Origin of the sequence: Streptomyces sp. NPDC057010 (assembly GCF_042673805.1) — a bacterium.
Lineage (GTDB): Bacteria > Actinomycetota > Actinomycetes > Streptomycetales > Streptomycetaceae > Streptomyces.
The window spans coordinates 299,207-356,877 of record NZ_JBHUSC010000003.1 but is presented as its reverse complement, the minus strand read 5'-3'; the positions used below and the strand labels follow the sequence as shown (position 1 = coordinate 356,877).

Sequence of the window (57,671 nt, the reverse complement as noted above, 5' to 3'; positions counted from 1 at the left end):
CGGATCCGTCTGGCCTGCGGCGCCCTGGACGTGCCCGTACTGGAGGCCCTGTGCCTCTCCGCCGGCCGCTTCTGGTCCTACGTGTGCCCCGACGAACGGTGCTGCCCGGCCGAGGGCAGCCCGCTGGCCGCGGTCGGGACCTCCGTGATGGCCGCCGCGGCCACCTTCGCCGGCCTCCAGGTCCGGGGCTCCCTCAAGGAGATCGAGGGCCGGCTGGCGCCGCTGCGGGGTCCGGTGGCCGTGGAGATGGAACGGGCCCTGGACCGGGCGGCCGCCGCACTCGTGCCGAAGATCCTCGACGGCGCCACCCGCGAGGAGGTCGGTGCCGAGACCCTCACCCTGGCCCGGTCGCTGATGACGCGGATGACCCTGGCCCGGCCCGCAGAGGGCGGCCCGCACGCCGACGACCGGGACGACGCGCTGCTCGGCCACGACGAGGCCGCCTCGCTCATCCTCGGCCTGCAGGACCGGGAGATCCGGGACATCGCGGCCGAGTGGATGGAGGACGAGGAGGCGGCCCCCGCCCTGCGGTTGTGGCGGGCCCTCGCCCGGCGCTGCGTCGGGGCCTACGGCGAGCACGCCGCGGCCCCGCTGACCCTGGCGGGCTGGGTCTCGTGGTCCACCGGCGACGAGCCGACGGCCCGGATCGCGCTGAGCCTGGCGCTGCGGGCGGACGCCGAGTACCGCTTCGCCCAGCTGCTGCACCACGCCTGCAACGAAGGACTCGACCCCGAGGGGCTGCGGCAGTGCCTGCGCGAGGAGCGGCGGCGCCGCGAGCCCCGGCGGGGGCGCCCGAAGGCGGGCACCCGTCCTCCGGGCCGCCCCGGCCGGACGGCCAGCGCCCGCCCCGGGTCCCGCCGCACCACGGGGAGCGAACAGTGAGCGCGCGCCGCGGCCGGCAGACCTCGTGTCCGCCGCGGGGTGGTGTTCCGGTGCGACGGCTGTGGTGTGCCGCGGGGGCGGCGCTCAGGCTCCGGCTTCACCCCGGGCGGGCGCGGCCGGGGCCCGGGCCCGTGACCCGGGCGGGGGCGGGGGCGTTCAGCTGGGGGGTGGTGGGGGCCCGGCCGCGCCGCCGCCCAGCCGAACCGACCGGAGCGCAGACAAGGCGACAGATGTCCCACCCCGCACCCGCCCGACCACCCGTGCCCGCCCCCCGCAGGCCCGAGCTGCCGCCCGTGCACGGCGCCGTCATCTGTGTGGCCGCGCCCTGCCTGGCCATCTCGCCGGAGCACGGCCAGCTCACCGGGCGCGGCATCGACGGGATCTACCGCTCCGGGCGCCGGCTGCTCTCCCGCTGCGTCCTGCGCGTCGGCGGCCGGGATCCGGTGGCCGTCCAGGGACGCAGCCTCGGCGCCGACCGGGCCGCCTTCACCGCGACGGTGCGCACCGGCGCCGACCCCGGCCCCGATCCGGACATCGGTGTGGAACGGGTCCGGCACGCCGACGGCACCGAGCGGATCACCCTGCGCAGCTTCACGGCCCGGCCCGTACGCCTCTCCGTGGAGGTCCTGCTCGGCACCGACCTGGCGGAGCTGGCCGAGGTGGTCGCCGGCCGGGCCGGTCCCGAGCTGCCGGCCGCGGTGCACGCCGCCGGACTGCGCTGGAGCACCGGCGAGGCCCAGGCCGTCACCGTCGCCGAGCCCCCGCCCGACGACGCCCTGGCCTCGTCCGGGCTGCTGCGCTGGCAGCTCGAACTGGGCCCCGGCGAGTCCCGCACCATCGAGCTGCGGACCACACGGGACCGCGGCGCGCGGGCTCCCGCCGGGCAGGTGGCGAACCCGATGGCGGAAGCCCGGGCCGAAGGGGACGACCCGCGGGTCGAGGCCTGGTTCCGGACCAGCGTCGCCGACCTGGGCGCGCTGCTGCTGCGGGATCCCGCCGAGCCGGGCGACGCCTTCGCGGCCGCGGGGGTGCCGTGGCGGCTGGGGCTGGCCCCGGCCGAGTCGCTCTGGGCCGCCCGGATGGCGCTGCCGCTCGGGACCGGGCTCGCCGCGGCCACCCTGCGCATCCTGGCCCGGAGCCAGACCGGCGGCCGGGATCCGGGCGCGGGGAAGATCCCCGGACCGCTGCGCGGGGCGGGGCCGCAGCTCCCGCCGGGCTGCACCGGCACGGAGGCGACCCTGGCCTTCCCGGCGGTGCTCGCCGAAGCCCGGCTGTGGGGCATGCCGGAGGAGGAGGTGGCCCGGCTGCTCCCCGCCGCCGAGCGGTGCCTGGACTGGCTGCGCGGCACGTTCGGGGAGGACGGCTTCGTCGCCGATCCCGACCCGGGGCCGCGGCGCTGCGAGACCCAGGCCCACGCCCACCGGGCCGCGCTGCTCGGCGCCGACCTCCTCGCCGGATGCGGGCGGCCCGGCGCCGAGGAGTGGCGGGAGCGGGCGGCCGCCCTGCGCGAGCGGTTCCGGAGCGGATTCTGGATCGACGGCCCCGACGGCGGCCGGCCCGCGGCCGCCCTGCACCCCGACGGCCGGCCGCTGCCCCGCCTGACCGGGGCCGCCGCCCACCTGCTCGACACCGGACTGCTCGGTGGCGGCCGGCTCGCTCCGGGGCTCCTGGACCCGGTCCGCACCGAGCAGTTGGCCCGGCTCCTCGGCGCCCCCGCCATGGACTGCGGCTGGGGGCTGCGGAGCATGGCCGCGAGGGAACCGGGACACAACCCGTTCGGCCACCGCTCGGGCGCGGTGCGGGCGTACGAGACGGCCGTCGCGGTGGCCGGCCTGGCACAGGCGGGCTTCGAGAAGGAGGCCGCCGGACTGCTGCGGGGCCTGCTGGACGCGGCCGAGGGCTTCGGCTACCGGCTGCCGGAGATGTACGCGGCCGAGCAGCGGACCTCCGGCAGCGCCCCGCTCCCGCACCCGGCGGCCTGCCGCCCCGCCGCGGTGGCCGCGGCAGCCGGGGTCCACGTACTGACCGCCCTCGCCGGGATCCGCCCCGACGCCCCCGCCGGCACGGTCGCCCTCAGCCCCCTCCCCGGTGCCCCCCTCGGCGCAGTGCGCCTCTCGGGCCTGCGGGTCGCGGGGGAGCCCTTCGCCGTCCGGATCAGCCGGCTCGGCCTCGGCATGGTGGAGGAGGCCGCCGATGCGCTCCAACTGGGGGGTTAGGCGGCCGGCGGCCCCCGGCCTCCGGATCAGTGCCCTCAAGGTCACCAAAGCGCTGATTATCGTCAGGGAGACGACTATGATCGCGTCATGTCGCCCTACGACCCGTCGGCCTATCCGCCCTTCGCCGTCACCGTCGACCTGGTCGTGCTCACCGTACGGCGCCACGCGCTCTGTGCGCTGGTCGTCCGGCGGGGTGAGCAGCCGTTCCAGGGACGCTGGGCGCTGCCCGGCGGATTCGTGCGCGGCGACGAGGATCTCGCGGGGGCAGCGGCCCGCGAGCTCTCCGAGGAGACCGGGCTGTGTGCGCACGACCCCGCCGTACCCGGCGCGGGCAACGGGGCGCATCTCGAACAGCTCGCGACCTACGGCGACCCCAAGCGGGATCCGCGGATGCGCGTGGTCAGTGTGGCGCACCTGGTGCTGGCTCCGGACCTGCCTGCGCCGCGGGCGGGCGGGGACGCCAACAGCGCGCGCTGGGCCCCGGTCGACGAACTGCTGGCGGCCACCGACCAGCCGTCCGCGGGGCTGGCCTTCGACCACGCCCGCATCCTCGCCGACGGGGTCGAGCGGGCCCGCTCGAAGATCGAGTACTCCTCGCTGGCCACCGCCTTCTGCCCGCCCGAGTTCACCGTCGGGGAGCTCCGCAGGGTCTACGAGGCCGTCTGGGGCGTCGCCCTCGACCCGCGGAACTTCCACCGCAAGGTCACCGGAACCCCCGGATTCCTGGTGCCGGCCGGGGGGACGACGACCCGTCAGGGCGGCCGCCCGGCCCAGCTGTTCCGGGCCGGTGGAGCCACCCTGCTCAACCCGCCCATGCTGCGCCCGGAAGTCTGACGCCCCGGGTCCGGCCCCGCCGCCATCCGTGGCGAGGTCGGCGGCAATATCGGTGTCCTGTCGGACCGGTTGCACAGTAAATCGGACATATCGCGTTATCTTGCTTGCGGTACTCACCCTGCCGCAGAGCGGTCTCACACCCCGCGAGAGAAGCGATGCTCCAGGCCATCGGACTCACCAGCACCCACCGCCCCGACACCCCGCCCCTCGTGGACGACCTCACCTTCGAGGCCCACCCCGGGAGCGTGACCGCCCTGCTCGGCGCGCCGGGATCGGGCAAGACCACCGCGCTGCGGCTCATGCTCGAACTCGAACCGGGCCGCGGCGTCGCCTACTTCCGCGGGCGCCCCCTGCACCTGATCCCGCATCCCGCCCGTGAGGTGGGCGTGGTGCTCGGCGATGTCCCCGGCAACCCGTCGCGGACCGTCCGCAACCAGCTGCGGATGCTCTGCGCCGCCGCCGGGGTGCCCACCTCGCGGGCCGACACCATGATGGACGTCGTCGGTATCGCGGGCCTGCGGGACCATCGGCTCGGCTCGCTCTCGCTGGGCATGGAGCGCAGGGTCGCGCTCGCGGCGGCCCTGCTCGCCGATCCCTGCACCCTGCTTCTGGACGAGCCCGGCGCCGGACTCTCCTCCCGGGAGCGCGGCTGGCTGCACGGGCTGCTGCGCGGGCACGCCTCCCTCGGCGGGGTGGTGCTCTTCACCACCGACGACGCGAAGGAGGCCGCCCGCAGCGCCGACCGCGTCGTCAGCATCGAGGCGGGCCGGCTCGTCGCCGACCAGGACGCCGCCGAGTTCGCCCGGACCCGGCTGCGCCCGCGGGTCACCGTGCGCACCCCGCACGCGGCCCGGCTGGCCGACGTACTGGGCCGGGAGGCGCGGGCCGCCCAGCGCGCGGTGGAGATCGTCGCGGAGAGCGGCAGCCGCCTGTCGGTGTACGGCAGCAACTGCGCCGAGGTCGGCGAGGCGGCGTTCCGGCACGGCGTGCTGGTCCACCAGCTCGCCGACGAGACGGGTGACGCCGGGGCCCCGGCGTCGCCGGTCCCGCACGCCCGCGCCTCGGCCGCGACCCCGGCGGGCTCCGGCCCCGCCTCGGCCGCCGCCGCTTCCGGCGGAGCCGACGGGCCCGGCGGCGGGCGGGCCCGGCGCGCCCGTTCCCGGCGGCCCGCCTCGGCGGTGCGCCGCGTCGGCGGCCCGCTGCGGCCGCTGCGCTACGAACTGCTGCGGGTCTTCGGCACCGCCACGCCCCTTCTCGCCACCGCACTCGTCGTGGCCGTCTCGGTGCTCACCGCCCTGGGGCTGGCCAAGGCGGGGCACACCCCGCAGAACCGGATGCTCGCCGCCTGGCCCGAGCTGCTGCCGCTGCCGCCCGCCGCCCTCGGCGCCGGTCTGCTCGGGGCCCTGGCCTTCGGCGAGGAGTACCGCTACCCCGCGCTCGCCGCCGACCGCGGCACCGTTCCCCGCCGGATGGGGCTGCTCACCGCCAAGCTCGGGGTCTGCGCCGCCCTCGCCCTCCTGATCGGAGCCCTGGTCGTGGCGGCCGACGCCGCGGCCCTGGCCGTCGTCTTCGACAGCGGCCCGCTGCGCACCCCGGCGGAGTGGCTCTCCCCGGGCGCGAGTTGGGCCGGGCTGCTCATCGGCTCCGCCTGGGCCGGTGTCCTGGCGTCCGGTGTCTTCCGCTCCGCCACCGCGGGCCTGGCCGCCGTGCTGGCCGTGCCGGTGATGGTGGTTCCGCTGGTGCGCAAGGTGCTGGAGGGTCCGTCCGCGTACCCGGTGACCGGGCTCGCCCCCCGACTGCGCGGCCTGAGCTGGGTCCAGTGGCCCCCGGAGGCGGACCGGCTGGTCCTGGGGGCCTTGCGGGTGATGGCCCAACCCGTCGGAACGGCACTCGTGTTGTCGTTGATGGTCCTGTTGTGCGCCTATGGGTTCACCGGACTGCGCAGCCGGGTCCGTTGGTGATCGTTCCGATGCCGGAGTAGTGCAGGAGACGACCGTTGCGGTCCACCTCGCGTGAAGCGGACCGCAACTCCCCGTAAAAGGCCCGGTTCTTTACGATAAGTCGTCAATTGCGTAGGTGGCACTGATCACCCTTTCGTGTGCTTTTCACCAAAGACCTCAAGGGTCGCCGAAGCACGGCCGACAAAGGATTCGTGAGTACCCTTGCGCACACCATGATGACCGCCGCCCGCCATGCCGACTCCGGCCTCGCCGGCCCGGGCGAACTCGACCGCTACCCCTACGCGGAGGCCCCCGGGTCCGACCGCGTCGGAGCGCCCCACTGGGACGGAGCCGACGTCGAGTTGAGCCGGGTCGGCCGTCGCGCCGCCGGCAGCCGCGGCCGCGGACTGCACGGCCAACTCGTCCAGCAGCTCGGCCAGATGATCGTTTCGGGTGACCTCGGAGCGGACCGTCCGCTGGTCCCCGAGGAGATCGGCCAGCGCTTCGAGGTCTCCCGCACCGTCGTCCGCGAGTCCCTGCGGGTGCTGGAGGCCAAGGGCCTCGTCAGCGCCCGCCCGAACGTCGGCACCCGGGTCCGGCCCGTCGCCGACTGGAACCTGCTCGACCCCGACATCATCGAGTGGCGGGCCTTTGGCCCCCAGCGCGACGACCAGCGCCGCGAGCTGGGCGAGCTCCGCTGGACCATCGAACCGCTCGCCGCCCGCCTCGCCGCCGGCCACGGCCGCCCGGACATCCAGCAGCGTCTCGCCGACATGGTCGAGATCATGGGCCACGCCCTCGGCCAGGGTGACTCGATCACCTTCGCGCGTGCCGACAACGAGTTCCACGCCCTCCTCATCCAGGTCGCCGGCAACCGCATGCTGGAGCACCTCTCCGGCATCGTCTCCGCCGCCCTCCAGGTCTCCGGCAGCCCGGTCACAGCCTGCGACCGCCCGAGCGAGGCCTGCGTCGCCCACCACGCGCGCATGGTCGAGGCCCTCGCCGCCGGTGACGCGGCCGGAGCCGAGAGCGCCATGCGCCAGCTCCTGACGGTGCATCCGGAGGTCGAGCGCGTGGTGCCCGCCCCGCGCGAGCACTGACGGGCGGACGCGCGGGGAAGCAGAGGTGTCACGACATGTCGCCGGGCCCGGGTCGGGCCCGGCGACACCGGCGTGCGGGGGCCGGTTCCCGGCGTGTCGGTGCCGCCGTACCGGCGCGTATAGGCCTATGACCGGCATTCCCGCATACGGGGTGTGACTCGGGCCACGAAGATTGGGCGTAACGCTCTGCGAGGTCGCGCGATGACTTAAGAGGTGATGGCCGACGGAGGGAATACAGCAGCCCTTGCGGGTGCTGTGCAGCTCCCCGGCCCCTGCCCGCGCCCCCGGCCCATCCCCAGTCGGTGGTCGTCGGCTCCGGTCCAGCACCACGAGGCCCGGGGTCGGAAGCCGTTCCCATCGTTCCGAGAGGTTGTTCGTGTCGGCCAGCACATCCCGTACGCTCCCGCCGGAGATCGCCGATTCCGAGTCTGTGATGGCGCTCATCGAGCGGGGCAAGGCCGAGGGGCAGATCGCCGGCGATGACGTGCGTCGGGCCTTCGAGGCTGACCAGATTCCTGCGACCCAGTGGAAGAATGTTCTGCGCAGCCTCAACCAGATCCTCGAGGAAGAGGGTGTGACGCTGATGGTCAGTGCCGCGGAGTCGCCCAAGCGCACCACCCGCAAGAGCGTCGCAGCGAAGAGCCCGGCCAAGCGGACGGCCACCGAGCCCGTCAAGAAGACAGCGGCGAAGGCGACGGCGGCGCAGCCCGTCGCCGCCGCGGCACCGGCGGCCGAGACGGCGGACCCGGAGACCTCGGACGCTCTCGTGGAGGAGCTCGGAGCCGAGCCCCCGGCGAAGAAGACGGCGGCGAAGAAGACGGCGGCCAAGAAGGCCGCACCCGCGAAGAAGGCCGCCGCCAAGAAGACGGCGGCGAAGAAGACCGCCGCCAAGAAGGACGCCGACGAGGCCGGTGACGAGGAGACCCCGGACGAGGGTCCCGACGCGGCCAAGGCCGAGGCCGACGAGGAAGAGGAAGGCGGGGAGAACAAGGGCTTCGTCATCTCGGACGACGAGGACGACGCCCCCGCCCAGCAGGTCGTCGTGGCCGGCGCCACCGCCGACCCCGTCAAGGACTACCTCAAGCAGATCGGCAAGGTCCCGCTCCTCAACGCCGAGCAGGAGGTCGAGCTCGCCAAGCGGATCGAGGCGGGCCTCTTCGCCGAGGACAAGCTGGCGAACTCCGACAAGCTGGCGCCCAAGCTCAAGCGCGAGCTGGAGATCATCGCCGAGGACGGCCGCCGCGCGAAGAACCACCTGCTGGAGGCCAACCTCCGCCTCGTGGTCTCCCTCGCCAAGCGCTACACCGGCCGCGGCATGCTCTTCCTGGACCTGATCCAGGAGGGGAACCTGGGCCTGATCCGCGCGGTCGAGAAGTTCGACTACACCAAGGGCTACAAGTTCTCCACGTACGCGACGTGGTGGATCCGGCAGGCGATCACCCGCGCCATGGCCGACCAGGCCCGCACCATCCGCATCCCGGTGCACATGGTCGAGGTCATCAACAAGCTCGCCCGCGTGCAGCGCCAGATGCTCCAGGACCTGGGCCGCGAGCCCACCCCGGAGGAGCTGGCCAAGGAACTCGACATGACCCCGGAGAAGGTCATCGAGGTCCAGAAGTACGGCCGCGAGCCGATCTCCCTGCACACGCCGCTCGGCGAGGACGGCGACAGCGAGTTCGGCGACCTCATCGAGGACTCCGAGGCCGTCGTCCCGGCCGACGCCGTGAGCTTCACGCTCCTCCAGGAGCAGCTGCACTCGGTGCTCGACACCCTGAGCGAGCGCGAGGCCGGCGTGGTCTCCATGCGCTTCGGCCTCACCGACGGCCAGCCCAAGACCCTCGACGAGATCGGCAAGGTCTACGGCGTCACCCGCGAGCGGATCCGCCAGATCGAGTCGAAGACGATGTCGAAGCTGCGTCACCCCTCCCGCTCCCAGGTGCTGCGCGACTACCTGGACTGACGGGTACGGGGGCGACGGCGGGTGGCCGCGCGGGTGCGCACGGCCCCCGGGCATCCCACTCTGGGTGGAGTCATGCACACTCGGAGTCAGGAGGCCTCATGCGTCGTCCCATTGCCCGCGCTCTGGCGGGAGCGCTGACCCTGGCGGCGGGAGCGGCCGCGGCGCCCCTGGCTCAGACGCCGCAGGCGGCCGCGGACAGCGTGGTGATCGGCGGGAAGCCGGTCAAGGCGGCCGACAGCCCGTGGGTCGTGGCCCTCGCCAGCCGTGACCGGTTCGGGGGTACGCGGGGCGGCCAGTTCTGCGGGGGCGTCATCGTGTCCCCGACCCGGGTGCTGACCGCGGCCCACTGCCTGGGGCGCGAGGTGCTGGGCGGCCCGGTCGAGTCGGTGTCCGACTTCCGCGTGATCACGGGCCGTACGGAGCTGCGGGGGAGCGACGGCCGCGAGATCGCGGTGCGCGGCGCCCGGGTGAACCCGGACTACGACCCGCGGAGCAACTCCGGGGACCTCGCCGTCCTGGACCTCGCCGAATCCGTGCCCGCCCACTACGTCCTCCCCATGGCCGGGGCTGGGCACCCGGCCTACGCCCCCGGGACCGAGGCGGCCGTATACGGCTGGGGCGACACCAGCGGCTTTGGTGACTACGCGTACGCGCTGCGGGCCGCGCGGGTGACCGTACTGGCCGACGAGGTGTGCGGGCGTGCCTACCCGGGGGACGCGGACGGGCAGTACCGGGCCGAGTCGATGGTGTGCGCGGGGGACGACGGGGGCGGCAGGGACGCCTGCCAGGGCGACAGCGGGGGGCCGCTCGTGGCGCAGGGGAGGCTCATCGGGCTCGTGTCGTGGGGCCGGGGCTGCGGGCGGGCCGACAGCCCGGGGGTGTACACGCGTGTCGCGCCGCTCGCCGGCTTCGTGACGGCCCCGGAGACGGGCGCGCAGCCCGCCGGGGACCAGGGCACCCCGCCGGGCGCCCGCAGGGGCTCCGGACCGGGCGCAGGGCCCGTATGGGGGCATCGTACGGACTGGTGACCGAGCCGGTCGCGGACATGAGGACGGGCGGCACCCCTGGGTCTCAGGGGTGCCGCCCGTCGACCGGCCTGGCCGGTCCTGGCTCGTCGGATGCGAGGTGCAGGCCTGTGTCAGCGGTCCTCGGGTTCGGCGGCATTGGCAGCCGGAGCGGACGTAAGCCGCTCGGTCTCATCCTGTATTTCCGCGGCGATCTTCTTGAGTTCCGGCTCGAACTTGCGACCGTGGTGGGCGCAGAAGAGCAGTTCACCGCCGCTCAGCAGGACGACGCGCAGATATGCCTGGGCGCCGCAACGGTCGCATCGGTCAGCGGCCGTCAGCGGGGTCGCGGGTGTCAGAACAGTAGTCACGTCGCCTCTTCTCTAGCTCGACGAGCTGTCGTACCAGGGTCAACATCCAACCAGGCCGAAAACGTTCCCGCTCGCGGCTTTTCCTCGAAACTTCCTTCCGAAGCTGGCCGGCTGCTGCCGGTTGGCGGCGAAGGAGCCGTATTGCGTTGCTTTACGGTTTCGCGTTGTCAGTCGTTCGCTTGTTGCAGTTCCATCCTCCCCGGCGTGAGTGCCAGGTTGTTCATGAGGACGTGCCCGAACCCTAAATGGTTCATGCCTGGAAGGGAACGTGATGTTTCCGTCACCCGCACGGGGGATCGAACATCCGTACGGATCTGGACTAGGCTGAGGAACGCGCGAGGGTGGCGTTGCATCGGCTCTACCTGGCCTCGGTACCCTTCGACCGGCAACCGAGCCACCCCTGCGCCCGACCGGGCCAGAAAAGAAATTCAGCGAGGAGCGAACTGCGTGACCGCCGACACGTCCGTGCCTTCCAGCGCGCTGCTGTCCGGAGCAGACCGGGACGGTTCCAACTACACCGCGCGGCACCTGCTCGTCCTCGAAGGGCTGGAGGCCGTCCGCAAGCGCCCCGGCATGTATATCGGCTCCACCGACAGCCGGGGCCTCATGCACTGCCTCTGGGAGATCATCGACAATTCCGTCGACGAGGCCCTGGGCGGCTACTGCGACCACATCGAGGTGATCCTCCACGAGGACGCCTCCGTCGAGGTCCGGGACAACGGCCGCGGCATTCCCGTGGACGTCGAGCCCAAGACCGGCCTGTCCGGCGTCGAGGTCGTCATGACCAAGCTGCACGCCGGCGGAAAGTTCGGCGGCGGCTCGTACGCGGCCTCCGGCGGCCTGCACGGCGTCGGCGCCTCCGTGGTCAACGCGCTCTCCGCCCGCCTGGACGTCGAGGTCGACCGGGGCAGCTCCACCCACGCCATCAGCTTCCGCCGCGGCGTCCCCGGGATGTTCACCGAGCAGGGCCCCGACAGCCCCTTCGACCCCGCCAACGGCCTGCGCAAGGTCAAGCGCGTCCCCAAGGGCAGGACGGGCACCCGCGTCCGCTACTGGGCCGACCGCCAGATCTTCCTCAAGGACGCGCGGCTCAGCCTGGAGACGCTCTACCAGCGCGCCCGCCAGACCGCCTTCCTCGTCCCCGGCCTGACCCTCGTCGTCCGCGACGAACGCGGCATCGACGGGGCCGGCAAGACCGAGGAGACCTTCCGCTTCGACGGGGGCATCAGCGAGTTCTGCGACTACCTCGCCCAGGACAAGGCCGTCTGCGACGTGCTGCGCCTGACCGGCGCGGGCACCTTCAAGGAGACCGTCCCGGTCCTCGACGACCGCGGCCACATGACCCCCACCGAGGTCACCCGCGAGCTCGGCGTGGACATCGCCCTGCGCTGGGGCACGGGCTACGAGACCAACGTCAAGTCCTTCGTGAACATCATCGCCACCCCCAAGGGCGGCACCCACGTCTCCGGCTTCGAGCGGTCGGTCGCCAAGACCGTCAACGAGGTCCTGCGCTCCGCGAAGCTGCTGCGCGTCGCCGAGGACGACGTGGTCAAGGACGACGCGATGGAGGGCCTGACGGCCGTCGTCACCGTCCGCCTCGCCGAGCCGCAGTTCGAGGGCCAGACCAAGGAGGTGCTCGGCACCTCGGCCGCCACCCGGATCGTCGCCGCCGTGGTGGCCAAGGAGCTCAAGGCCTTCCTCACCTCCACCAAGCGCGACGACAAGCAGCAGGCCCGCGCCGTGATGGAGAAGATCGTCGCGGCCGCCCGGACGCGCATCGCGGCCCGCCAGCACAAGGAGGCGCAGCGCCGCAAGACCGCGCTGGAGACCTCCTCGCTGCCCGCGAAGCTGGCCGACTGCCGCAGTGACGACGTGGAGCGCAGCGAGCTCTTCATCGTCGAGGGCGACTCGGCCCTCGGTACGGCGAAGCTCGCCCGGAACTCCGAATTCCAGGCACTGCTGCCCATCCGCGGCAAGATCCTCAACGTCCAGAAGTCGTCCGTCTCGGACATGCTCAAGAACGCCGAGTGCGGGGCGATCATCCAGGTCATAGGAGCCGGCTCGGGCCGCACCTTCGACCTCGACGCCGCCCGGTACGGCAAGATCGTCCTGCTCGTCGACGCCGACGTCGACGGCGCGCACATCCGCTGCCTGCTGCTCACGCTCTTCCAGCGGTACATGCGGCCGATGGTCGAGGCGGGCCGGGTCTTCGCGGCCGTTCCGCCGCTGCACCGGATCGAGCTGGTCCAGCCGAAGAAGGGCCAGGACAAGTACGTCTACACGTACTCGGACAACGAACTGCGCCAGACCCTCCTGGAGTACCAGCGCAAGAACATCCGGTACAAGGATTCGATCCAGCGCTACAAGGGCCTCGGCGAGATGGACGCCGACCAGCTGGCGGAGACCACCATGGACCCACGCCACCGCACCCTGCGCCGGATCAACATCGGCGACCTGGACTCCGCCGAGCAGGTCTTCGACCTCCTCATGGGCAACGAGGTCGCCCCGCGCAAGGAGTTCATCACGAGCTCCGCGGCCACCCTGGACCGCTCGCGCATCGACGCCTGACCCCGCGACCGGCACACCCGGGCTGCTCACTCCATCACCTGAAGGGGTGAACAGTTCCGGGACACCAGTCCGGAAAGGGTCCAATCCGCACATCCTTGTGGGCACGCGGCCAATGCGGCAGCGGACAAGGAGAGTTCGGTGGACAAGCACGAAGGTCGTGATGCCGGAACGATCCGGCTGGACGACCCCTGGTACGACGCGCTGGCCGTCGGCTGGGGCGAGGGCGGCGAAGCGTCCCCGCCCCCGGCGCCCGACGGCCGCCCCGCGCCCGGCGCGTCCGAGATCTACCTCGAGGTGCAGCGCAGCGCCGCCTTCCAGGAGGTCCGCAGCCGCTACCGCGGGTTCGTCGTTCCCGCGACCGCCGGTTTCTTCCTCTGGTACGTCGCCTACGTGGTCGCCGCCACCGCCGCACCCGGCTTCATGGCCCGGCCCGTGGCCGGCGCCGTCAACGTGGCCATGCTGGCGGGGCTCGGCCAGTTCCTCAGCACCTTCCTGCTGACGTGGGCGTACGCCCGGCACGCGCGACTGCGCCGGGACCGTGCCGCGCTCGACCTGCGCTGGACCGTCTTCGAGCAGGAGCGCGGCCAGGAGCGCAACCGGGCGAGGGGGAGCGGCCGGTGACCACCGAGCACCAGACCCTCGCGCTGATCCTGTTCAGCCTCTTCATCGCCGTGACCCTCGGCATCACCACCTGGGTCAGCCGCAACCGGCACGGCTCGGCGGAGGAGTTCTACGCCGGCGGGCGGCTGTTCTCCCCTCTGGAGAACGGTTTCGCCATCGCGGGCGACTACATGTCCGCCGCCTCCTTCCTCGGCATCTCCGGGCTGATCGCCCTCTTCGGCTACGACGGCATGCTGTACTCGGTGGGGTTCCTCGTCGCCTGGCTCGTGGTGCTGTTCCTCGTCGCCGAACTGGTCCGCAACTGCGGGCGCTTCACCCTGGCCGACGTGGTGGCCGCCCGGATGAGCGAGCGGCCGGTGCGGATCGCCGCCGGCACGTCCTCGGTCGTCGTCTCCGTGCTCTACCTCGTCGCGCAGATGGTCGGGGCGGGCAGTCTGGTCGGCCTGCTGCTCGGGAGCTCCGGCACCGTGGCGCGGACGCTCACCGTGATCGGCGTGGGCGCGCTGATGGTGGTCTACGTGTCCTTCGGCGGGATGCGGGCCACCACCTGGATCCAGATCGTCAAGGCGGTGCTGCTGATGGGCGGGGCGATCACCCTGACCGTGCTGGTGCTGCTGCGCTTCCACGGGAACGTCGGCCAGCTGCTCACCAGCGCCGCGGACCGCAGCGGCCACGGGCTCCGGTTCCTCAGCCCCGGCCTCAGGTACGGCGGCGACTGGACCGCCCGCGTCGACTTCATGAGCCTCGGCCTCGCGCTGGTCCTCGGGACTGCCGGGCTGCCGCACATCCTGTCGCGCTTCTACACGGTGCCCACCGCACGGGCCGCGCGCCGGTCGGTGGTCTGGGCGATCGCACTGATCGGCGGCTTCTACCTGATGACCATCGTGCTCGGCTTCGGGGCGGCGGCCCTGCTCGGCCCGGACGAGGTGCGGGCCTCCAACGCCTCCGGGAACACGGCGGTGCCGCTGCTCGCCGCGTTCCTCGGCGGGGGCGCCGAGACCACCGGGGGCGCGGTGCTGTTCGCCTTCGTGGCCGCCATCGCCTTCGCGACGATCCTCGCCGTGGTCGCCGGGATCACCCTGGCCTCCTCGGCCTCGGTCGCGCACGACCTGTACGCCTCCCTCAAGCGCAGGCACGCCCGGCAGCGCAGCGAGGTCTCCGTGGCGCGGACCGCGGCCGTGGGGATCGGGGCGGTCGCGATCGGCCTCGGGCTGCTCGCGCAGAACCTGAACGTGGCGTTCCTGGTGGGACTGGCCTTCGCGGTGGCGGCCTCGGCGAACCTGCCGGTGCTGCTGTACTCGCTCTTCTGGCGCGGGTTCACCACGCGGGGCGCCGTCTGGGCGGTGTACGGAGGCCTGATCCCGTCGGTCCTGCTGGTCGTGCTCTCGCCCGTGGTCTCGGGGAGCCCGGAATCGCTCTTCCCCGGGGTGGACTTCCAGTACTTCCCGCTGCAGAACCCGGGGATCGTCTCCGTCCCGCTGGGCTTCCTGGCGGGCTGGCTGGGCACCGTCACCTCGGCCGAGGAGGCGGACGAGCGCAAGCACGCCGAGACGGAGGTCCGCTCGCTGACGGGCGCCGGGGCGGTGTGAGCCGTCACGGGCCTTCGGAGGGCACCCAGGTGTAGCGGTGCTCGGGGCGGCCCGTCTCGCCGTAGCGGAGGGCCAGGCTGACGCGGCCCGAGCGTTCGAGGAGCTTCAGGTAGCGCTGGGCGGTCTGGCGGCTGATGCCGGCGCGGTCGGCGATCTGCTGGGTCGACAGCGGGCCTCCGGCGGAGCGCAGGACACTTCGGACCAGTTCCGCGGTGGTGGGGGAGTGGCCCTTGGGGAGGTCGTTCGGGGATCCGGCGGCGGCGAGGGCGCCGAAGATCCGGTCCACCTCGGCCTGTTCGGCCTCGCCCCCGGTGTCGAGCGTGCGGCGCAGCGTGCCGTACGCCCCCAGCTTCGAGCGCAGGCCCGCGAAGGTGAAGGGCTTGACCAGGTACTGGAGGGCGCCGAGGCGCATGGCGGCCTGGACGGTCGCCAGGTCGCGGGCGGCGGTGACCATGATCACGTCGGTGTGGTGGCCGAGTTGGCGCAGGCGGCGCACCAGGTCGAGGCCGTTCTCGTCCGGGAGGTAGTGGTCGAGGAGGATCAGGTCCACCGGGTGCGCGGTGAGGAAGGCGAGGGCCTCGGCCGCGGAATGGGCCTGCGCGACCACGCGGAAACCGGGAACCTTCGCCACGTACGCCGCGTTGATCCGGGCAACGCGCACGTCGTCGTCGACGACCAATACGCGCATCGGGGTCTCGTTCATCGCAGGGCCTCCGGGAGTACGACGGAGAACTCCGCCCCTCCGTCCGCTGCCTTGCCGGCCCGGGCGCTGCCGCCGTGCCGCTCCGCGAGGCGGCGTACGAGGGCGAGCCCCAGCCCGCGCTCGCGGTGGGCCCTGGCCTGCTTGGTCGACCAGCCCTCCGTGAAGATCTCCTCGCGGTGCGCGAGGGGCACGCCGGGGCCGCTGTCGCGCACGCGGAGCACGGCGGTCCGGCCTTCGGCGCGCAGCTCCACCTCCACCAGGGGCGCCGCCGAGCCGACGGCGGCATCCAGGGCGTTGTCGACCAGGTTGCCGACGATCGTGACCAGGTCGCCCGGGTCGACGAGGCGGTCCGGGAGGAGGGTGGTCTCCGCCAGCCGCAGGGGGACGCCGCGCTCCGCGGCGACGGTCGCCTTGCCCACGAGCAGGGCTGCCAGCAGCGGGTCGTGGACCTTCTCCGTGACCTGCTCGGCGGTGGTGCGGTGCACCCCGACCACCTCCGTCACGAACTCCACCGCCTCCTCGTGCAGGCCCAGCTCCAGCAGGCCGAGGAGGGTGTGGAGGCGGTTGGCGTGCTCGTGGTCCTGGGCGCGCAGGGCGTCGATCAGGCCGCGCGTGGAGTCGAGCTCCCGGCCGAGCTGCTCCAGCTCGGTACGGTCGCGCAGGGTGGCCACGGCGCCGCCGTCCTCGGTGGGCATCCGGTTGGCGACCAGGACCCGCGGGCCCTGGACGGTGACGAGGTCGCGGCCGGTGACCCGGCCCGCGAGGACGTCCGCGGTGCGCCCGGCGCCGACCACGTCCTCCAGGGGGCGTCCGGCCAGGCCGCCGGAGGGGCCTGCCGCATCCGGTGTGAGACCCAGCAGCCGGGCGGCCTCGTCGTTGACGAGCCGCACCCGGCCCGCCCGGTCGAGCGCGATCACGCCCTCGCGGATGGAGTGCAGCATCGCCTCACGCTCGGTCAGCAGGCCGGCGATGTCCGAGAAGGCCAGGTCCCGGGTCTGCCGCTGGATCCTGCGGGACACCAGGTAGGCGGCGAGGGCGCCGACGGCCAGGGCGCCGCCGGCGTAGGCGAGCAGGCCGGGGATGGCGCCCAGCAGCCGGTCGCGGACGCTGTCGTAGGCGATGCCGACCGAGACGGCTCCGACGATCTCGCCGTCGGCCGCCAGGAGCGGGACCTTGCCGCGGGCCGAGCGGCCCAGGGTGCCCTCGTCGATCTCCATGACCTCGCGGCCCGACAGGGCGTCGCCCGGGTCGGTGGAGACCGGCAACCCGATCCGGCCGGGGCTGGGGTGTGAGCGGCGGATCCCGTCGAGGTCGATGACGACGACGTACTCGGCTCCGGTGGCCCGGCGGATCCGCTCGGCCGAGGACTGCACGGGGCTGTCCGGCGAGGCCCCGGAGTCGAGCAGATCGGCGGCCAGCGAGGGGTCGGCCGCGGCGCTCTGGGCGATGGCCAGGGCACGCCGCATGGCCTGGTCGTCGAGCTGCGCGCTCAGCGGGGCCAGGAACAGCCCGGTGGCCAGCGCGACCACCCCGCCGGCGATGGCCAGCTGGGTCAGCAGGATCTGGGAGACGGCCCGTCTGGGCAGCCCGAGGCGCCGAGCGCTCATGAGGAGGAACCGCATGAGCAGCAACGGTAGGTCGGCGCCGGCCTGATCGGCATTTCCCTCATGCACGCAAATTCCTTGCGTGATGTGCGCCCAGCTTGCGCAAGCGGCGACGGGATAAAAGTGCGGTCAGAGCGGTGGACGATTGAGCAAGGCTCTGCAACTCTCGCACCGAACAATGCAAATTCCTATCTCACCTGGTTCAGAAAACTCATGCCGAGGGACGAGGACATATGAGAAGGCTCAACTGGAGATGGCGGCTCCTGGCCGCCCTCATCGGCACCGCCCTGCTGATGACGGGTCTGCCGGCGCTGACCGCCGTGGCCGCCGGCGGCCCGAGCACCGCCGCCGGCCGGCCCGCGACCGCCAGCAGTACCAACGGCTCCTACGCGGCCGCCAACATCACCGACGGCGACCGGTCCACGTACTGGGAGAGCGCCGGCAGCACCTTCCCGCAATGGGTGCAGACCGATCTCGGGGCCGTCACCCGGGTCGACCAGGTCGTGCTCAGGCTGCCCGCCGCCTGGGAGAGCCGCAGCCAGACCCTGTCCGTACAGGGCAGCGCCGACGGCACCGGCTTCAGCACCCTCGTGAGCTCGGCCGCACACACCTTCGGCCAGGGCAGCGGCAACGCGGTGACGATCTCCTTCCCCGCCACGCAGACCCGTTACGTCCGGATCGAGATCACCGCCAACACGGGCTGGCCGGCCGCCCAGCTCTCCGAGCTGGAGGTCCGCGCCGCCGGCGAGTCCTCGGCGAACCTCGCGCTCGGCAAGACCCTGTCCGCGAGCAGCAGCACGCAGGTCTACCTCCCGGCCAACGCCAACGACGGCAACACCGCCAGCTACTGGGAGAGCGTGAACAACGCCATGCCCCAGTGGATACAGGCCGATCTCGGCGCCTCCGTCCGCGTGGACCGGGTGGTCCTGCGCCTGCCCGGGAACTGGGGCGCCCGTACCCAGACCCTGAAGCTCCAGGGCAGCGCCAACGGCTCGGACTTCACCGACCTCACGGCCTCCCAGGCCTACGACTTCGACGCGGCCGGCGGCAACGCGGTGACCATCGCCTTCGACGCCGCCACCACCCGCTACGTCCGCGTCCTGATCTCCCTCAACACCGTGCAGCCAGGGGGCCAGCTCTCCGAGCTGGAGATCTACGGCCCGCAGACCGGCGACACCCAGGCACCCACCGCCCCGACCGCGCTCGCGTACACCGAGCCCGCCACGGGCAGCATCAAGCTCACGTGGCAGGCGGCCACCGACAACGTGGCCGTCACCGGCTACGACGTCTACGCGAACGACCGGCTGCGCACCAGCGTGGCCGGCGACGTGACCACCTACACCGACACCCAGCCCACCAGTGCGAACGTCACCTACCACGTCCGCGCCAAGGACGCGGCCGGCAACCAGTCGCCCAACAGCAACAGCGTGACCCGCGCCGGCGACACCGGGGACACCCAGGCTCCCACCGCGCCGGGCTCCCTGACCCTCAGCCAGCCCGCCGCCGACCGGATCACCCTGACCTGGCAGGCCTCCACCGACGACGTGGCCGTCACCGGCTACGAGGTCTACGCGAACAACGTGCTGCGCACCATGGTCGCGGGCAGCGCCACCACCTACACCGACACCCAGCCGGCGAGCGCCACCGTCAGCTACTTCGTCCGCGCCAAGGACGCGGCGGGCAACCGCTCGGGCGACAGCAATTCCGTGATCCGCAACGGCACCGGAGGCGGCGGCTCCAACCTGGCCGTGGGCAAGCCGATCACCGGCTCCTCAGTGATCCACACCTTCGTGGCGGAGAACGCCGACGACAACGACACCGCCACCTACTGGGAGGGCGCGGCGGGCGCCTACCCGAGCACCCTGACCATCGCACTCGGAGCCAACGCCGACCTCGACCGCCTCGTCCTCAAGCTCAACCCGGACAGCAGCTGGGGCGCGCGTACGCAGACCATCCAGGTCCTCGGCCGCGAGCAGAGCGCCGCGGGGGTCACCGGGCTCGTCGCCGCGAAGGACTACGTCTTCGACCCCGGCTCGGGCAACACCGTCACCATCCCGCTGACCGCCCGCGTCGCGGACGTCCAGCTGCGCTTCACCGCCAACACGGGCGCCTCCAACGGCCAGATCGCGGAGTTCCAGGTCATCGGCGTCCCGGCGCCCAACCCCGACCTGGAGGTCACCGCCCTCGGCGCCGCCCCGGCCGGTCCGGTCGAGTCCGACCCCGTCACCCTCTCCGCCACCGTCAAGAACAGCGGAACCGCGCCGGCCACCGCGACCGCCGTCGCCTTCCGGCTGGGCGGCACCAAGGTCGGTACGGCCGCCGTGCCCGCCCTCGCCGCCGGTGCCACGGCCACCGTCACCGCCGGGATCGGCCCGCGCGACGCGGGCACCTATCCGCTGAGCGCGGTCGTCGACGAGGCGAACACGGTCATCGAGCAGAACGACACCAACAACACCTACACCGGCTCCCCGCTGGTGGTCCGCCCCGTCGACAGCTCGGACCTGGTCGCCTCCGCCGTGAGCTGGTCGCCCGGCGCGCCCTCGGCCGGCCAGCCGGTGAACTTCTCCGTCACCGTGAAGAACCAGGGCACCGTGGCCGCCGCCTCCGGCGCACACGGGGTCATCCTCACCCTCCAGGACGCGGCCGGCGCCACCGTCCGTACCCTGACGGGCTCCTTCAGCGGGGCGCTCGCGGCCGGCGCCGCCACGGCACCGATCGCGCTCGGCAGCTGGCCGGCCGTCAACGGCAAGTACACCGTGAAGGTGGTCCTGGCCGACGACACCAACGAACTGCCGGTCAAGCGCGGCAACAACACCTCCACCAAGCCCTTCTTCGTCGGCCGCGGGGCGAACATGCCCTACGACATGTACGAGGCGGAGGACGGGGTCGTCGGCGGCGGCGCGACGGTCGTCGGGCCCAACCGCACCATCGGCGACATCGCGGGCGAGGCCTCGGGCCGCAAGGCGGTCAGCCTCGACGCGACCGGCGAGTACGTGGAGTTCACCACCCGGGCCGCCACGAACACCCTGGTCACCCGCTTCTCCATCCCGGACGCCCCGGGCGGCGGAGGCATCGACTCCACCATCAACGTGTACGTCAACGGCACCCTGAAGAAGACCCTGCCGCTGACCTCCAAGTACGCCTGGCTGTACGGGGCCGAGGCCTCCCCGGGCAACTCGCCCGGCTCCGGCGCCCCGCGGCACATCTACGACGAGGCCAACATCATGCTCGGCGAGACCGTCCCGCAGGGCAGCAGGATCCGCCTTCAGAAGGACGCGTCCAACACCTCCACCTACGCGATCGACTTCGTGAGCCTGGAGCAGGCCACCGTCATCCCCAACCCGGATCCGGCGACCTACACCGTGCCCGCGGGCTCCACCCACCAGGACGTGCAGAACGCCCTGGACAAGGTGCGGATGGACACCACCGGCAAGCTCGTCGGCGTCTACCTGCCGCCCGGCGACTACGACACGGCGAGCAAGTTCCAGGTGTACGGCAAGGCCGTGCAGGTCGTCGGCGCCGGGCCGTGGTTCACCCGCTTCCACGCGCCCGCGTCCCAGGACAACACCGACATCGGCTGGCGCGCGGAGGGCACCGCGAAGGGCTCGTCCTTCTCGGGCTTCGCCTACTTCGGCAACTACACCTCGCGCATCGACGGGCCGGGCAAGGTCTTCGACTTCACAGGCGTCTCCGACATCACCATCGACAACATCTGGAACGAGCACATGGTGTGCCTCTACTGGGGCGCCAACACCGACCGGATCACCATCAAGAACTCGCGGATCCGCGACATGTTCGCCGACGGCATCAACATGACCAACGGCAGTACGGACAACCTCGTGACCAACAACGAGGCGCGGGCCACCGGCGACGACAGCTTCGCGCTGTTCTCCGCGATCGACGCGGGCGGCGCGGACATGAAGAACAACGTCTACGAGAACCTCACCACGATCCTGACCTGGCGCGCGGCGGGCGTAGCCGTCTACGGGGGCTTCAACAACACCTTCCGCAACATCCACATCGCCGACACCCTCGTCTACTCGGGCGTCACCGTCAGCTCGCTGGACTTCGGGTACCCGATGAACGGATTCGGCACGGATCCCACCACCTTCGAGAACATCTCGATCGTCCGCTCCGGCGGCCATTTCTGGGGGGCGCAGACCTTCCCCGGGATCTGGCTGTTCTCGGCCTCGAAGGTGTTCCAGGGGATCCGGATCAACAATGTCGACATCGTCGACCCGACGTACAGCGGGATCATGTTCCAGACCCAGTACGTGGGCGGTCAGCCGGTCAACCCCATCAAGGACACCGTCCTGAAGGACATCACCATCACCGGAGCGAAGAAGAGCGGTGACGCCTTCGACGCGAAGTCCGGCTTCGGCCTCTGGGCGAACGAGATGCCCGAGGCGGGGCAGGGCCCGGCGGTCGGCGAGGTCACCATCCACAACCTGAAGCTCGGCGACAACGCCGTGGACGTGCGGAACACGACCTCGACGTTCAAGATCAACCAGCTGCCGTAGGCGGCGGGCCGCGGCCGGGCGGGGCACCTCACGGGTGCCCCGCCCGGTCACGTCCGCGCCAGGTTCCAGGAGTCGCTCCGGGTGAAGTAGGTGTCGTAGAGCTCCTGTACGTCCAGCAGGGACTCGGGCGGCACCTTGCCGTAGGCGATCCGCTCCAGGTGGCGGAAGTACTCGAACCGCTCGATGCCGGGTGTGATCACGATGAGGATGTCGGCGTTCTCGCCGGGCGCGGCCGCGAAGGCGTGGTCGATTCCCGGCGGCACGATCACGAGGTCGCCGCGTCCGGCGGTCACCACCTGGTCGCCCGACAGGAGCTGCGCGGTGCCGTCGAGGAGGTAGAACATCTCGGCGGACCGGGAGTGGTGGTGGGGCGCGGCGCCGTTCGCGCCGTCCAGCAGGCTGACGCGCTGCGTGGACAGGGCGCCGCCGGTGGAACTGCTGTCGGCGAGGAGCCGGATGGTCGTCGGGGCGGCGCCGATCGTCTCGGCCTCGGCCGAGCGCACGATCACGGATTCGTCGAAGGAGGGCACGATCAGGGACATGGGGGTCTCGCTCTCTCAGCGGGTACGGACGGCGGAAGGGGAGGGGGCGGGCGCGGCGGCCGGCGCGGCCGGGCGCTCGCGCAGCAGCAGGACGGCGGTGACGGCCACGGCCAGCGCGGTGAACCCGTGGACCCCGTACGCGGTGCCGGCCGGTCCGCCGCTGGTCAGGACGATCACCATGTCGCCGGCCGGGACGAACGCGATCGCCGCCATCGCCCAGCCGAGCGCCCGGCGGTGTCCGGTCAGCAGGAGCACGAGGATGACCAGGCCGGGCGCGACGTCCCGTACGCCCTTGACGTAGAGGAACGCGGAGCCGTCGTTCCGCGGCCAGGTCGGGATGCCGAAATCGGGGGCCATGGCCTGCGGCGCGAGCAGGTAGCTCAAGCCGATGTAGAGGATGAACGCGGCGCCGAACGCGGCCAGGGCGGTGGTGACGTGCTTGAGTGACATGGGAGTTCTCCTGTGCTGGGAGGGAGCTGGGGAGGGGCGGGGAAGTCAGTGCGCGCCCTGGCGGACGGTGCGCACCCTGCGGAGGTAGGCGGGGCGTCCGACGGCGTGCCAGAGCAGACGCGCCGCGCGCGGCAGGCCGTCGAGCATCGAGGCGCGCTCGGCCCGGTCGGCGTCCTCGAGGACCATGCCGAGGAAGAACAGCAGCTTGGGCTTGGGCGTGGCCGTCATGAAGTGCTCGCCCAACGCGTCCCACTCGTGGGCGGACAGGTGCCGTGCGGCCAGCGGGAGAAGCGATTCCTCCTCGTCGCCGAGGTGCTCCACCAGGACCGACCGGTGCTCGGCGAGGACCGCCACCAGGGTGTCCCGCTCCGCCTCCCCGGCCGCGTTCTCCCAGGCCGGCAGGGCCTCCTCGGCGGCTGCGAGGGTGGCGGCCACCCGTTCGTGCTGGGCCTCCATCCGCAGGACGAGGTCGGCTTCGAGGTCGACCCGGGCCAGCAGCGGCGGCCACAGGTGCTCGTCCTCGCCGTGGTGGTGGTTGTGCAGGCCGAGGCGGTAGTCGCGGAAGTGGTCCGCCAGGACCCGGGCCCGTGCCGTGTCGCCGGGGGCCACCGCGGCGATCAGCTCGACCAGGAGGCGCGCCTCGCGGCGCAGGCCCCGGTGGATGACCACCATCTCGTGGGTGTTCGGGCGTCCGGCGGGCGGCGTCTTCGTCGTCTTCATGGGAAGAGACTCGCCGGGGGCTCATGGAACGCTCTTGGAACCCACTTGGAGAGGCGCGCCCCCATCTCATCCGGCCGCCTGGAGACCGAAGTTGATCGCCATCGATTACGTTGGACCGGTCATGGTGCACATACGCGTACTCGGGTCCTTCACGGCCGAACGGAACGGCGAGACCCTCCCGCTCGGAGGACACCGGCAGCGTTCCGTCCTGGCGCTGCTGGTGTCGGCACGCGGCCGGGTGGTGTCCGTCGACCGGATGATCGAGGAGCTGTGGCAGGGGGCGGCGCCCGCGCGGGCGGTGGCCTCCCTGCAGGCCTACGTCTCCAACCTGCGCAGGCTCCTGGAACCGGGCCGGGCCCCGCGCACCCCCGCGCGGCTGCTGGTGAGCACGCCGCCGGGGTACGCGCTGCGGCTGGCCGAGGACGCCGTCGACGCCTGGCGCTTCGAGCAGCTGCTCGGCCGGGCCCGCGAGCTGTTCGACGCCGAACCGCACACCGCCCGGGGCCTGCTGCGCGAGGCGCTGGCCCTCTGGCAGGGGCCCGCGTACGCGGACACGGCCGACGAGCCGTGGAGCCACGCGGAGATCACGCGGCTCGGGGAACTGCGCCTGGCCGCCCGCGAACTGGACATCGCCGCCGGGCTCCGGGCCGCCGACGTCGCCGGGGCCGTCTCCGAGGCCGCGGTCCTGACGCGCGAGGAACCGTTGCGGGAGGAGGGCTGGCGGCTGCACGCCCTCGCGCTGTGGGCCGCGGGGCGGCAGGCCGACGCCCTGTCGACGCTGCGCCGGGCGCGGGAGGTGCTGGCCGACGAGGTGGGGCTGGATCCCGGCGCGGCCCTGGTCGAGCTGGAGCGGGCGGTCCTCGCCCAGGACGGCCGGCTGCTGCGCGAGGCCACGGATGGGCGGGCCGTGCGCGCGGGGGCGGCGGCGCAGTCGAGTCCCCGGCGCGGTCCGGAGCCGAGCTCCCGGCCCGGCGCCGACCGGAGTCCGCAGCCGCCCGCGCCGCCCGCCGGGGAACCCTCCGCCGGAGCCGGGCTGTTCGTCGGCCGCGAGGAGGAGCTGGCCGGGCTGGCAGCGGCCGCGGACCGGGCGCTCACGGCCGGTCCCGCCGTCGCCCTCGTCACCGGCGAGGCCGGGCTCGGCAAGTCGGCGCTGCTCCACCGGCTCGGCGACCGGCTGCGGGCCGAGGGCTGGCTCGTCGCCCTCGGCCGCACCACCGGCGCCGAGGGCGCGCCGCCCGCGTGGGCCTGGGTCGAGGCGCTGCGCACCGTCGCCGCCGCCGTCCCGCCCGCGCCCGGGGTGTCCGCCCTCCTGGCGCCCCTCCTCTCCGAGGGCGCCCCGGCTCCAGCCCCTGCCCCCGCCTCCGGCGAGGACGTCGCCGCCGGCCGCTTCCGGTTGCACCGCGCGGTCTGGGAGTGGCTGGCCGACGCCTCGCGCGGGCGGCCCGTGGCCCTCGTACTGGACGACCTGCACTGGGCGGACGCCGAGACGCTCGCGCTGCTGACGGGGGCGGCCGACCTGCCGCCGCGGACACCGCTGCTCGTCGTCTGCGCGTACCGGCCGGACGAGGTGGAGGGACGGCTCGGTGACACGCTCGCCGGCCTCGCGCGCCGCTCGCCGCTCCGGATCGCCCTGCGCGGGCTGGCCGAGGAGGCGGTGGCCGAGGTGGTCCGGGCCGTGGGCGGCGGCGCGGTGGATCCGGAGACGGTGACCGCGCTCGCCGAACGCACCGGCGGAAACCCGTTCTACGTACGGGAGAGCGCCCGGCTGCTCGGCAGCGAGGGTTCGCTCGTCGCGCTCTCCGAGGTGCCCGAGGGCGTACGGGACGTGCTGCGCCGCCGGCTCGGCCGCCTGCCCGACGCCGTGGTCTCCGTCCTGCGCCTGGCAGCGGTCGCGGGACGGGAGTCGTCCGTCGAGGTCCTCGTCGACTCGGCCGACGCCGACGAGGACGCCGTCCTGGGCGCCCTGGAGGCCGGGTTGCTCGCCGGGCTGCTGGTCGAGCCGGGGCCGGGGCGGATCCGGTTCGCGCACGCCCTGGTCCGCGACACCCTGCTGGCCGACCTCAGCGGACTGCGCGCGGCGCGCATGCACGGCCGGATCGGGGCGAGCCTGGAGCGGCTCGGCTCGGACGACGTCTCGGCGCTGGCCCACCACCATGTGCGCGCGGCCTCCTCGGCGACCGCCGCCAAGGCCGTGGACTACTGCCTGCGCGGGGCCGCGCTGGCCGAGGCCCGCTACGCGTACGACGCTGCGGCCGGTGTGCTCGCCGATGCGGTGGCCTGCGCCGAACGGGCCCCGGCGGCCCCCGGCGCCGACCGGGACGCCGAACGCGTCGACCTGCTGGGCCGGCTGGCGCGGGCCCAGGTCCGGGCGGGTGCGGTCATGGCGGCCCGCGAGACCCGGCGCACGGCGATCGACCGGGCCGTCGGCGCGGGCCGGGAGGACCTGCTGATCCGCGCGTTCACGGCATGGACCGAGCCGACCCCGTGGCAGACCCGGCCGTACGGGGTGGTCGACCGGCCGGTCGTGGACCTCCTGGAACGGCTGCTGGAGCGCACCGATCTCGAACCCGCCGTACGCTGTCGCCTGCTGGGCGCCTACGCCGCGGAGCTGTCCGATGCGAAGCTGGCGAGCGTACGGGCCGCCGCGCGCGAGGCCCTCGCACTGGCCGAGGGACTCGGCGACCCCGTCCTGCGGGCCGGAGCACTCGCGACGCTGGCCAAGGAACTCGACGCCGACCGGGAGTGGCCCGAACGGGCCGAGCTGGGGCGCGAACTGGAACGGCTCGGCGCCGCGCACGATCTGCCGGCCCACCGGTGGTACGGGATGTTCATCCGCTCCACCGCTTTGGGTGCCGAGGGGGACGTGGCCGGAGCCCATCGGCTCATAGCGCAGTGGACGGAGTTCGCCCGGGCCTATCGGATGCCCGGTCCGTCGGCCGTCGGCGAGGGGGTGGCCGCGACACTGGCCCACGTGGAGGGGCGGGTCGAGGAGGCGGAACGCCTGTACGCGCAGGCGGCGGCGAAGATGGCCCGGCAGGGATCGCCGCACGCCGAGGGCCATCTGGCGATCGCGACCGCCACGCTGCGGGCGAGCCAGGGGCGGCTCGCGGAGTCCCTGCCCTGGGCCCGCCGGGTCTACGCGGCGTTCGGGCCGCTGGCGGGGGACCTGCTCGCGGTCGCGCTCGCCGCGGCGGGGGAGGAGCAGGAGGCCCGCGAGGTCCTCGGTCTGGCCGGACCGCTGCGCACGGACTACCTCTTCAAGGTCTTCGCGACCTTCCGCGCGATGACGCTGGTCATGCTCGGCGAGCGGCAGGGCGCCGAGGAGCTGTACGCGGCCCTGCTGCCCTACCGGGACGCCCCGCCGCCCTCCTCGGGGTTCACGGTGGCGGTCCGTCCCGTGGCCCGGACCCTCGGTGAACTGGCCGAGCTGCTGGGCCGCGAGGAGGAAGCCGCCGTCCACTTCGCCCGCGCGGCGCAGATCGCGGAAGGGTGGCGCAGCCCCTGGGGCGCCGGGGCGTAATTCGAGCTGCAAGGAACTTGCAGTGCTTGCGCTACTCTTGCGCCCATGACGCGACGACTTGCTCAGGTGGCGAAGAAGGTGGGTGTCAGCGAGGCAACGGTCAGCCGGGTGCTCAACGGCAAGCCGGGCGTCTCGGAGGCGACCCGCCAGTCCGTGCTCACCGCCCTCGACGTCCTCGGCTACGAGCGCCCCACCCAGCTGCGCGGCGAGCGCGCCCGGCTGGTCGGCCTGGTCCTGCCCGAACTCCAGAACCCCATCTTCCCGGCATTCGCCGAGGTCATCGGCGGTGCGCTGGCCCAGCAGGGGCTGACCCCGGTGCTGTGCACCCAGACCACCGGCGGGGTCTCGGAAGCCGACTACGTGACGCTGCTGCTCCAGCAGCAGGTGTCCGGCGTGGTCTTCGCCGGCGGCCTCTTCGCGCAGGCCGACGCCCCGCACGAGCACTACCGGCTGCTGTCGGAGCGCAAGGTTCCGGTGGTGCTCGTCAACGCCTCCATCGAGGACCTCGGTTTCCCCTGCGTGGCCTGTGACGACGCCGTCGCCGTCGAACAGGCCTGGCGCCACCTGGCCTCCCTCGGCCACGAGCGGATCGGCCTGGTGCTCGGCCCGCCGGACCACATCCCCTCGCTGCGCAAGCTCGTGGCCGCCCAGGCGGTGGCCGCCGCGGCCGGCACCGAGCTGCCCGAAGCCCACGTGGAGCGGGCGCTGTTCTCCCTGGAGGGCGGACACGCGGCAGCTTCCCGGCTGCTCGACCGCGGAGTCACCGGCATCATCTGCGCGAGCGACCCGCTGGCCCTCGGAGCGGTACGGGCCGCCCGCCGCCGGGGGCTGGAGGTGCCCCGCGAGGTCTCCGTCGTGGGGTATGACGACTCGGCCTTCATGAACTGCACCGAGCCCCCGCTGACCACCGTCCGCCAGCCCATCGAGGCGATGGGCCGGGCCGCGGTCGAGCTGCTCACCGCGCAGATCCAGGGGGCCGCCGTGCAGCCCGGAGAACTGCTCTTCGAGCCGGAACTGGTGGTGCGCGGCTCCACCGCGCAAGCGCCGCGCGGGTAGCCCCGTACCGCCTTCGCGCACTGCGCCCAGGGCTCCGGAACGTCATCCACCGACGTTCCGGAGCCCTTTTTGCGTCCCACACGCATTGACCCACCGGTGACTGTCAATCTCTTTCTGAATCTGCGCGAGATATTGCGTTCATCTGTGGACGGTGGTTGAGTGTGCCGCGCTCGCCCTCACGCCTCCTGTTCGATGCTCGAAGGGGACCACCGATGACAACCCACGCCCGCCGCTCCGTCGCGGCCGCCCTCGTCTCCGCGCTCGCCGTCACCGCCCTCGCGGCCTGCGGCACGAGCAGCAGCGGCGACGACAAGAAGCCCCCGGCCGGCGGCGGGCCGGCCGACGCCACCGCCCCGCTCGACCCGAAGGCCAGGGTCACCCTCACCATCGACTGCATGCCGCCCGCCGCGAAGGCGGCCGAGCTCAAGGAGTGGAAGGAGGACGTGGCGGCGTTCAACAAGACCTACCCGAACGTCACCATCGAGGGCCGCTCCACCCCCGGCCAGTGCCTCGAACCCCCGCGCTTCACCGCGATGCTCAAGGCCAAGTCCCAGCCGGACGTCTTCTACGCCTACTTCACCGACCTCAAGCAGGTGCTCGACAACGACGGGGCCGAGGACATCACGGCCTACGTCACCCCCGCCTCGGTGCCCGCACTCGACGACATCGACAAGAACGTCCTGGGCGTCCTCAAGCAGGACGGAAAGCTCTACGGCCTGCCCACCAGCAACTACACGATGGGCCTGCTGGTCAACCGCAAGCTCTTCCGGCAGGCGGGCCTCGACCCCGACACCCCGCCGCGCACCTGGGAGGAGGTCCGGGCCGCCGCCAAGAAGATCGCGGCCCTCGGCAACGGCGTCGCCGGCTTCGGCGAGTACAGCGTGGAGAACACCGGGGGCTGGCACTACACGGCCACCATGTACGGCCTCGGCGGCGACATCGTCGGCAGTGACGGGAAGGCCGCGTTCAACAACCCCACCGGCAGGCAGATCGTCGACAACCTCCACGCCATGCGCTGGGACGACGACAGCATGGGCAAGACCCAGCTGCTCAAATGGGGCGACCTGCAGAAGCAGATGGCCTCGGACAAGCTCGGCATGTTCCTCGCCGCACCCGACGACATCACCTACATGGTCCAGCAGCTCGGGGCCGCCTACGAGAACTTCGGCATGGGCCCCATCCCCGGCGGCGCCGCCACCCTGGCCGGCGGCAACGGCTACATGATCAAGAAGGGCAGCTCGCCCGACAAGATCAAGGCAGCCGTCGCCTGGCTGAACTTCAAGACCCTCGCGGTCGGCAGGGGACAGTTCCAGTACGACCGCAGCAAGGCCGACGGCCTTCCGGTCGGGCTCCCGCAGCCCGCGTTCTTCACCGGTGCCAGCAAGGCCGAGGACGACGGGCTGAAGGCGGCGAGCGCCACCATGCCGGTCGCCAACTTCAAGTCCTTCCTCGACAGTCCGGTGCCCGGAAAGCCCGAGCCGGCCAAGGCGCAGGAGGTCTACAAGGTGCTCGACAAGGTGATGTCGGGGGTCCTCACCAACAAGGACGCCGACCCCGCACAGCTCCTCGGCGACGCCGAGAAGGCGGTCAACCAGGTGCTGGCCAACCGGTAGCCGTCCGCTGCGCCCTTCCGCGTACCGATGGCGACGACGACCCCCAAAGGAGCGACGAGCGGCGATGCCGGCCCCCGCCCCGCCCCAGGCCTCCCGAGCGGAGTTCCTGCGGGCACTCAAACGGAACCTCACGGCCCACGGCTTCCTGATCGGCGCCGTCCTCTGCTTCTCCTTCTTCTCCTGGTACCCGATGGTCCGTGAGTTCCTGCTGGCCTTCCAGAAGACCGAGGGCGGGACCACCCGCTGGGTCGGCTGGGACAACTTCACCTACGTCTTCGGGGACCCGAGCTTCTGGCAGGCGTGGCGCAACACCCTGCTCTTCACCGGCCTCGCCCTGCTCCTCGGCTTCGTGCTCCCCTTCGTCGTCTCCCTCGTGCTCAACGAGTTCCGCCACGCACAGGGTTATCTGCGCCTGCTCGTCTACCTGCCGGTGATGATGCCGCCGGTCGCGTCGGTCCTGCTCTTCAAGTACTTCTACGACCCCGGCTACGGCCTCTTCAACAGGGCGCTGGAATTCCTGCACCTTCCGGCGCAAGACTGGCTGCAATCCACCGACACCGCGATGCTCTCCGTCGTCATCGCCTCGACGTGGATGAACATGGGCGGCGCGACCCTGATCTACCTCGCGGCCCTCCAGGGCATCCCCGGCGAGCTGTACGAGGCGGCCGAGCTCGACGGGGCGGGGATCCTGCGCAAGATCTGGCACGTCACGATCCCGCAGACCCGGCTGATCCTCTCGCTCATGCTGCTGATGCAGATCATCGCGACGATGCAGGTGTTCACCGAACCGTTCCTGCTGACCGGTGGCGCCGGCCCCGAGGGCTCGACCACCACCGTCGTGGTCCTGATCTACCAGTACGCCTTCGGCTTCAACCAGTACGGCGGCGCCGCGGCCCTGGGCCTGTGCCTGCTCGTCCTGCTCGCGGGCTTCTCCGCCCTGTACGTCCGCCTCAGCCGCGACAACGAGAGCTGACAAGGAGCCCCTCCCATGGCAGAGCGCACGCTGATATCACCCGCCCGACTCGGCCGCACCCGGGGCAAGGTCCTCTACTGGACCGCCCTCGTCCTCGTCGTGGCCGGCTTCACCCTCGTCTTCCTCGGCCCCCTCTACTGGATGGCCGCGAACGGCCTGAAGAGCACCGAGGAGTTCGCCCGGGTCCCGCCGACCCTGGTGCCGGACTCCCTGCACACCGCCAACTACACGGCCTCCTGGAAGGTCATGGACCTGGCCCGGCTGCTGTTCAACACCCTCTACTACGCCTTCGGGGCCCTGGCCTTCCAGCTCGTCCTCGACGTGGCCGCCGCCTACTCCCTGTCCAAACTGCGGCCCGTCTTCGGCAGGGCCGTGCTCGGCATGATGCTGGCGACCCTGATGATCCCGGCGACCGTCCTCGTCGTACCGCAGTACCTCACCGTCCTGGACATGCCGCTCATCCAGCGGAACCTGCTCGACACGCCCTGGGTGATCTGGCTGCCGTCCGTCACCAACGCCTTCAACATCTTCCTGCTGAAGCGGTTCTTCGACTCCATCCCCCAGGAGATCCTCGACGCCTCCGCGATCGACGGGGCGAGCGCGGTCCGCACCCTGCGCTCCGTCGTCCTGCCGATGTCCCGGCCCGTCCTCGGCGTCGTGTCGATCTTCGCGATCGTCGGCGTGTGGAAGGACTTCCTCTGGCCGATGCTCACCCTCCCCGACCCTGCGCTCCAGACGCTCAACGTCGGCATCTACTCGCTGTCCACGGGAGTTCCCGAGAACCATCTCGTCGCCGCGCTCGCGATGGCCTCGGCGCCCACGCTCATCATCTTCCTGATCTTCCAGCGCAACATCATGAGCGGCCTGACGGCAGGCTCCCTCAAGGGCTGAAAGGATCGACGTGCCGGCTTCCGACTGGTGGCGCTCGGCCGCCGTCTACCAGGTGTACGTACGCAGCTTCGCCGACGGCGACGGGGACGGCACCGGGGACCTCGCGGGCGTCCGGGCCCGCCTGCCCTACCTCGCCGAACTCGGCGTGGACGCCCTGTGGTTCACGCCCTGGTACCTCTCCCCGCTCGCCGACGGCGGCTACGACGTCGCCGACTACCGCACCATCGACCCCGCCTTCGGCACCCTCGCCGATGCCGAGAAGCTCATCTCCGAGGCCCGCGCGCTGGGCATCCGGACCATCGTCGACATCGTCCCCAACCACGTGTCCGACCAGCACGCCTGGTTCAAGGCCGCCCTCGCCGCCGGACCGGGCAGCCCCGAGCGGGAGCTCTTCCACTTCCGCCCCGGACGCGGCGAACACGGCGAACTGCCGCCGGGGGACTGGCCCTCGCAGTTCAACGGCGGCGCCACCTGGACGCGCGTACCGGACGGGGAGTGGTACCTGCACCTCTTCACCCCTCAGCAGCCCGACCTCAACTGGGACCACCCCGCCGTCCGCCGCGAGCACGAGGAGGTCCTGCGCTTCTGGTTCGAGCGGGGCGTGGCCGGCGTACGGATCGACTCCGCGGCCCTGCTCGCGAAGGACCCCGCCCTGCCCGACCTGGCCGGACGCTCCCCGGAACCCCGGCCGGGCGAGCCCCACCCCTACATCGACCGCGACGAACTGCACGCCGTCTACCGCTCGTGGCGCTCCATCGCCGACGCGTACGACGCCGTCTTCGTCGGCGAGGTCTGGCTGCCCGACTCCGAGCGCTTCGCCCGCTACCTGCGCCCCGACGAGCTGCACACCGCCTTCAACTTCTCCTTCCTCAGCTGCCCGTGGGACGCGGAGCGGCTGCGCACCTCCATCGAGGAGACGCTCGCCGAGCACGCCCCCGTCGGCGCTCCGGCCACCTGGGTGCTCTGCAACCACGACGTCACCCGTACGGTCACCCGCTACGGGCGCGCCGACACCGGCTTCGACTTCGCCGCCAAGGCCTTCGGGACCCCGACCGACCTGGCACTGGGCACCCGGCGGGCGCGCGCCGCCGCCCTGCTGACCCTGGCCCTGCCGGGCGCCGTGTACGTGTACCAGGGCGAGGAACTGGGCCTGCCGGAAGCGGAGATACCGCTCGGCCGGATCCAGGACCCGATGCACTTCCGGTCCGGCGGCAGCGATCCCGGCCGGGACGGCTGCCGGGTCCCGCTGCCGTGGACCGCGGAGCCCTGGCACGACCCCTGGCTGCCCCAGCCCGCCGACTGGCCGGCCTACGCCGCCGACCGGCAGGACGGCGACCCGGACTCCATGCTCACCCTCTACCGCACGGCGCTCCGGTTGCGCCGGGCGGCGGTCGGCTTCGGCGGCGGCTCGCTGGAGTGGCTGCACGCACCGCCCGGGGTGCTGGCCTTCACCCGACCCGACGGGCTGGTCTGCCTGGTCAACCTGTCCGAACGGCCGGTCCCCCTGCCGGCCCGTACGAGCGTCCTGCTGGCCAGCTCCGCCCTCGACGGCGCGGGGCTGCTCCCGCGGGACACGGCGGTCTGGCTGCGGTCCTGACGCCGCGGCCGGACCGCCGTCCGCACGGGGGTCCGCCGGTCACGGCACCGGCCGGGGCGGGCGGGGCCCCTGGTACTCCCCGCTCGGGCGCATCCGCAGCGGGCGCTCCTGGTACTCCTCCAGCGCGTGCGCGATCCAGCCGGCCGTGCGCGCCACCGCGAAGACCGTCTCCCCGGCCTCGCCCGCCATCCCGCACGACACCGTCAGCACCGCCAGCGCGAGATCCACGTTGGCGTGCAGCCCGCCCTGCCGGCCCATCACCGCGGAGACCTCCCGCGCGGCGCCCAGCGCCGGCCCGGCCTGCGGCAGACCCTCCAGCCGGGCGAACAACGCCTGCGCGCGCGGGTCCTCGCCCTTGTACAGCCGGTGCCCGAGCCCCGGCACCCGGCGCCCCGCCCGCAGGTACTCCGCCACCACGGGTGCGGCCCCGCCCCGCTCCAGGACCTCCACCAGCATCCGGTGCGCGAGCCGGCCGGCCGCGCCGTGCAACGGCCCTTCGAGCGCGCCGAGCCCGGCCGACACCGCCGCGTACGGATGAGCGCGGGCCGACGCGGCCACCCGTACCGCCAGGGTGGAGGCGGCCAGATCGTGGTCGACCAGCAGTCCCAGCGCCAGGTCCAGCACGGCCAGCGCGTCCGGGTCCGGCTCGCGCGCCGTCAGCCGGGCCCACAGCTGCCGCGCCATCCGCCCGTCTCCCGCCCACCCGCCCGGCCCTGCCTCGGGCAGTGCCCCGACCAGGGTGGGGATCAGGCAGCGGGCCGAGCCCAGTACGGCCGCCTCGGACAGGTCGAAGCGCAGCGGGTCCGCCACTGCCGCGGCGGCCACCGCCACCCGCAGCCGGTCGACCGGGCCGCTGTGCTCCGGGAGGGCCGCCACCGCCCGCCGGGCCGCGGCGAGGGGTTCCGCGGGAGCCGTGAACCGGGCCCCGTGCGGGAGCGTGCCCGTCCAGAGCCACTCCGCGACCTCCTCGTAGGCGTACCGCGAGGCCAGGGCCACCGCGTCCACGCCCCGGAAGTAGTACCGGTCCGGCTCGATGAGCGTCAGGGCCGTCCGTACGGAGAGCTCCCCGGCGGGGGCCGCCGCCTCGCGCCGGTTGCGCCGGGCCAGTTCCTCCACCTCGCGGGCATCGAAACTGCTTCCGCGGCCCACCGGATCGCGCCGGCTGGTGAGCTGGCCGCGGCTGACGTAGGCGTACACCGTCGAGGGCTTCACGCCGAGCAGCTCGGCGGCCTGCCGGGTGGTGAGCCGTCGCTCTTCGTTCATGCACGACACCCTACATATGTTGATTCAATCAATATTGACAAGGATTCCATCAATCATCGATGGTCGATGCATGAACACCACTGACAGCACCCTTGAAGTACCGCGGGGACTCGCGGGAGTCGTGGTCACCGAGACCGAACTCGGCGACGTCCGGGGGCGGGAGGGCTTCTACCACTACCGCCAGTACTCGGCCGTCGAACTCGCCCAGAGCCGTGCCTTCGAGGACGTATGGCACCTGATGTTCCGCGGGGCGCTGCCCGCGGACACCGCCGAGCGGGCCGCCTTCGCCGCCGAGATCGCCCCGCTGCGACGGCTGCCCGCCGACGTGCGGGACGCTCTGCCGGCCCTCGCCCGGGCCACGGCCCTCTCCGGCCCCCTCGCCGGACTGCGCACGGCACTCTCGCTGCTCGGCGCCTCCGCCGGCTTCCGCCCGGTGTACGACCTCGACCCGGGCCGCCGGGCCGCCGACGCCCTGGCCGCCTGCGCCGCCGTACCGACCCTGCTGACCGCCCTGCACCGGCTGGGCCACGGCCTGGAGCCGGTCGAACCGCGCGACGACCTGCCCTACGCCGCCAACTACCTCTACATGCTGACCGGGCAGGAACCCGACCCGGTCAGGGCCCGCGCGGTCGAGCGGTACCTGATCTCCACCATCGACCACGGGTTCAACGCCTCCACCTTCACGGCCCGCGTGATCGCCTCCACCGGCGCCGACGTCGCGGCCTGCCTGACCGGGGCGATCGGCGCCCTCTCCGGCCCCCTGCACGGCGGCGCCCCGAGCCGGGCCCTGGACACCCTGGACGCCATCGGCACCGCGGACCGGATCGGGCCGTGGATTCGTGAGCGGGTCCTCGCGGGCGACCGGATCATGGGCTTCGGCCACCCCGTCTACCGCACCGAGGACCCCCGCTCCCGCATGCTGCGCGACATCGCCCGCGGCTTCGGCGGTCCCCTCGTGGACTTCGCCGTCGAGGTCGAGCGCAAGGTCGAGGAGATCCTCGCCGAGCTCAAGCCGGGCCGCGAACTGCACACGAACGTCGAGTTCTACGCGGGCGTGGTCATGGAGCTGTGCGGGCTCCCGCGCGAGATGTTCACCCCGACCTTCTGCGCGGCCCGCGTCGTCGGCTGGAGCGCGAACGTCCTCGAACAGGCCGCAGACTCGAAGATCATCCGTCCCGCCGCCCGTTACGCCGGCCCCATCCCGCCCCAGCCGGTGCCTCCGCTCGGCTGACGCGGCCTGGCTACGATCGACCGGGTGAACAGCAGGCAGCCCATCCCCGTCGTCGTCCTCGCCGGATTCCTCGGATCCGGCAAGACCACCGTGCTGAACCACCTCCTCGGCAACCGCGGAGGCACCCGGATCGGAGTCGTCGTCAACGACTTCGGGTCGATCGAGATCGACGCCATGTCGGTGGCCGGGCAGGTCGGGGACTCCATGGTCTCCCTCGGCGGCGGCTGCCTGTGCTGCGCCGTCGACGGCAGCGAACTCGACGCGTACCTGGAGAAGCTCTCCGCGCCCGTCCACCGGATCGACGTGATCGTCATCGAGGCGAGCGGGCTGGCCGAGCCCCAGGAGATGATCCGGATGCTGATGGCCAGCGAGAACCCGGACATCCGCTACGGCGGCATGGTCGAGGTCGTGGACGCGGCCGAGTTCGATTCGACCAGGGCCAAGCACCCCGAGACGGACCGCCACCTTGCCGTCGCCGACCTGGTGGTGCTCAACAAGACCGACCGGGTCGACGCCGCGGAGCGGGCCCGCATCGAGGGGGAGCTCGCCGCGCTCTGCGCTCCTGGCACCCCCGTGGTCGGGGCCGACCACGGCCGGATCGACCCGGAACTGCTCTTCGACCGACGCCCCTGGACGGAGACCCGTGGGCAGCTCTCCTTCGAGGACCTGCTCGCGGAGGCCGAGGACCACGGCCAGGGCCCCTGCGCGCACGCGCACGCGGCGTACGAGAGCACGGAGTTCGTCTCCGAGCAGGCCCTCTCCCCGCGCCGGTTCATCGACTTCCTCGACCGCCGGCCGGCCGGGCTCTACCGGGTCAAGGGCTTCGTCTACTTCGGCGTGCCCGGGTACGAGGAGCGGTACGAGGTCCACGCGGTCGGCCGCTTCCTCCGCTTCGCCCCGCAGCCCTGGGGGCGGGGCGAGGCCCGTCTGACGCGGCTCGTCCTGATCGGCTCCGGCACCGACGGCCCCGGACTCCTGCGCGAGCTGGAGCAATGCCGCGAGGACTCCCCGCGGAACGCGCGCCCCGAGAGCATGTGGGGCGTCCTCCGCTACGTCGCGCGGCCCGAGCCGCCCGCGGCGTCGTCGGAGGCCGCGGAGACCTACTAGGGCCGCTTGATGGCGGCCTGGTTCGCCGTGGCAAGCGGGTCGGCGTGTTCCGTGAAAAAGGGACTTATTCTCCCATACAGTGCGCAACCGTGACGTCCTGGCAATTGCGAAATACGCCAATAAGACAGGAAGGGAACGTTATGCGCAAGCTGCGTAAGGCCGCTCTTGTAGCTGCCATGATCGGGAGTCTCGGCATGGCCGGGGCGGGAGTTGCCTCCGCCGTCGGCTCCGACACGGACGGCGCCGGCAGGGAGTGCACTCAGGCAGCCGCTGCCAGCAACGAGTCCACCGACATCATCATCCCGGTCAACGTCGCGGTCGCCGTCTTCGGCAACGTGACGCAGTCGAACGTGACGCAGTCGAACGAGGCGCAGTCGAACTCGATCCAGCAGATCTGCATCAACGGGGACAACAGCAACGCCGCGAATGTCGCCGGCTTCGACGCGCAGCAGTCGAACGGCTCGGCGAACGTCCTCGACGCAGCCCTGGACAAGTTCTGAGCAACTGAACCGGGGCGGCTCCGCGATCCATGAGAAGCATCGGTTCCCGGAGCCGCCCCGCGCCAGGGCGAAGACCGTGGCGGTCCTAGGCCACCTCGACCCCGTACTCCCGCAGCAGGTCCTCCAGGCCGCCCCGGTAGCCCTTGCCGCCGATCACGAAGTCCCAGTCCCCGTTCGCCCGGCGCCGGAACGAGCCCAGCACCAGCGCGGTCTCGCCCGCCCGGCCGTCGGAAACCTCCAGTTGGCCCGCCTCCGCCCCCGCCGCGTCCAGGAGCCGGATCCGGGCGTCCGTGAAGCCGGCCAGGTCGGCGTGCGGATCTGCCTCCGGGTCGACGGCGGCCACCAGGACCAGCCGGTCGGCCTCGCGGGGCAGGGCCTCGAAGGCGACCTCGAGCGCGGCCTTGTCGGGTGCGGCATGCGCGCGGGCCCGTACGGAACCGTCGGGCGTCCGCGGGTTGTTGAAGAAGACGAAGTGCTCCTCGCTCAGCACCCGGCTGCCCGTGCAGACGAGCGCGCAGACGTCGAGGGCGACCGAACCGGCCCAGGACATGCCGAGCACGTTGTGCTCCGACGCGGGGGCGGCCGGCTCGGGCGTTCGCCGCGCCGGTCCGCCGCCGAGACGGCCGCGCAGCCCGTACTGGTGCAGCAGCTCCACGAGCTGGTCACCGGGAACCAACTCCAGCGGCTTGCCGTTGACAAAGGCGTACGACCCCGGACCGAAGGACGCGGTGGTGACCAGCACCCCCTTGTTCGCCCCCTTGTCCTGGACCGTGCCGTACAGATCCCGGACCGCCGTGGGCGACACGGTGTTCCGGTAGCGCTTGACCTGCACCACGATCCGCCCGCCCGTGATCGGGGACGGGTCCAGCGCCTCGATGTCCACGCCGCCGTCGCCCGACCGCTGCGTGGTCACCGCTTCCATGCCCATCGCCCGGAAGAGCTCCGCCACCAGGTTCTCGAAGGCGATCGGGTCCATCACGAACAGGTCGGGCTCGTCCCCGTCGCCGGACGTGTGCCCGCCATGGCTGACAACCCCTCCGGCGACCTCCTCCGGCCTGCGTCCGGGCCGTACGGCGGTCAACTGGTCGGGCCGCGCCGAGAGCTGCCCGCCCAAGCCCTCCACCAGGCAGTCCACCGCGCTGACCTGCTCCAGGCGCAGCCTCGCGAAAGCGGATCGCGTCGCCGGCAGCGTGGCCAGTACGAACTGCGCCTCCTGACCGGTCACCGGATCGTGGCAGTCCACGAACCCGTTGACCACGACCGAGTCCAGAACATCGAACTCGTCCGCCGCGTACAGCTCGCGCACCACCAGCAGCATGCATTGCGCCAGCAGGTCCCGGTACAGGGCGCGCCGTTCCGAGGCTCGGCGGGGCTTCTCGTTGAGCTGGTCCGTACTCGGCAGGTACTGCACCGACCTGGCCTCCGGCACCACCGCGTACCCGGGCAGCTCCCAGTCCAGCACCAACTGGCGCGCGGCCGGGTCGTACGCCGCGGCCACCTGCCTCGGGAGCGCCTCGGGCCAGGCCGCCGAGGTGCCCACGGCGGCCGAGAAGTACTCCACCACCGCCGCCGCGTCGCCCGCGCGCAGCGCCCCGGGCAGCCGGTCGAGCCGACTGTTGTGTGCTCGGACCCCGGCCAGCTGCTCGGCCGCCCACCGGTCGTACTGCTGCCGGTACACCGCCAGTTGCTGCTGCCGCTGCGCCTCGGCGGCGTTCGCCGCCTGCCAGGCCTGGGTGTACCGGGCGTGCGCCTCCCGCTCCGCCTGCGCCCGGTTGCCCGAGCCGAGGGTCCAGCCGCTGCTCTGCCCCTGGAACTCGTCGATGCGCGGCATGGGCACCGGCTGCGCCAGTGGCCCCGGCGGCGTGAACGGTTCCACCTGCTCGGGCCGGACCAGGGCGTCCATCCTGAACGCCGGTGTCCGGCAGCCCGAGACCAACAGGCCCCGCAGAGTGGCGACCTCGGCATCGAGCTGCTCGGTCCGCCGTCGAGCCTCGGCCTCGCGGTACTGCCGGTGGCCCCGCGCCACGTCCCGTTCGTAGCTCCCGATCGGTGCGCTGCTCGATCGACGACTCATCAGCTCTGTTCTCCCCCCACCGCGTATACGGGGAAAACACTAGTCGGCACATGGGGTGTCCGGTCCCGGAGCGGACACCCCGTACGCCGTCCTACAGCGCGGCCCCCGCCAGCGCCGCGACGGCCGCCGGCAGCGCGGTGCCCGAGCCGTCCCGGCGCGGGTCCGCGGCCGGCAGTTCGGCCGGGGTGCCGTTCGCCGACGCCGCGCGGACCGGGGAGCCGCCCGCCCAGGCCAGCACCAGCAGGTCCTCGCCCTTCAGGAACCGCTGGCAGCGCACGCCGCCGGTGGCCCGGCCCTTGCGCGGGTACTGGTCGAAGGGGGTCAGCTTCCCGGACAGCACCGAGTCGTCCAGCGTCCCGTGCGAGCCCGCCACCGTGAACACCATCGCGTCCCGGGCCGGGTCCACGGCCGAGAAGTGGATCACCTTGGCGTTCTCGGCGAGCTTGATGCCCGCCATACCGCCCGCCGGGCGGCCCTGCGGTCGCACCTGGCCCGCCGGGTAGCGCAGCAGCTGGGCGTCGTCGGTGATGAAGACCAGGTCCTCCTCGCCCGTGCGCAGCTCGACCGCGCCGACGATCCGGTCGCCCTCCTTGAGGGTGATGACCTCCAGCTCCTCCTTGTTCGCCGGGTAGTCCGGCACGACCCGCTTGACCACGCCCTGCTCGGTGCCCAGCGCCAGACCCTGCGAGGCCTCGTCCAGCGAGGTCAGGCAGACCACCTTCTCGTCCGCCTCCAGCCCGGAGAGGAACTCCGAGACCGGGGCGCCGCCCGCCAGGTTCGGCGCGGCGTGGGTGTCCGGCAGCTGCGGCAGGTCGATCACCGACAGCCGCAGCAGCCGCCCGTACGAGGTGACCACGCCGACCTCGGCCCGGGCGGTCGCCGCGACCTGCGAGACGATCAGGTCGTGCTTGGTGCGGGCGCCGCCCTCCGCCTCCGGCAGCGGTTCGCCGGTCACGGTGCGCGCCAGCAGGCCCGTCGAGGACAGCAGCACCCGGCACGGGTCGTCCGCGACCTCCAGCGGAACCGCGCCGACCGTCGTACCCGCCGACTCCAGCAGGACCGTACGCCGCTCGGTGCCGAACTTCTTCGCGACCGCCGCCAGTTCCGTGGAGACCAGCTTGCGCAGCTCGGTGTCGGACTCCAGGATCCCGGTCAGCTCGTCGATCTCGCCGGTCAGCCGGTCGCGCTCGGACTCCAGCTCGATCCGGTCGAAGCGGGTGAGCCGGCGCAGCGGGGTGTCCAGGATGTACTGGGTCTGGATCTCGCTCAGCGAGAAGCGCTCGATGAGCCGCTCCTTCGCCTGCGCGGAGTTGTCGCTGTCCCGGATGAGCCGGATGACCTCGTCGATGTCGAGCAGGGCCACCAGCAGGCCCTCGACCAGGTGCAGGCGGTCGCGCCGCTTGCCGCGGCGGAACTCGCTGCGCCGCCGGACGACCTCGAAGCGGTGGTCGAGGTAGACCTCCAGCAGCTCCTTGAGGCCGAGCGTCAGCGGCTGCCCGTCCACCAGCGCCACGTTGTTGATGCCGAAGGACTCCTCCATCGGCGTCAGCTTGTAGAGCTGTTCCAGGACGGCCTCCGGGTGGAAGCCGTTCTTGATCTCGATGACCAGGCGCAGACCGTGCGCGCGGTCGGTGAGGTCCTTGACGTCGGCGATGCCCTGGAGCTTCTTCGAGCCGACCAGGTCCTTGATCTTCGCGATGACCTTCTCGGGGCCGACCGTGAAGGGCAGTTCGGTGACGACCAGGCCCTTGCGGCGCGCCGTCACGTTCTCCACGGCCACCGTCGCGCGGATCTTGAAGGTGCCGCGGCCGGTCTCGTAGGCGTCCTTGATCCCCGAGAGGCCGACGATGCGGCCGCCCGTGGGCAGGTCCGGACCCGGCACGAAGCGCATCAGCGCCTCCAGGTCCGCCTGCGGGTAGCGGATCAGGTGGCGGGCGGCCGCGATGACCTCGCCGAGGTTGTGCGGGGGCATGTTGGTGGCCATGCCGACCGCGATCCCGGAGGTGCCGTTGACCAGCAGGTTCGGGTAGGCGGCGGGCAGCGCGATGGGCTCGCGCTCCTGGCCGTCGTAGTTGGCGGCGAAGTCGACGGTGTCCTCGTCGATCGACTCCGTCATCAGCGACGTGGCGTCGGCCATCTTGCACTCGGTGTAACGCATCGCGGCCGGCGGGTCGTCGTTGCCGAGCGAGCCGAAGTTGCCGTGGCCGTCGACCAGGGGCAGCCGCATCGAGAAGGGCTGGGCCATGCGCACGAGCGCGTCGTAGATCGACTGGTCTCCGTGCGGGTGGAGCTTGCCCATGACCTCGCCGACGACGCGCGCGCACTTGACGTAGCCGCGGTCGGGGCGCAGACCCATCTCGTTCATCTGGTAGACGATGCGCCGGTGCACCGGCTTCATCCCGTCGCGGGCGTCGGGCAGGGCGCGGGAGTAGATCACCGAGTACGCGTACTCGAGGAAGGAGCCCTGCATTTCGTCGACGACGTCGATGTCGAGGATCTTCTCCTCGAAATCCTCCGGCGGCGGGGTCTTCGTGCTGCGGCGGGCCATCGCTGCGCGGCTCCTTAACCAAGAATGGGTGTGCTGGGGGGTCTGACGCGGACCATTGTGGCCCGAGGCACCGACAACGCCGACTCCGACCCCGGGGGTCCCCCCAGACGGAGCTGGGGGCGTGACCCGGGAACTTATCCGGCAACCGACGCGCTTGCATACAGTGGCAGGTCTGACAGAAATCTCTGCATCGCGATCGAAGGGACCACATGCCCATGGGTCACACGGCCACCGCCCAGGCCGGCTCCGGCGGCCTGACAGCGACCGAGCACCGGCTGGCCAACGGCCTGCGCGTGGTGCTTTCCGAGGACCACCTGACCCCGGTCGCCGCGGTCTGCCTCTGGTACGACGTCGGCTCGCGCCACGAAGTCAAGGGCCGTACCGGCCTGGCTCACCTTTTCGAGCACCTCATGTTCCAGGGCTCGGCGAGCGTGCCCGGAAACGGGCACTTCGAACTGGTCCAGGGCGCCGGCGGCTCCCTCAACGGCACGACCAGCTTCGAGCGCACCAACTACTTCGAGACGATGCCGACCCACCAGCTGGAGCTCGCGCTCTGGCTGGAGGCTGACCGCATGGGCTCGCTCCTGGCCGCCCTGGACGACGAGTCCATGGAGAACCAGCGCGACGTCGTCAAGAACGAGCGCCGCCAGCGGTACGACAACGTCCCCTACGGCACGGCGTTCGAGAAGCTGACCGCGCTGGCGTACCCCGAGGGGCACCCGTACCACCACACCCCGATCGGCTCCATGGCCGATCTGGACGCGGCCTCGCTGGAGGACGCGCGCGCCTTCTTCCGTACGTACTACGCGCCGAACAACGCGGTGCTGTCCGTGGTCGGCGACATCGACCCGGAGAAGACCCTCGCCTGGGTCGAGAAGTACTTCGGCACCATCCCGTCGCACGACGGCAAGCAGCCGCCCCGCGACGGCACGCTCCCCGAGATCATCGGGGCGGAGCTGCGCGAGGAGATCGTCGAGGAGGTCCCGGCGCGTGCGCTGATGGCCGCCTACCGGCTCCCGCACGACGGGACCCGCGAGTGCGACGCGGCGGACGTGGCGCTGACCGTCCTGGGCGGCGGAGATTCCTCGCGGCTCCACAACCGCCTGGTGCGCCGCGACCAGACGGCCGTCGCGGCCGGCTTCGGCATGCTGCGCCTGGCCGGGGCCCCCTCGCTGGGCTGGCTGGACGTGAAGACCTCGGGCGGGGTGGAGATCCCCGACATCGAGGCGGCCGTGGACGAGGAGCTCGCGCGGTTCGCCGCCGAGGGCCCCACCGCCGAGGAGATGGAGCGCGCGCAGGCACAGCTGGAGCGGGAGTGGCTGGACCGGCTGAGCACGGTCGCGGGCCGCGCCGACGAACTGTGCCGCTTCGCGGTCCTGTTCGGCGACCCGCAGCTGGCCCTGACGGCAGTCCAGCGCGTCCTCGACATCACCGCCGAGGAGGTGCAGGCCGTGGCCGCGGCCCGGCTGCGCCCGGACAACCGGGCGGTGCTCGTGTACGAGCCGATCGCGGCCGACGACAACACCTCCGAGAACGAAGACGAGACCGAAGGGGCGGAGCAGTGAGCGACACCGCAGCCGTCACGATGACCTTCCACCCGCGGCCGCAGGCCGGCGAGCCGCAGCCGTGGGCCTTCCCGGCCCCCGACCGCGGGGTCCTGCCCAACGGCCTGACCCTGCTGCGCTGCCACCGCCCCGGCCAGCAGGTCATCGCCGTCGAGGTCAACCTCGCCGCCCCGCTCGACGCGGAGCCCGCGGGCCTGGACGGCGTCGCCACGATCATGGCGCGCGCCCTGTCCGAGGGCACCGACAAGCACTCCGCCGAGGAGTTCGCGGCCGAGCTGGAGCGCTGCGGAGCCACCCTCGACGCGCACGCCGACCACCCGGGCATCCGGGTCTCCCTGGAGGTCCCCGCCTCCCGTCTGCACAAGGCGCTGGGCCTGCTCGCCGAGGCGCTGCGCGCCCCCGCCTTCGCCGACGCCGAGGTGGACCGGCTGGTGCGCAACCGGCTCGACGAGATCCCGCACGAGCTGGCGAGCCCGCAGCGCCGCGCGGCCAAGCAGCTCTCCAAGGAGCTCTTCCCGGCCTCCCTGCGGATGTCCCGCCCGCGCCAGGGCACCGAGGAGACGGTCTCCCGGATCGACTCCGCCGCCGTGCGCGCCTTCTACGAGGCCCACGTACGCCCCGCGACCGCCACCGCGGTGGTCGTCGGCGACCTGACCGGCATCGACCTGGACGCCGTACTGGCGGACACCCTGGGCACCTGGACGGGCAACTCCGCCGAGGCCCTGCCGGTGCCGCCGGTGACCGCCGACGACACCGGCCGCGTGGTCATCGTGGACCGCCCCGGCGCGGTCCAGACCCAGCTGCTGATCGGCCGGATCGGGGCCGACCGGCACGACCGGGTCTGGGCTGCCCAGGTGCTCGGCACCTACTGCCTGGGCGGCACCCTCACCTCCCGCCTGGACAAGGTGCTGCGCGAGGAGAAGGGCTACACCTACGGCGTGCGCGCCTTCGGGCAGGTCCTGCGCTCGACCGCCGACGGCAAGGGCGCCTCGATGCTCGCCATCAGCGGCTCGGTGGACACCCCGAACACCGGCCCGGCGCTCGACGACCTCTGGAAGGTGCTGCGCACCCTCGCGGAGGGCGGCCTGACCGACGCCGAACGGGACGTGGCGGTACAGAACCTGGTGGGCGTGGCCCCGTTGAAGTTCGAGACGGCGGCCTCGGTGGCCGGCACCCTGGCCGACCAGGTCGAGCAGGAGCTGCCCGACGACTACCAGGCGCAGTTGTACGCGCAGCTCGCCGCCACCGGGACGGTGGAGGCCACTTCGGCCGTCGTGGCCGCCTTCCCGGCGGACCGGCTGGTCACGGTCCTCGTGGGCGACGCCTCTCAGATCGAGGCACCGGTGCGGGCGCTGGGGATCGGTGACGTGAGCGTCGTCACCAACTGACGTTCGGCCGATGGCCAATTGGCGATCGGTGTGAGGGGTTCCGGCGGCTCGGCCGCCGGAACCCCTTTTGTCCGTTTCATGGTGTGGTTGCTCGTATGCGGTGTGGCGTACGCAACAAAAGGGCGCGTCTGTTTGGCGATTGACTGATGATCCGCCTAGCGTCGGCCCTGCTGTCCGTCAGTTGTACCCGCCGCACCCGCGGCACCGGGCAGCGATCGCCGAGTCCCCGTCAGGCGCGAGCCTGGGGAGCCGGGGACCCACATCAGTCCCTGGGGTGAATCGGACCGCCTCGCAAGAGGAGGCCCGTAGGAGACCTTCCTGCTCCGAACCCGTCAGCTAACCCGGTAGGCGAGAAGGAAGGAAAGGATCAGCCCCTTCATGGCGTTTGGCAGTCGTCCCGCCGGCTCCGGTAAGCACCGTGGTTCCAGCCGTCTGAGCCGCAAGACCGCCGGTTACGCCGGCATAGCCGCCCTCGCCACCACGGGCGTCGTCGGCTCCCTGGCCGGTCCGGCCTTCGCCGCGGACAGCGGCGACAACAACTCCGCCCAGGACAACGGGCTCGGTGCCGTCGTCGTCGCCGAGGACCTCGCGGGCGACCTCCAGGACCAGGCCGCCTCCCAGCAGCGCGCCGCCGAGCACGCCGCCGCCCAGGCGCAGGCCGAGGCCGACGCCAAGCAGCGGGCCGCCGAGGCCAAGCGCCTCGCCGAGGCCAAGGCGAAGGCCGAGCGCGAGGCCGCCGAGCGCGCCGCCCGCGAGGAGGAGCGCAAGCGCCTCAACACCTTCGTCGCCCCGGTCGACGGCTCGTACGTCAGCACGCAGTACCACGCGGGCGGCGGCATGTGGTCCTCCGGCAGCCACACCGGCATCGACTTCCACGCCGCCTCCGGCACCTCCGTCCACGCGGTGGGCGCCGGTACCGTCGTCGAGGCCGGCTGGGGTGGCGCGTACGGCAACAACGTCGTCATCAAGCACAACGACGGCACCTACACGCAGTACGGGCACATGTCCTCGCTGAGCGTCTCCGTCGGCCAGCAGGTGACCCCGGGCCAGCAGATCGGCCTGTCGGGTTCCACCGGCAACTCCAGCGGCCCGCACCTGCACTTCGAGGCCCGCACCGGCTCCCAGTACGGCTCGGACATCGACCCGCTCGCGTACCTGCGCTCGCACGGCGTCAGCCTCTGACCCGAAGGCGCCACCGCTCCACGGACGGTCCGAAGGCCCCGGCTCACCAAGCCGGGGCCTTCGCGTTGTCCGCGTGCAAATGTTTCGTATTTTCGACCGCTCTCGGAAATTATCGTGTGTTGCAATAGAGTCGCAGCACGCGCATGCGTGTCCAATGACTGTGCGAGTCGGAAATAGGCGGAGGTTCGGTCTTGCGTATTCCTGCGCACGCGGTATGCACGGCAATTCGCGACGACATCGTCTCCGGGGTCTTCGAGCCGGGCGGCAGACTCACCGAGGAGGTCCTGGCCCGGCGGTACGGGGTCTCGCGCGTCCCCGTCCGCGAGGCGCTGCGCACCCTGGAGTCCGAGGGGTTCGTGACCACGCGGCGCCATGCGGGCGCCTGCGTGGCCGAGCCGACCGAGCAGGAGGCCGCCGACCTGCTGGAGCTGCGGATGCTGCTGGAGCCCCTCGCCGCGGCCAGGGCGGCCCGGCGGCGCACCGAGGCCCACCTGAAGGTGTTGCGCGGACTGGTCAGGCTGGGCCAGGAGCGGGCCAGGAGGGGCCAGGGCGAGGACCTGCGCTCCCTGGGGGGCTGGTTCCACGAGACCCTCGCGCAGGCCTCCGGCAGCCCGGGGCTGATCGCGCTGCTCACGCAGATGCGGCACAAGGTGGCGTGGATGTACGTGGTGGAGGCGCCGGTGCGGCCCGTGGAGTCCTGGGCGGAGCACGGCGCGATCGTGGATGCGGTGGCGCGCGGCGACGCCGAGCGGGCCCGGACGCTGACCGCGGTCCACGCCGGCCGGGCGGCCGAAGCGCACCGGCCCCGGAGCCGGATCCGGCCCGCGGTGAGCACTTCGCAACCTGCCGTAAACATGTCGAGCGTCCGGCATTAACACGGGCCGTATACAAAGGATCGGTACTCGGCGTGAATTAGCCCCCGCCCGTGCCGTATTCCTGCGGGGCCGGATTTCGCGGACCGGAATTCCCGTGCTGCCCTTTTTTCATCGGGCCGGATATTGCGTCGCGGAAACAGCGAAGCCGTGGCCCCGGAACTCCGGGGCCACGGCTTCGCCGCGAAGGGTCAGACGGTCTCGGGGAGCTCCTCGAGACCCTCCTCGACCAGCTTCGCGAGACGGTCCAGCGCGGCCTCCGCGCCGTCGGCCTCGGACGCGAGGACGATCTCCTCGCCACCCTGGGCGCCCAGGCCCAGAACCGCCAGCATGGAGGCGGCGTTGACGGGGTCGCCGCCGGCCTTCGCGATGGTCACCGGGACGCCGGAAGCGGTCGTCGCACGGACGAAGATCGAGGCGGGACGAGCGTGCAGGCCCTCGGCCCAGCCGACGTTGACGCGGCGCTCTGCCATGGTGATGCCCTTCAGGTTCTTACGGTTGTCTAGACCAGTCTCTCACGACGCCCGGAATGCTCCGACCGACCTTCGGCCTGGATCCTCCGCCGTTCGACCTTCCCCAGCTTGCACTGATTTGCCCCAGCTTGCCTCATGCGCCGCGCAGGAGCTATTCAGCCAGTCATGGCCTTAAGATCACCGCATGACCACCGAGTCGGACCCCTCGTACCCGGCCCACTGGGAAGCGGACGTCGTCCTGCGCGACGGCGGCACCGCCCGGATCAGGCCCATCACCACCGCGGACGCCGGCCGGCTGGTCAGCTTCTACGAGCAGGTCTCCGACGAGTCGAAGTACTACCGCTTCTTCGCCCCGTACCCCCGGCTCTCCGACCGCGACGTGCACCGCTTCACGCACCACGACTACGTGGACCGGGTCGGCCTCGCCGCGACCATCGGCGGGGAGTTCATCGGCACCGTCCGCTACGACCGCATCGGCCCCGACGGCCGGCCCGCCACCGCCCCCGCCGACGAGGCCGAGGTCGCCTTCCTCGTCCAGGACGCCCACCAGGGCCGCGGGGTCGCCTCCGCGCTCCTCGAACACATCGGCGCGGTGGCCCGGGAACGCGGCATCCGCCGGTTCGCCGCCGAGGTGCTGCCCGCCAACACCAAGATGATCAAGGTGTTCACGGACGCCGGCTACGAGCAGAAGCGCAGCTTCGAGGACGGCTCCGTCCACCTCACCCTCGACCTGGAGCCCACCGCCGAGTCCCTCGCCGTCCAGCGCGCCCGCGAACAGCGCGCCGAGGCCCGCTCGGTGCAGCGGCTGCTGGCCCCCGGCTCGGTCGCGGTGATCGGCGTCAGCCGCTCCCTCGCGGGTGTGGGCGCGGCCGCCCTGCGCAACCTGCGCGACAGCGGCTTCCACGGCCACCTCTACGCCGTCAACGAGGCCACCACCCGCGATCTGCTCGACGGCGTACGGGCCTACCCCACCATCGGCGCCATCGGGGCCCCCGTCGACCTCGCCGTGATCGCCGTCCCCGCCGACCGCGTCCCCGAGGCGGTCGCCGCCTGCGGCGAGCACGGCGTGCAGGGGCTCGTCGTGCTGTCCGCCGGATACGGGGAGAGCGGCCCGGAGGGGCTCGACCGCCAGCGCGAACTGGTGCGCCAGGTCCGCTCGTACGGAATGCGGCTGATCGGACCGAACGCCTACGGGGTGATCAACACCGCGCCCGAGGTGGAGCTCAACGCCTCGCTGACGCCCGCGCCGCTGCCGGTGCGCGGCCGGACCGGCCTGTTCACGCAGTCCGGGGCGATCGGCATCGCCCTGCTCTCCGCCCTCGTGCGGCGCGGGGAGGGGCTGTCCTCCTTCGTCTCGGCGGGGAACCGGGCCGACGTCTCCGGGAACGACATCCTCCAGTACTGGTACGACGACGAGGGGACGGACGTCGCCCTCATGTACCTGGAAACCCTGGGCAACCCGCGGAAGTTCACCCGCCTCGCCCGCCGCACGGCCGCCGTCAAGCCGGTGGTCGTCGCCAAGGGCGGCCGCCACTCCCCGGCCGGGCACGTCGTCCCGGACACCCGGCTGCCGGACGCCACCGTCTCCGAGCTGCTGCGCCAGGCCGGAGTGATCCGCGTCGACACGGTGACGGAGCTGGTGGACGTCGGCCTGCTGCTGGCCTCGCAGCCGCTGCCCGCCGGACCCCGCATCGCGATCCTCGGGAACTCCGAGTCCCTCGGGATCCTCACCTACGACGCCTGCCTGACCCAGGGCCTGCGGCCGCTGCCGCCGATCGACCTGACCACGGCGGCCTCGCCGGAGGACTTCCGTCAGGCGCTGGCCGCGGCGCTGGCCTCCGACGCCAACGACGCGGTCGTCGTCACCGCGATCCCGTGGGTGAACGAGCAGGCTCCGGCGGACGACCTGGCCGATTGCCTGCGCGACGCCGTGACCGAGACGCCGGGCAAGCCGGTGGCCGTCGTGCAGGTGGAACTCGGCGAACTGGTCGAGGCGCTGGCCGGGGTGGGGGAGAAGGCTCCCGAGGGGCAGCGGATCCCGAGCTACCCCGCCGCCGAGCGGGCCGCCAAGGCCGTCGCCGAGGCCGTGCGGTACGGGCAGTGGCGGCGGGCCAACGCCGAGGCCGGCCAGGTGCCCGAGTTCGAGGACATCGACGAGGCCGGCACCGCCGCGCAGCTGGCCGGGCTGCTCGCCGACGTCGACGGCGAGGCCGTGCTGACCCTGACCGACTGGGACGCCCGCGAGCTGCTCGGGAGGTACGGCATCCGCGTCCAGGCCACCCTGCCCGCGCCGAGCCCCGACGCGGCGGTCAGGGCCGCCGGGGTGCTGGGCTACCCGGTGGCCCTCAAGACCACCGCCCCGCACCTGCGCCACCGGGCGGACCTGGGCGGCGTACGGCTCGACCTGCGCGACGAGGCCGAGCTGAGGCTCTCGTACGAAGAGCTCACCGACGCCCTCGGGAAGCCGGTGGAGCTCCAGCCGGTGGTCCAGCCCATGGTGCCGCGCGGGGTCGACACGGTCGTCCGCTCGGTGATCGACCCGGCCGCGGGCGCCGTCCTCTCCTTCGGGCTCGCCGGCGTCGCCTCCGAGCTGCTCGGGGACACCGCCCACCGGCTGGTCCCGGCCACCGACCGGGACGCCGCCGGACTGATCCGATCCATCCGGACCGCACCCCTCCTCTTCGGCTGGCGCGGCAGCGATCCCGTGGACACCCCCGCCCTGGAGGAGCTGCTCCTGCGCCTCTCCCGGCTGGTGGACGACCACCCCGAGGTGATCGGCGTCTCGCTGGAACCGGTCGTGGTCGCCACCGAGGGTCTCTCGGTGCTGAGCGCCACCGTCCGGATCGCCCACCCGCCCGCCCGCGGGGACCTCGGCCCCCGGACCCTCCCCAGTTACTGAGCGGGTACGGGGGAAGGCCGGGGTGCCCCGTACGGGCCTTAGGATGGACCTCATGGCGAAATCCGGTACGACGACCCAGGGGCTGCGCACGGCGATCGAGCGCAGCGGCTACTACCCGGCCCTCGTGGCCGAGGCGGTGGAGGCCGCGGTGGGCGGCGAGCCGATCTCGTCGTACCTGGTCCACCAGGAGACGACCTTCGACTCCAACGAGGTGCGCCGCCACGTCACCGTGCTGGTCCTGACCGGAAACCGCTTCATCGTCAGCCACACCGACGAGCAGGCCGCCGACGCCGGGTCCCCGTCCCCGTACGCGACGACCTCCACCGAGTCGGTCAAGCTCTCCAGCATCTCCTCCGTGGTGCTGAGCCGCGTCGTCGCCAACCCGGAGTCCTACACCCCCGGCACCCTGCCCCGCGAGGTCGTCCTGACCATCGGCTGGGGCGCGGTCTCCCGGATCGACCTGGAGCCGGCCGCCTGCGGCGACCCGAACTGCGACTCCGACCACGGCTACACCGGCAACTCCACCGCCGACGACCTCAGCCTGCGCGTCAGCGAAGCCGGCGACGGCCCCGAGGCGGTGCGCCAGACCTTGGTCTTCGCGCAGGCGCTCTCCGAAGCCACCGCTGCCACGTCCACCCCCGCCCGCTGATGGCCTACCCCGCCGCGCAGAACTGGGCGGACGAGCCGGAACTGCTGGACCTCGCCGGCGCGCCCGTGCCCGAGTACGGCGCCGGCTCGCTCGCCGACCTGCTGCCCACCCTCGTCGCGGGCCAGGGCGTACCCGGCTTCAGCGCCGCCATCGAGGAGCTGACCCCGGCCGACCGGAACTGCGTCTTCCTGGTCGACGGCATGGGCTGGGAGCAGATCAAGGCCCACCCGGACGAGGCCCCGTACCTCACCTCGCTCCTCGGCACCTCGCGCGGCGGCACCGGCCGCCCGATCACCGCGGGCTTCCCGGCGACCACCGCCACCTCGCTGGCCTCCGTCGGCACCGGCCTGCCGCCCGCCCGGCACGGCCTGCCCGGCTACGCCGCCCGCAACCCCGCCACCGGCGAGCTGATGAACCAGCTCCGCTGGCAGCCCTGGACCCCGCCCAAGCCCTGGCAGCCGTACCCGACCGTCTTCGAGCTGGCAGACAAGGCCGGTGTGGCGACCGCCCAGGTCTCCTCGCCCGCCTTCCAGACCACCCCGCTCACCAAGATCGCCCTGAGCGGCGGCACCTTCCTCGGCCGGATGACCGGCGAGGAGCGCATGGACCTGGCGGCCGACCGCCTCGCGGCCGGCGACCGCTCGCTCGTGTACACGTACTACAGCGAGCTCGACGGCGCGGGCCACCGCCACGGCGTGGACTCCGACGCCTGGCGCGGCCAGCTCATGTACGTGGACCGGCTCGTCCAGCGGCTCGCCGAGCAGCTCCCGCCGCGCACCGCGCTGTACGTGACCGCGGACCACGGCATGGTCGACGTCCCCTTCGACGAGGACTCCCGCATCGACTACGACGAGGACTGGGAGCTGGGCGCGGGCGTGGCCCTGCTCGGCGGCGAGGGCCGGGCCCGGCACGTGTACGCCGTCCCGGGCGCCGAGGCCGACGTCCTGACCGTCTGGCGCGAGGTCCTCGGCGACCGGTTCTGGATCGCGAGCCGCGAAGAGGCCCTGGAACTGGGCTGGTTCGGCGCGCCGGGGGAGTGCGACGAGCGCGTCCTCGGGCGGATCGGCGACGTGGTCGCGGCCGCGCAGGCCGACGTCGCCATCACCGCCTCGCGGAACGAGCCCAACGAGTCCGCCCTCGTCGGCATGCACGGCTCCATGACCGCGGCCGAGCAGCTCGTCCCGCTGCTCGAAATCCGCACCTGACCGGCCCCCGCTCCTCCCCCTCCGCCACCCACGACCGACCCGAAAGGTCCCGTACTTCCCATGCCCGAGCTGGTGTTCTTCTCCGGAACGATGGACTGCGGAAAGAGCACCCTGGCGCTCCAGATCGCGCACAACCGGTCGGCGCGCGGGCTCCAGGGCGTGATCTTCACGCGTGACGACCGGGCGGGCGAGGGCAAGCTGTCCTCCCGCCTCGGACTGGTCACGGAGGCGGTCGAGGCACCGGAGGGCATGGACCTCTACGCGTACCTCGTCGCCGAGCTGTCCAAGGGCGGCAAGGCGGACTACGTGATCGTGGACGAGGCGCAGTTCCTCGCCCCGGAGCAGATCGACCAGCTGGCCCGGATCGTCGACGACCTGGACATGGACGTCTTCGCCTTCGGCATCACGACCGACTTCCGCACGAAGCTCTTCCCCGGCTCGCAGCGGCTGATCGAGCTGGCGGACCGCCTCGAACAGCTCCAGGTCGAGGCGCTGTGCTGGTGCGGCGCCCGCGCCACGCACAACGCCCGTACGGTGGGTGGGGAGATGGTGGTCGAGGGCGCCCAGGTCGTCGTCGGCGACGTGAACCGCCCCGCGGAGGAGATCGGCTACGAGGTCCTGTGCCGCCGCCACCACCGCCGCCGGATGACCTCGGCCTCGGCCCACGCGGGCGCGCTCTCCCCGGACGTCCTCCCGGTCAACCACGCCTGACGTCCGGCCGGCGGGGACACTGGACCGTCAGGGTGTCGATGGGCATCGTCAGGCCGCGATCCGAGGTGACGTCGAGATGAGTGCCGTTCCCGTACCCCCCGTACCGACCATCGCCCACCACTCGCTGTTGGTGCTCCTCCTCCAACTGGCGCTCCTGCTGCTCCTCGCCCTCTCCCTGGGGCAGTTGGCGGCCCGGTTCAAGATGCCCGCGATCGTCGGGGAGCTGTTCGCCGGCGTGCTGCTCGGTCCCTCCGTGCTGAGCCGGGCGTTTCCCGGGTTCGCCGACTGGCTGCTGCCGAAACAGCCCGATCAGATGCACCTCCTCGACGCCGTGGGGCAGTTGGGGGTGCTGCTGCTCGTCGGAATCACCGGCATGGAGATGAAGTTCGACCTCGTCAGACGGCGCGGGCTCACCGCGGCGCGGGTGAGTCTCGCCGGCCTGCTCCTGCCCCTCGGGCTCGGCGTCGCCACCGGCTTGCTGCTGCCTTCCTCGCTGCTGCCGGACGGCACCACTCCGACGGTGTTCGCCCTGTTCCTCGGAGTGGCCCTGTGCGTCAGCGCGATCCCGGTGATCGCCAAGACGCTGCTGGACATGAACATGCTGCACCGCGAGGTCGGCCAGCTCACCCTCGCCTCCGGCGTGATCGACGACGTCATCGGCTGGTTCCTGCTCTCCGTCGTGTCGGCGATGGCGACGGTCGGGCTCACCGCCGGGAAGGTCGCCGCCGCCCTCCTCTACCCGCTGGGCGTCGTGGTGTTCGCGCTGCTGGTGGGACGCCCCGCGGTGGCGTTCGCGCTGAGGGCGGCGAACCGCTCCGCGGAGCCGGGGCCGACCGTCGCGGTGGCGGCGCCGATCGTCCTGCTGGGCGGGGCGGCGACGCATGCGATGGGGCTGGAGGCGGTCTTCGGCGCCTTCGTGTGCGGGGTGCTGATCGGCACCAGCGGCGAGCTCGACCGGGAGAAACTGGCCCCGCTGCGCACCACCGTGCTGGCCTTCCTCGCCCCGGTCTACTTCGCCACCGCCGGGCTCCGGATGGACCTGACCGCGCTGGTGCGGCCCGCCGTGCCGGCCGCGGCGTGCGCGGTGCTCGCCGTCGCCATCCTCGGCAAGTTCGCGGGCGCCTACGTCGGCGCGAAGCTGAGCGGGCTCAGCCGGTGGGAGGCCCTCGCGCTCGGGGCCGGCATGAACTCCCGCGGGGTGATAGAGGTGATCGTGGCGATGGTGGGGCTGCGGCTCGGCATCCTCGGCCCCGAGACGTACACCATCATCATCCTCGTGGCGATCGTGACGTCGCTCATGGCGCCGCCCCTCCTGCGCACCGCCATGGCCCGGATCGAGGAGCCAAACGAATCGGCCGATGGCCTCACGCTGGTCCGATAGCTGGACTACCTTGCTGGCGTGGACCAGTTGATCGCCGGAGACCCGGCCCGCATAGGCCCGTACCGTCTGATCGCCCGGCTGGGGGCGGGCGGCATGGGCCTGGTGTATCTGGGTCGTTCCGAGGGCGGGCGCACCGTCGCCGTGAAGGTCGTACAGGCCGAGCACGCCGGGCACCCGGAGTTCCGTTCGCGCTTCGCCCGCGAAGTGGCCGCCGCGCGGCGGGTGGGCGGGAGCTGGACGGCGGACGTGCTCGACGCCGATCCCGACGCCGCCGTGCCCTGGGTGGCCACCCGGTACATTCCGGGGCCCGACCTCCAGGCCGTGGTCGCCCGCGACTTCGGGCCGCTGCCCGAGTACTCGGTCCGTACGCTCGCCAACCGCCTCGCCCTCGCCCTCCAGGCCGTCCACGAGGCGGGCCTGATCCACCGCGACCTCAAGCCCTCCAACGTCCTGGTCACCGTCGACGGCCCGCGCGTCATCGACTTCGGGATCGCCCGGGCGATGGACCGCCTCGGCGGGGACAGCCTGCACACCCGCACCGGCATGCTGATCGGCTCGCCCGGCTTCATGTCGCCGGAGCAGGCCCGCGGCCTCGAACTGACCCCCGCCAGTGATGTCTTCTGCCTGGGCGCCGTCCTCGTCTACGCCGCCACCGGGCGGATGCTGTTCGGCGCCACCGACACCGGGCTGAACGCCCACCTCTTCCGGGTCGCCGAGGAGGAGGCGGACCTGACCGGCGTACCGGAGCCCCTGGCCGACCTCGTACGCGCGTGCCTGGACAAGGACCCCGCCAAGCGGCCCACGCCCCGGCAGGTCGCCGAGCGTACGGCGATGACGGACCGGGACGCGGAATGGCTGCCGGGTCCGGTGCTGGCCCAACTCGGCCGTCATGCAGCCCGGTTGCTCGACTTCGCACCCGAACAGCCGGCCGGGCCTTCCCTGGAGAAGGCCGCCGCACCGCAGCCGCAGCCGGACCCGCGTGTCGCGGCGCCGTCGGCACAGTCGCAGCCACTGCCCCCGCCGCCGCCCGCCTACGCTCCGACCGCCCCGGCGTACTCCGTCCCCGGGCAGGGCTTCGGGCCGCCCCCGGTCGCCGACTCCCCGCACCCCAGGCGGTGGTGGGGGCTGGCGGTCATCGCCCTGGCCCAGCTGATGGTGCTGATCGGAGGGACGAACTTCAGCCTGGCGGTGCCGTCCGTCCAGGCCGATCTGCATCTCCCCGTCAGCGGTTTGCAGTGGATGCTCAAGGCGTACGTGCTCGCCTTCGGCTGCCTGCTGCTGCTCGGCGGGCACCTCGCCGACCGCGTGGGGCCCCGGCGCACCCTGATCATCGGCCTGGCCGGATGCGCGGCGGCCTCCGCGCTCGGCGGCACGGCCGCGAATTCCGGCACGCTGGTCGTCGCACGCGCCCTCCAGGGGGCGTTCGCCGCGCTGGTGACACCGTCCGGGCTGGCCCTGGTGGTCGGCGGCTTCCCCGATCCGAGGGAGCGCCGCCGGGCCTTCGGGATCTACGCCGCGGTCGCCGCCGGGGGTTCCGCACTCGCGCTGTTCCTGGGTGGGTTGCTCCTGGACTTCATGGGCTGGCGCGGCCTCCTGTACGTCGCTATCCCCCTCGCCGTGATCGTCCTGATCGGCGCGATCACCCTGCTGCCCGCCCGCCAAGGCCCCGCCGGAGCCCGCGTCGACGTGGTCGGGGTGCTGCTCGGCACCGCAGGGCTCGCATGCGTGAGCTACGGGCTCGGCGAGGCCGAGGGGCGCGGCTGGACCGACCTCACGGCGCTGGCCCTGTTGGTCACGGGCACCGGCCTGCTCGCGGGCTTCCTGTGGTCGTACGCCAGGACGTCGGGCCCGTACGGCACGCCCTCGGAGGTCCGGGGCCGCGACCGCGTCGGCGGCTTCCTCGCCTTGCTCCTGGCCGGTGTGGGCGCCATGGCCACGCTCTCGGCTCTGGTCTTCCACCTGCGGACCATCCTCGGGACCGGGTTTGCTCTCCTGCCCTTCGTCGCCGCGGCCGTCATCGGCTCCACCCAGGTCTCCGCACGTCTGCTGCACCGTGTCGCGCCCCGCGTTCTGATCGCGGCGGGCCTGGCGGTGTCGGCGCTCGGGATGCTGCTCCTGACCGGCCTGGAGATCCACGGCGCCTACGTGACCCAGGTACTGCCCGGCATGCTCCTGGCCGGCTTCGGGACCGGCCTCGCCTTCATGCCGCTCTTCGCCACCGCGACCGACGGAGCCGCCCCGCAGCACTCGGGCGCGGTCTCGGCGGCCGTCACCGCGGCCCAGTACCTGGGCGGATTGGTCGGATCGGTGCTGCTCAGCAGCGCCATCGCCGCCCGCCTGGGGCGTTCGGCATGGATCTCCGGGCCGGTCTACCAGGAACTGCTGCGCGGCTACACCGACACCCTCTGGTGGGGGATCGGCGCAACCCTGCTCGCAGGCCTGCTCGCCGGCCTGCTGGTCACCACCAAGGCCCACCGGGCCGCGGCACCGCAGCTGCACGGCGCGAGCCGGTGAGCCGGGCGGCGGGGGTGTCACCTGCCGCTCCATCTCGCCTGTGTGGCACGGCCGTTGGGCGGTGGGGGAGCGCCGGCGACGTCGCCCTATGATGCGATGATCATCATCGTTTTGGGGGACGACCGCCGTGAGTTCACACCGACCCACACCCGCGCACCCGCCCGGTCCGGGGGCGGACCGCAGACCCGGCTGGGTCCGCGTGGTCCGGGCGCCCTTCGACCTCGCGGCCCGCATCCACCGGCCCGGCCGACCCGACCGGATCATCGACGAGGCCATCCGGCGGGCCCAGATCGCCCGCACCGCCATCGGCCTGCTGGCCGGCTGCTGGCTGGTGCTGTCCTATCCGCTGCGGGAGGGCGCGGGCGCCGTCGTCGAGGACAAGTTCACCGAGGTGCTGATCAGCGCCGGGCTGCTGCTCGTCATCGGACCGCTCGCGCTCGCCGCCTTCGTGCTGTCCGCGCGTCCGCCGGGCCCGGCCTTCTACCGGGCCCGGCTGCGCGGGCCGGCCACCGCCATCGGATCGCTCCTCGGCACCATCGTGCTGATGTCCTTCGGACTGCCGTACGTGAACTCGTTCGGCCCGCTCGGGGCGCTGGCCGGCCTGTTCGTCCTGCCCTTCGCGCTCTGCTCGGCGGTGCTCTGCGTCCACCACGCCTTCCGGACCGCCGACGTGCACGAGGTGCTGCCGCCGCTGCTCTCGCCCGTACTGGTCTGGTCACTGCTGGTGGTGCAGCTCTTCGACGACGCCCCCGTCAGCGCGCCGCTCGCCGTCCGCGTCCTCTTCCTGCTGGCGCCGCCGCTGTCGGTGACCGCGCTCTCGGTGTGGGAGCTGCGC

General features: G+C 72.6%; 41 protein-coding genes and 1 riboswitch (2 of these 42 running past the window's edge). Of the genes, 31 read left to right on the top strand and 10 right to left on the bottom strand.

What is annotated here, in order from left to right; all coding sequences use genetic code 11:
- From ACFTXQ_RS05755 to ACFTXQ_RS05725, 7 genes are all read left to right on the top strand, one after another.
- Window positions 1-882, top strand: partial view of a DUF4192 domain-containing protein gene (locus ACFTXQ_RS05755; protein WP_382636196.1) — the 3' portion only. 384 nt of this gene lie to the left of the window's left edge; the window shows 882 of its 1,266 coding nt (coding positions 385-1,266); the start codon falls outside the window, past its left edge; the stop codon is at window positions 880-882.
- 230 nt (window positions 883-1,112) lie between these two features.
- Window positions 1,113-3,098, top strand: coding sequence for a glycogen debranching N-terminal domain-containing protein (locus ACFTXQ_RS05750; RefSeq protein WP_382636194.1), 1,986 nt, complete (start codon window positions 1,113-1,115; stop codon window positions 3,096-3,098).
- An 87-nt stretch (window positions 3,099-3,185) separates the two neighbouring features.
- Window positions 3,186-3,932, top strand: a complete 747-nt coding sequence (locus tag ACFTXQ_RS05745; RefSeq protein ID WP_382636192.1) for an NUDIX domain-containing protein — start codon at window positions 3,186-3,188, stop codon at window positions 3,930-3,932.
- Between the two features lie 155 nt (window positions 3,933-4,087).
- Window positions 4,088-5,893, top strand: coding sequence for an ATP-binding cassette domain-containing protein (locus tag ACFTXQ_RS05740; RefSeq protein WP_382636190.1), 1,806 nt, complete (start codon window positions 4,088-4,090; stop codon window positions 5,891-5,893).
- Between the two features lie 191 nt (window positions 5,894-6,084).
- Complete coding sequence (locus ACFTXQ_RS05735) at window positions 6,085-6,972, top strand: FadR/GntR family transcriptional regulator (RefSeq protein WP_382636188.1); 888 nt, start codon at window positions 6,085-6,087, stop codon at window positions 6,970-6,972.
- Between the two features lie 370 nt (window positions 6,973-7,342).
- Window positions 7,343-8,932: an RNA polymerase sigma factor gene (locus ACFTXQ_RS05730; RefSeq protein ID WP_382636186.1), complete on the top strand. Its 1,590-nt coding sequence runs from the start codon at window positions 7,343-7,345 to the stop codon at window positions 8,930-8,932.
- A 98-nt stretch (window positions 8,933-9,030) separates the two neighbouring features.
- Entirely contained in the window at window positions 9,031-9,960 is a 930-nt protein-coding gene (locus ACFTXQ_RS05725) for a serine protease (protein ID WP_382636184.1), read from the top strand.
- Between the two features lie 110 nt (window positions 9,961-10,070).
- On the opposite strand, the gene ACFTXQ_RS05720 is transcribed toward ACFTXQ_RS05725, so the two are convergent.
- Window positions 10,071-10,307 carry a hypothetical protein gene (locus ACFTXQ_RS05720; protein WP_215019552.1) on the bottom strand — a complete coding sequence of 79 codons (237 nt, stop codon included), beginning with the start codon at window positions 10,305-10,307 and terminating at the stop codon, window positions 10,071-10,073.
- Between the two features lie 447 nt (window positions 10,308-10,754).
- Here ACFTXQ_RS05720 and ACFTXQ_RS05715 point away from each other — a divergent pair, with 447 nt between their 5' ends.
- The 3 genes from ACFTXQ_RS05715 to ACFTXQ_RS05705 all read left to right on the top strand — a co-directional run bounded on the left by ACFTXQ_RS05715 (window position 10,755) and on the right by ACFTXQ_RS05705 (window position 15,085).
- Entirely contained in the window at window positions 10,755-12,875 is a 2,121-nt protein-coding gene (locus ACFTXQ_RS05715; protein ID WP_382636182.1) for a type IIA DNA topoisomerase subunit B, read from the top strand.
- Between the two features lie 138 nt (window positions 12,876-13,013).
- The gene (locus ACFTXQ_RS05710) at window positions 13,014-13,496 is read left to right on the top strand and encodes a DUF485 domain-containing protein (protein WP_382636180.1); all 483 of its coding nucleotides are present in this window, start codon (window positions 13,014-13,016) and stop codon (window positions 13,494-13,496) included.
- Window positions 13,493-15,085 carry a cation acetate symporter gene (locus tag ACFTXQ_RS05705; protein ID WP_382636179.1) on the top strand — a complete coding sequence of 531 codons (1,593 nt, stop codon included), beginning with the start codon at window positions 13,493-13,495 and terminating at the stop codon, window positions 15,083-15,085. Before ACFTXQ_RS05710 ends, ACFTXQ_RS05705 begins: the two co-directional genes overlap by 4 nt.
- A 4-nt stretch (window positions 15,086-15,089) precedes the next feature.
- On the opposite strand, the gene ACFTXQ_RS05700 is transcribed toward ACFTXQ_RS05705, so the two are convergent.
- A complete protein-coding gene (locus ACFTXQ_RS05700; RefSeq protein ID WP_382636177.1) occupies window positions 15,090-15,788 on the bottom strand; it encodes a response regulator in 699 nt (232 codons plus the stop codon).
- The gene (locus tag ACFTXQ_RS05695) at window positions 15,785-17,410 is read right to left on the bottom strand and encodes an ATP-binding protein (protein ID WP_382636175.1); all 1,626 of its coding nucleotides are present in this window, start codon (window positions 17,408-17,410) and stop codon (window positions 15,785-15,787) included. Before ACFTXQ_RS05695 ends, ACFTXQ_RS05700 begins: the two co-directional genes overlap by 4 nt.
- A gap of 215 nt (window positions 17,411-17,625) precedes the next feature.
- Here ACFTXQ_RS05695 and ACFTXQ_RS05690 point away from each other — a divergent pair, with 215 nt between their 5' ends.
- Window positions 17,626-21,912, top strand: a complete 4,287-nt coding sequence (locus ACFTXQ_RS05690; protein WP_382636173.1) for a discoidin domain-containing protein — start codon at window positions 17,626-17,628, stop codon at window positions 21,910-21,912.
- Window positions 21,913-21,959: 47 nt separating this feature from the next.
- Here ACFTXQ_RS05690 and ACFTXQ_RS05685 read toward each other — a convergent pair whose 3' ends face one another.
- The 3 genes from ACFTXQ_RS05685 to ACFTXQ_RS05675 are packed head-to-tail and all read right to left on the bottom strand — an operon-like array spanning window position 21,960 to window position 23,624.
- Window positions 21,960-22,454: a cupin domain-containing protein gene (locus tag ACFTXQ_RS05685; RefSeq protein ID WP_382636171.1), complete on the bottom strand. Its 495-nt coding sequence runs from the start codon at window positions 22,452-22,454 to the stop codon at window positions 21,960-21,962.
- Window positions 22,455-22,469: 15 nt separating this feature from the next.
- On the bottom strand, window positions 22,470-22,904 hold the full coding sequence (locus tag ACFTXQ_RS05680; protein WP_382636169.1) for a DUF4267 domain-containing protein: 435 nt from the start codon (window positions 22,902-22,904) through the stop codon (window positions 22,470-22,472).
- A 45-nt stretch (window positions 22,905-22,949) separates the two neighbouring features.
- Window positions 22,950-23,624, bottom strand: a complete 675-nt coding sequence (locus tag ACFTXQ_RS05675) for a hemerythrin domain-containing protein (protein WP_382636167.1) — start codon at window positions 23,622-23,624, stop codon at window positions 22,950-22,952.
- Window positions 23,625-23,745: 121 nt separating this feature from the next.
- Between ACFTXQ_RS05675 and ACFTXQ_RS05670 the strand changes: the two genes are divergently transcribed.
- The 6 genes from ACFTXQ_RS05670 to ACFTXQ_RS05645 all read left to right on the top strand — a co-directional run bounded on the left by ACFTXQ_RS05670 (window position 23,746) and on the right by ACFTXQ_RS05645 (window position 33,274).
- Window positions 23,746-27,144: a BTAD domain-containing putative transcriptional regulator gene (locus ACFTXQ_RS05670; protein ID WP_382636165.1), complete on the top strand. Its 3,399-nt coding sequence runs from the start codon at window positions 23,746-23,748 to the stop codon at window positions 27,142-27,144.
- 45 nt (window positions 27,145-27,189) lie between these two features.
- Complete coding sequence (locus tag ACFTXQ_RS05665; RefSeq protein WP_382636163.1) at window positions 27,190-28,200, top strand: LacI family DNA-binding transcriptional regulator; 1,011 nt, start codon at window positions 27,190-27,192, stop codon at window positions 28,198-28,200.
- Between the two features lie 212 nt (window positions 28,201-28,412).
- Window positions 28,413-29,813: an ABC transporter substrate-binding protein gene (locus ACFTXQ_RS05660; RefSeq protein WP_382636161.1), complete on the top strand. Its 1,401-nt coding sequence runs from the start codon at window positions 28,413-28,415 to the stop codon at window positions 29,811-29,813.
- 64 nt (window positions 29,814-29,877) lie between these two features.
- Window positions 29,878-30,786, top strand: coding sequence for a carbohydrate ABC transporter permease (locus ACFTXQ_RS05655; RefSeq protein ID WP_382636159.1), 909 nt, complete (start codon window positions 29,878-29,880; stop codon window positions 30,784-30,786).
- Between the two features lie 15 nt (window positions 30,787-30,801).
- Window positions 30,802-31,677, top strand: coding sequence for a carbohydrate ABC transporter permease (locus ACFTXQ_RS05650; RefSeq protein WP_382636157.1), 876 nt, complete (start codon window positions 30,802-30,804; stop codon window positions 31,675-31,677).
- Between the two features lie 10 nt (window positions 31,678-31,687).
- Window positions 31,688-33,274 (top strand): glycoside hydrolase family 13 protein, encoded by a 1,587-nt coding sequence (locus ACFTXQ_RS05645; RefSeq protein WP_382636155.1) that lies wholly within the window; start codon window positions 31,688-31,690, stop codon window positions 33,272-33,274.
- Window positions 33,275-33,313: 39 nt separating this feature from the next.
- Here ACFTXQ_RS05645 and ACFTXQ_RS05640 read toward each other — a convergent pair whose 3' ends face one another.
- Window positions 33,314-34,537: a citrate synthase family protein gene (locus ACFTXQ_RS05640; RefSeq protein WP_382636153.1), complete on the bottom strand. Its 1,224-nt coding sequence runs from the start codon at window positions 34,535-34,537 to the stop codon at window positions 33,314-33,316.
- Between the two features lie 70 nt (window positions 34,538-34,607).
- On the opposite strand from ACFTXQ_RS05640, the gene ACFTXQ_RS05635 reads away from it, so the two are divergent.
- The 3 genes from ACFTXQ_RS05635 to ACFTXQ_RS05625 all read left to right on the top strand — a co-directional run bounded on the left by ACFTXQ_RS05635 (window position 34,608) and on the right by ACFTXQ_RS05625 (window position 37,375).
- Window positions 34,608-35,768 carry a citrate synthase/methylcitrate synthase gene (locus tag ACFTXQ_RS05635; RefSeq protein ID WP_382636151.1) on the top strand — a complete coding sequence of 387 codons (1,161 nt, stop codon included), beginning with the start codon at window positions 34,608-34,610 and terminating at the stop codon, window positions 35,766-35,768.
- 24 nt (window positions 35,769-35,792) lie between these two features.
- On the top strand, window positions 35,793-36,875 hold the full coding sequence (locus ACFTXQ_RS05630) for a CobW family GTP-binding protein (RefSeq protein ID WP_382636149.1): 1,083 nt from the start codon (window positions 35,793-35,795) through the stop codon (window positions 36,873-36,875).
- A 140-nt stretch (window positions 36,876-37,015) separates the two neighbouring features.
- Entirely contained in the window at window positions 37,016-37,375 is a 360-nt protein-coding gene (locus tag ACFTXQ_RS05625; RefSeq protein ID WP_382636147.1) for a hypothetical protein, read from the top strand.
- An 85-nt stretch (window positions 37,376-37,460) separates the two neighbouring features.
- Here the strand turns inward: ACFTXQ_RS05625 and ACFTXQ_RS05620 are convergent, their stop codons facing one another.
- Together ACFTXQ_RS05620 and ACFTXQ_RS05615 are read right to left on the bottom strand one after the other, a co-directional pair.
- A complete protein-coding gene (locus ACFTXQ_RS05620) occupies window positions 37,461-39,449 on the bottom strand; it encodes a restriction endonuclease (RefSeq protein ID WP_382636145.1) in 1,989 nt (662 codons plus the stop codon).
- Window positions 39,450-39,540: 91 nt separating this feature from the next.
- Window positions 39,541-41,997 (bottom strand): DNA topoisomerase (ATP-hydrolyzing) subunit A, encoded by a 2,457-nt coding sequence (locus tag ACFTXQ_RS05615; protein WP_382636143.1) that lies wholly within the window; start codon window positions 41,995-41,997, stop codon window positions 39,541-39,543.
- A gap of 215 nt (window positions 41,998-42,212) precedes the next feature.
- Between ACFTXQ_RS05615 and ACFTXQ_RS05610 the strand changes: the two genes are divergently transcribed.
- The 4 genes from ACFTXQ_RS05610 (at window position 42,213) to ACFTXQ_RS05595 (ending at window position 47,007) form a co-directional block, all read left to right on the top strand.
- On the top strand, window positions 42,213-43,562 hold the full coding sequence (locus ACFTXQ_RS05610) for a M16 family metallopeptidase (protein WP_382636142.1): 1,350 nt from the start codon (window positions 42,213-42,215) through the stop codon (window positions 43,560-43,562).
- A 20-nt stretch (window positions 43,563-43,582) separates the two neighbouring features.
- The gene (locus ACFTXQ_RS05605; protein ID WP_382636268.1) at window positions 43,583-44,950 is read left to right on the top strand and encodes a M16 family metallopeptidase; all 1,368 of its coding nucleotides are present in this window, start codon (window positions 43,583-43,585) and stop codon (window positions 44,948-44,950) included.
- Between the two features lie 206 nt (window positions 44,951-45,156).
- Window positions 45,157-45,316, top strand: a riboswitch (cyclic di-AMP (ydaO/yuaA leader).
- A gap of 12 nt (window positions 45,317-45,328) precedes the next feature.
- The gene (locus ACFTXQ_RS05600) at window positions 45,329-46,132 is read left to right on the top strand and encodes a M23 family metallopeptidase (protein WP_382636140.1); all 804 of its coding nucleotides are present in this window, start codon (window positions 45,329-45,331) and stop codon (window positions 46,130-46,132) included.
- Between the two features lie 191 nt (window positions 46,133-46,323).
- Window positions 46,324-47,007 carry a GntR family transcriptional regulator gene (locus ACFTXQ_RS05595; RefSeq protein WP_382636139.1) on the top strand — a complete coding sequence of 228 codons (684 nt, stop codon included), beginning with the start codon at window positions 46,324-46,326 and terminating at the stop codon, window positions 47,005-47,007.
- Window positions 47,008-47,195: 188 nt separating this feature from the next.
- Here ACFTXQ_RS05595 and ACFTXQ_RS05590 read toward each other — a convergent pair whose 3' ends face one another.
- Window positions 47,196-47,477: an HPr family phosphocarrier protein gene (locus tag ACFTXQ_RS05590; protein ID WP_382636137.1), complete on the bottom strand. Its 282-nt coding sequence runs from the start codon at window positions 47,475-47,477 to the stop codon at window positions 47,196-47,198.
- 184 nt (window positions 47,478-47,661) lie between these two features.
- Here ACFTXQ_RS05590 and ACFTXQ_RS05585 point away from each other — a divergent pair, with 184 nt between their 5' ends.
- From ACFTXQ_RS05585 to ACFTXQ_RS05555, 7 genes are all read left to right on the top strand, one after another.
- Window positions 47,662-50,376, top strand: a complete 2,715-nt coding sequence (locus ACFTXQ_RS05585) for a GNAT family N-acetyltransferase (protein ID WP_382636136.1) — start codon at window positions 47,662-47,664, stop codon at window positions 50,374-50,376.
- 52 nt (window positions 50,377-50,428) lie between these two features.
- Window positions 50,429-51,025, top strand: coding sequence for a DUF5998 family protein (locus tag ACFTXQ_RS05580; RefSeq protein ID WP_073909804.1), 597 nt, complete (start codon window positions 50,429-50,431; stop codon window positions 51,023-51,025).
- Entirely contained in the window at window positions 51,025-52,230 is a 1,206-nt protein-coding gene (locus ACFTXQ_RS05575) for an alkaline phosphatase family protein (RefSeq protein WP_382636134.1), read from the top strand. Before ACFTXQ_RS05580 ends, ACFTXQ_RS05575 begins: the two co-directional genes overlap by 1 nt.
- Before the next feature lie 60 nt (window positions 52,231-52,290).
- Entirely contained in the window at window positions 52,291-52,941 is a 651-nt protein-coding gene (locus ACFTXQ_RS05570; RefSeq protein WP_382636132.1) for a thymidine kinase, read from the top strand.
- 76 nt (window positions 52,942-53,017) lie between these two features.
- Window positions 53,018-54,322 (top strand): cation:proton antiporter, encoded by a 1,305-nt coding sequence (locus ACFTXQ_RS05565; RefSeq protein ID WP_382636130.1) that lies wholly within the window; start codon window positions 53,018-53,020, stop codon window positions 54,320-54,322.
- An 18-nt stretch (window positions 54,323-54,340) separates the two neighbouring features.
- Window positions 54,341-56,836, top strand: coding sequence for an MDR family MFS transporter (locus ACFTXQ_RS05560; RefSeq protein WP_382636128.1), 2,496 nt, complete (start codon window positions 54,341-54,343; stop codon window positions 56,834-56,836).
- A gap of 127 nt (window positions 56,837-56,963) precedes the next feature.
- A protein-coding gene (locus ACFTXQ_RS05555; RefSeq protein WP_382636127.1) for a hypothetical protein crosses the window boundary here: on the top strand, window positions 56,964-57,671 show its 5' portion. Its footprint extends 66 nt past the window's final position; only the first 708 of its 774 coding nucleotides appear in the window; the start codon lies at window positions 56,964-56,966; its stop codon lies off the right edge, out of view.

Coding starts and splice junctions, on each gene's coding strand:
- ACFTXQ_RS05750 (WP_382636194.1), top strand. CDS start 1,113: ATGTCCCACCCCGCACCCGCCCGACCACCCGTGCCCGCCCCCCGCAGG.
- ACFTXQ_RS05745 (WP_382636192.1), top strand. CDS start 3,186: ATGTCGCCCTACGACCCGTCGGCCTATCCGCCCTTCGCCGTCACCGTC.
- ACFTXQ_RS05740 (WP_382636190.1), top strand. CDS start 4,088: ATGCTCCAGGCCATCGGACTCACCAGCACCCACCGCCCCGACACCCCG.
- ACFTXQ_RS05725 (WP_382636184.1), top strand. CDS start 9,031: ATGCGTCGTCCCATTGCCCGCGCTCTGGCGGGAGCGCTGACCCTGGCG.
- ACFTXQ_RS05700 (WP_382636177.1), bottom strand. CDS start 15,788: ATGAACGAGACCCCGATGCGCGTATTGGTCGTCGACGACGACGTGCGC.
- ACFTXQ_RS05695 (WP_382636175.1), bottom strand. CDS start 17,410: ATGCGGTTCCTCCTCATGAGCGCTCGGCGCCTCGGGCTGCCCAGACGG.
- ACFTXQ_RS05690 (WP_382636173.1), top strand. CDS start 17,626: ATGAGAAGGCTCAACTGGAGATGGCGGCTCCTGGCCGCCCTCATCGGC.
- ACFTXQ_RS05685 (WP_382636171.1), bottom strand. CDS start 22,454: ATGTCCCTGATCGTGCCCTCCTTCGACGAATCCGTGATCGTGCGCTCG.
- ACFTXQ_RS05680 (WP_382636169.1), bottom strand. CDS start 22,904: ATGTCACTCAAGCACGTCACCACCGCCCTGGCCGCGTTCGGCGCCGCG.
- ACFTXQ_RS05675 (WP_382636167.1), bottom strand. CDS start 23,624: ATGAAGACGACGAAGACGCCGCCCGCCGGACGCCCGAACACCCACGAG.
- ACFTXQ_RS05670 (WP_382636165.1), top strand. CDS start 23,746: ATGGTGCACATACGCGTACTCGGGTCCTTCACGGCCGAACGGAACGGC.
- ACFTXQ_RS05665 (WP_382636163.1), top strand. CDS start 27,190: ATGACGCGACGACTTGCTCAGGTGGCGAAGAAGGTGGGTGTCAGCGAG.
- ACFTXQ_RS05660 (WP_382636161.1), top strand. CDS start 28,413: ATGACAACCCACGCCCGCCGCTCCGTCGCGGCCGCCCTCGTCTCCGCG.
- ACFTXQ_RS05655 (WP_382636159.1), top strand. CDS start 29,878: ATGCCGGCCCCCGCCCCGCCCCAGGCCTCCCGAGCGGAGTTCCTGCGG.
- ACFTXQ_RS05650 (WP_382636157.1), top strand. CDS start 30,802: ATGGCAGAGCGCACGCTGATATCACCCGCCCGACTCGGCCGCACCCGG.
- ACFTXQ_RS05640 (WP_382636153.1), bottom strand. CDS start 34,537: ATGAACGAAGAGCGACGGCTCACCACCCGGCAGGCCGCCGAGCTGCTC.
- ACFTXQ_RS05635 (WP_382636151.1), top strand. CDS start 34,608: ATGAACACCACTGACAGCACCCTTGAAGTACCGCGGGGACTCGCGGGA.
- ACFTXQ_RS05625 (WP_382636147.1), top strand. CDS start 37,016: ATGCGCAAGCTGCGTAAGGCCGCTCTTGTAGCTGCCATGATCGGGAGT.
- ACFTXQ_RS05620 (WP_382636145.1), bottom strand. CDS start 39,449: ATGAGTCGTCGATCGAGCAGCGCACCGATCGGGAGCTACGAACGGGAC.
- ACFTXQ_RS05615 (WP_382636143.1), bottom strand. CDS start 41,997: ATGGCCCGCCGCAGCACGAAGACCCCGCCGCCGGAGGATTTCGAGGAG.
- ACFTXQ_RS05610 (WP_382636142.1), top strand. CDS start 42,213: ATGGGTCACACGGCCACCGCCCAGGCCGGCTCCGGCGGCCTGACAGCG.
- ACFTXQ_RS05605 (WP_382636268.1), top strand. CDS start 43,583: ATGACCTTCCACCCGCGGCCGCAGGCCGGCGAGCCGCAGCCGTGGGCC.
- ACFTXQ_RS05600 (WP_382636140.1), top strand. CDS start 45,329: ATGGCGTTTGGCAGTCGTCCCGCCGGCTCCGGTAAGCACCGTGGTTCC.
- ACFTXQ_RS05590 (WP_382636137.1), bottom strand. CDS start 47,477: ATGGCAGAGCGCCGCGTCAACGTCGGCTGGGCCGAGGGCCTGCACGCT.
- ACFTXQ_RS05585 (WP_382636136.1), top strand. CDS start 47,662: ATGACCACCGAGTCGGACCCCTCGTACCCGGCCCACTGGGAAGCGGAC.
- ACFTXQ_RS05580 (WP_073909804.1), top strand. CDS start 50,429: ATGGCGAAATCCGGTACGACGACCCAGGGGCTGCGCACGGCGATCGAG.
- ACFTXQ_RS05575 (WP_382636134.1), top strand. CDS start 51,025: ATGGCCTACCCCGCCGCGCAGAACTGGGCGGACGAGCCGGAACTGCTG.
- ACFTXQ_RS05570 (WP_382636132.1), top strand. CDS start 52,291: ATGCCCGAGCTGGTGTTCTTCTCCGGAACGATGGACTGCGGAAAGAGC.
- ACFTXQ_RS05565 (WP_382636130.1), top strand. CDS start 53,018: ATGAGTGCCGTTCCCGTACCCCCCGTACCGACCATCGCCCACCACTCG.